This is a genomic window from Microbispora sp. H10670 (genome assembly GCF_014161385.1).
Lineage (GTDB): Bacteria > Actinomycetota > Actinomycetes > Streptosporangiales > Streptosporangiaceae > Microbispora > Microbispora triticiradicis.
Genome location: NZ_JABBWW010000031.1, coordinates 1 through 57,671, shown reverse-complemented (window position 1 = coordinate 57,671; position 57,671 = coordinate 1). Strand labels below are relative to the sequence as shown.

The window sequence follows — 57,671 nt, the reverse complement described above, 5'->3', positions numbered from 1 at the left end:
GAGCATGTTCCGACCGTGCGCCAGGTGCTCGCCGACGGGCTGGAGCAGGGCAGGGAGGGCCTCGGCCGGCTGTTCGGCACGGTGAGCGAGGACACCGACCAGGAGACCGCCCGCGCCGTCGGGTCGTTCTACCAGGCTCTGGTCACCGGGGTCATGGTCCAGTGGCTGATCGACCCCGGCCGGGCGCCGTCCGGGCACGACCTCACCGCGGCGCTGCGTCAGATCGCCGCCGGCCTGATGTGGAACGGCGGCACCCGGGAGCCCGAACCCGAGCACGTCTGAGCGCCCGGGTTCGTTCTCCCGGGCACATTCGACGGCCGGCAACGACAAAGGCCCGGAAGGTAGCGCCTTCCGGGCCTTCGCCGTGCGACGTGGTCAGTCGTCCTCGTCGTCGGTGTTCTCCAGCATCTCCGCCTGCTCCGCGCTGATCACCACGTGGGAGACGTCGACGGTGGCCGGCTGGTGACGCGAGAGCGCGTCCTTGATCGGCACCTCGAGACGCGCGGCCTTGGCCGCGTCGAGCTCCTCGCGGCGCTCGGCGAACTCGGGCATGACCTCCCGGGCGAACAGCTCCAGCGACTCGCAGATGTGCTCGTGCTTGTTGGCGCCGATCTGCACCTGGAAGATGATCTGGTCGACGCCGACCGCCTCGTACGACCGGACCAGCTCGCGCAGCTGGTCGGGCGTGCCGATGGCCTTGCGGAGGTTGTCGATGCGGGCGAGCAGGTCGGGGTCCATCTCGGCCCGGGTCTCCGGGGGCAGGTGCCGGCTGAAGCCGAAGGCGTCCCGGTTCTCCGCGAAGTCCTTGGCGATGTCGGTGGCGCCCGGCCGGTGCGCGCCGTGCATCCAGTAGTGCAGGAACGAGTACGCGAAGAAGTGGGCGCCGTGCACGCCGCGGTCCAGCGCCGTCTCCTCGTCCTCGTGGCACATGAACGGCATGACCAGCGCGAAGTTGGGGTTGACGGCGTAGCCGGCCGGCACGCACTCCTCGGAGGCGATCAGGTCGTAGTAGGTCTCGACGCGCTCCTTCGCCTCCTCGGGGGAGACGAACGCGAACGACAGGGCGCCCATGCCGTTGCGCGCCGCGTACTCCACCGTCTCGGGCGAGCTGCACGCGACCCACAGCGGCGGGTGGGGCTTCTGCTTGGGCTTGGGCACCACGTTGCGCGGCGGGACGTTGATCCACTGGCCCTGGTGGCCGGTGAACGGCACCTCGGTGAGCATGCGGGTGATCACGTCGATCGCCTCCCGCCACTGCTCGCGCTTCTTGTCCCGCTCGACGTCGAAGGCGCCCACCTCGAGCTGGGTGCTGCCCTGGCCGCTGCCGAAGTCGACCCGGCCGCCGGAGATGAGGTCGAGGGTCGCCAGGCGCTCGGCCACGCGTACGGGGTGGTTCACGTTCGGGGGAATCGAGACGATCCCGTGCGCGAGCCGGATGTTCTTCGTCCTGGCCGCGGCGGCGGCCAGGAAGACCTCGGGGGCGGCCGAGTGGGAGTACTCCTCCATGAAGTGGTGCTCGGTCTCCCACACGTAGTCGTAGCCGAGGCGGTCCGCGAGCTCGATCTGCTCAAGGGACTCCTTGAGCACCCGCTCCTCGCTGTCCTCGGTCCACGGCTTCGGCACCTGGTGGTGGTAGAACAACCCAAAGCGCATGACTTACCACACGCCCCTCTTGAGCAGGGCACCGGCGTCGATCTTGAACTGGTTGCCGGTGACGTAGCGGGACTCGTCCGACGCGAGGTAGACGACCGCGTGCGAGACGTCGGACGGGTCCAGGCACGGGATGGGCATGCCGTGGATCATGGCGAAGGAGGCGTTGCCCTCCTCCCGGGTCGGGTGCTCCAGGTCCGGCCGGAACAGCCGCCACACGGACTCGTTCTGGATCATGTCGGTGTCGACGTTGGTCGGGTGGATGGCGTTGACCCGCCGGCCCGAGGGCGCGAGCTGGAGCGCCAGCGTGTTCACGTACTGGATCAGCGTGGACTTGGCCAGGCTGTATCCGAGGCCGCCGGGGCCCATCGGGCCCGGGTCCCCGCGGTCGGGGATCAGGCCCACCATGGAGCCGACCACGATGACCGACGCGGTCTCGCTCAGGTGCGGCAACGTGGCGTGAATCGTGTTGATCACGCCGACCAGGTTGATGTCGACGGTGTCGGTGAACGCGGTCAGCGGCCGGTCCGGCCCGAGGACGCTGATCCCGGCGTTGGGGATCACGACGTCCAGCCTGCCCAGCTCCGCCACACCGTCGTCGATCGCGTTCTGCAGTTCGGCGCGGTCGCGGACGTCCACCTGCCGGCTGAAGATCCGGCGGCCGGTCTGCTCGACCAGGCGGACGGTCTCCTTCAGGTCTTCGACAGTGGCCATCGGATACTGGGCGACCTCAATGTCCGTGCAGGCGTCCAGCGCGATGATGTCGGCGCCTTCCTCCGCCAGCCGGACGGCGTGGCTGCGTCCCTGCCCACGCGCCGCACCGGTGATCGCAACGACCTTGCCTTCCACGCGGCCCATACGGCCCTCCTGTGGTATGTGCGTCAAGGAATCTCCCGAACAGGATGTCGTGCCGGGCATGTCCGTCGCGTCCCGCAAGCACCCCTGTCATCGTCGCCAGGCCTCGCCGCGCGGTAGGGGTGCGCCGGGCGCCGGACCCCTACTACACCCCTGACCTGTGCCTTTTGCCTTCAGATCGTCGTGACGGCGTGGTTGTCTTGCGGTGCGGAACCCGTGTTCACCTCCCTGTCACCCCCCGGGTGACGAGACGGAGCGACGACATGATCGTGATTCCCGCCGTCCTGTCCGAGAGCCCTGGGCGTCCGGTCCACCGGCCGATCGCGGCGCCGGACCCGGTGCTCTCGGCGTCGAGGTCGCCGCCCGCCGGCGGTGCGCCTCACGCGGCTCGCGGTCGTGCCGCCTGCCTGCTCGCTCCTCGGCATCACAGGCGCTCGGGCGCCTCGGCAACTCGGTCTATACAAGGGTCTAATACGGACGTATGATTAAATCATGACTACTAAACAACTCGCCGGACGCAAGGAATGGCTGGCGCTCGTCGCTCTCGCGGTGCCGCCCCTGCTGGTCGCCATCGACATCACGGTGCTCTACTTCGCCGTCCCGTCCATCGCGGCAGACCTCAAGCCCACCAGCACGCAGCAGCTGTGGATCATCGACATCTACGGGTTCGTGCTGGCCGGCATGCTCTTGACCATGGGTAACCTCGGCGACCTGTTCGGCCGCCGGCGCACCCTGATGATCGGTTGCACCATCTTCGGGCTCGCGTCCCTCGGCTCGGCGTTCGCCACGAGCCCCGAGATGCTGATCGTGTGCCGCGCGGTGCAGGGCCTGGGCGGAGCGGCGCTGATGCCGTCCTCGCTCGCGTTGCTGCCGGTCATCTTCACCGACGACAAGCAGCGCCGCACCGCCATCACGGTGTTCTCGCTGGCCATCTCGGCCGGCGCGGGCTTCGGCCCGGTGCTGAGCGGCGTGCTGCTGAACAACTTCTGGTGGGGCTCGATCTTCCTGATCAACGCTCCGATCATCGCGATCCTGCTGATCGCGATGCCGTTCCTCGTCCCCGCCTTCCGGCTGCCGCGCGACCAGGTCGGCCAGTTCGACTGGCTCAGCGCGCTGCTGTCGCTGGTGGCGGTGCTCAGCGTGATCTGGGGTGTCAAGGAGCTCGCGATCAACGGCGTGGAGGCGGTCCCGCTCGGCGCGGTCGTCGGCGGCCTCGTGCTCGCGGTGATCTTCGTGGTGCGGCAGCGTCACCTGACCCACCCCATGATCGACCCGAAGCTGTTCAAGACCCGCGGCTTCCTGCCGGTGCTGACGGTCAGCGCCACCGGGTTCTTCCTGGTCATCGGGTTCTCGGTGTTCACCACGCAGTTCCTGATGGAGGTCATCGGCCTGCGGCCGCTGCCGGCCGCGCTGTGGTCGATGGCGTCCCCGGTGATCTCGGGCAGCCTCGTGCCGGTCGCCATGGGCATGGTCGACAAGGTCAAGCCCGCCTACCTGATGGCGTCCGGGTTCCTGCTCGCCGCGATCGGCTTCGGCATCATGACCCAGGTGACCGCCGACAGCGGCATCTTCCTGGTCGTGAGCGGCATCGTGGGCATCGGCGTCGGCACCGCGCTGCTGTTCGCCCTGCTGACCGACATGGCGGTCGCGATCTCCCCGCCGCGGCAGGTCGGCGCGGTCTCCGCGCTCACCAAGACGCTGCAGGAGTTCGGCGGCGCACTCGGCCTGGCGATCTTCGGCACCATCGGCGCCGCGATCTACCGGAACTACCTGGGCACCCGGATCGACGGCGTGCCGGCCGAGGCCGTGCGCGCCGCCCGGCAGACCATGGGTGGCGCGGTCGCCGTGACCCAGTCGCTGGCGCCCGACGCCGCGCGAGCGCTGCTCGCGGTCGCCCGTGAGGCGTTCGCCAAGGCGACCAGCCTCACCGCGATCCTCGGCATCGTGATCGCGCTCGTGTCGGCCGTGCTGCTGGTCACCCGGCTGAGCCACGTCACGTACACGAAGGAAGGAGAGGAGGTGCTCCCCGGGCCGGTCACTCCCGAGGTCCCCACCACGATTTGACCGGCACGACGCGGCGGCCGGCGAGCCCCACCCGAACCCCACCCTCGCCGTTCGGCCCGCGCACAGGGGTCCGGCTTTCACCGGCACCGCCGGAAAGCCGGACCCCTCTTCCCTCTCGGCGTCTTCGATCCCGGCGTTCCATCTCGGCCCGCGGCGACGTCCAGTGCATCCCCACACGACACACGAGCATGTGAGGAGTTCACATGAGCAGTCGGCAATCCCCGACGCCGCATGCGGTGTCGCTGTCCGGAATTCGCAAGGTCTACGGCACGGGCGACAACAGCGTGGTCGCGCTCGAATCCGTTACGGTGAACTTCGAACGGCGCACGCTCACCGCGGTGATGGGCCCGTCGGGTTCCGGCAAGACGACCCTGCTGCACTGCGCGGCGGGGCTCGACGAGCCCACCGAGGGATCGGTGAAGCTCGACGGCCAGGAGATCACCGGTCTCAGCGAGACCGCCCTGACCCTGCTGCGGCGGGACAAGGTCGGATTCATCTTCCAGGCGTTCAACCTGATGCCCGCGCTGACCGCCGAGCAGAACGTGGTCCTGCCGCTGCGGCTGGCCGGACGCAAGATCGACAAGGCCAAGGCGAGGGACGTCCTGACCCAGGTGGGCCTGGGCGACCGGGCCGGCCACCGGCCGAGCGAGCTGTCCGGCGGACAGCAGCAGCGCGTGGCCATCGCCAGGGCGCTCGTGGCCAGCCCGGCCGTGATCTTCGCCGACGAGCCCACGGGCTCGCTGGATTCCAAGACCGCCCGCGAGATCCTCGAACTGCTGCGTGAGTCGGTGCGCCTCTACGACCAGACCGTGGTGATGGTCACCCACGACCCCGTCGCCGCGTCCTACGCCGACCGCGTGGTGTTCCTCGTCGACGGGTCGGTGGTCACCGAGATGGCCAACCCCACGGCCGAGTCGGTCGCCGAGCAGCTCACCCGGCTGGGCGAGTGGGCGAAGCAGCGGTCGGTCGCGCGCGCGGAGGGCGGTCGCTGATGTTCCAGCTTGCCCGGAGAACCCTCCGCTATCGGTGGGGGGGATATGTCGCGACCTTCATCGGGATGTTCTTCTGCAGCATGATGCTGGTCGCCGCGGGCGGGATGATGGAGACCGGCCTGCGGCAGACCGTCCTGCCCCAGCGCCTCGCGGGGGCGGACGTGGTGGTCGCGGGCGACCCGCGCTACATCCTGGCCGACAACCCGGTCGGCGCGCTCAACGAACGCGTGCAGGTCGACCGCGACCTGGTGACCAAGCTCGCCGCACTCCCCGGCGTGAAAGCGGCCATCCCCGACGTCGCCTTCGACACCTTCGTGCTCCGCGACGGCAGCCCCGTCGACACGGAGGCCCACGGGCGTGACTGGGGATCCGCGGTGCTCAGCCCCTACTCCATCGGCGCGGGCGCCGCTCCGCAGCGTGCGGGGGAGGTCGCGCTCGACACCGACACCGCGCGCCGGATCGGGGTGTCCGCCGGAGACAAGATCAAGATCGGCGCGCACGGCGCCGTCGGCGAGTTCACCGTCACGGGCATCGTCGCCCCGGCGCAGCCGACGACCGAGCGCTCCATCTTCTTCACCGGCCCGGACGTCCAGCGGCTCGCGCGGGATCCCGCCCGGGTCGACACGATCTCCCTCGTCGCCCAGCCCGGCACCGACGCCGCCGCGCTCAGCGCGAAGGCCACGGCGGCCGTGGGCGGCCCCGGCATCGCGGTCCTCACCGGGAACGACCGCGGCAACGCCGAGTTCCCCGCCTCCCTCGAAGTCCACGACCTGATCCTGATCGCCGGCATCTTCGTCGCGCTGTCGCTGGTCGCCGGGCTGCTCGCGGTCGCATCCACGCTCTCGCTGGTCGCCAGCAACCGGGAGCGGGAGATCGCGGTGCTGCGCGCGATCGGCGCCACGCCCTGGCAGACCCGCAGGATGATCCTCGCGGAGGCGCTGGTGGTGTCGCTGCTGGCGACCACGCTCTCCGTCCTGCCGGGATGGTTCGTCGGCGAGTTCCTGTACCGGATGGTGGTCAGGATCGGCGTGGCCCCCGAAGAACTGTCCTACGAGCGCGGATGGGTGCTCCCGGTCATCGCGTACGTGCTGGCCGTGGCGACCTCGCTCGGCGCCGGCCTGATCACCGGGAAGCGGGCCCTGCGCGCCCGGCCCACCGCCGCGATGGCCGGCACCGACACGGCGGTCAAGCGGACCGGCTGGGTCCGGCGGATCATCGGCCTGGTGCTCTTCGCCTACAGCGGCGGGCTGGTCTTCGTCGCGCTGAACCTGGTCACCGGACCCTTCATCGCGGGCCCGGCCAACTGGGCGGCCATCCTGTTCGCACTCGGCGTGATGCTCCTCGGCCGGGACATCACCCGGGTCCTGGTCGCCGTGCTCACCCCGCCGCTGCGGCGGATGTCTTCGGTGTCGGGCTACCTCGCCGCGCTGAACGCCAGGGCGCGGGTGCCGCAACTGGCCGCGGTCATCACCCCGATCATGCTCATGACCTCGGTCGCCACCGCCACCACCTACGTCATCACGACGGAGGCGGCGTCGATCAACATCTACACCGAGAGCCTGGCCGGCAACGTCATCATCAAGGCGCCGCCGGGCGGGTTCGGCCCGGAGGCCCTGCCCAAGATCCGCGAGGTGGCCGGGGTCGCGGCGGCGTCGGAGTTCACCGCGAGCGCCGGGTTCGTCGACGACCCGCCGGACCCGCGGGCCGGCGCGGACCTCGGCGGCTGGCAGTTCAAGGGCTTCACCGCCGACGCCGCCGAGAAGGTGGGCGCGGCCACGATGACCGCGGGCTCGCTCACCGAGCTGAAGGGCGACACCGTCGTCATCAACGACGTCTACTCGAAGGAGCTGAAGAGGGGCGTCGGCGACACGATCACGCTGCGCCTCGGCGACAACTCCAGGGTGAACGTCAAGATCGTGGGGCTGATGTCGGAGAAGGTGAGCTTCGAGTCGATCATTCTGCCGATCGACCTGCTGTCCAAGCACACCACCACCGGCCTGCCGCTGTACATCCTCGCCGCGCCCCAGCCCGGGACGTCGGTCGCGCAGCTGTCGGCCGCGCTGAGCGGCGTCGTCGCCGCCTTCCCCGGGGCGCAGATCGTCGACAGATACACCCTGCGCGGGTCGTTCGAGCACCACCTCGGCGCGGAGGAGCTGGTCAACTACCTCTTCCTCGCGCTGCTGATGGGCTTCATCGCGATCTCCGTGATCAACACGCTGTTCCTGGCGACCGGCCACCGCAGGCGCGAGTTCGGCCTGCAGCGGCTCATCGGCGCCACCCGGAGGCAGGTGCTGCGGATGACGGCGGTGGAGGGCGCCCTGACGGCGCTGATCGGCATCGGCCTCGGCGCCGTCATCGCGCCGCTCGCGTTCGTGACGTTCGCCCTCGGGCGTACGGGCAAGTTCGTGCCGGCGGGGTCGCCGCTGATATTCCTGCTGATCGCAGGGGCGGCGGCGGTCCTGACCCTGGGCGGCACCCTGGTCGCGGTGCTGCGGACCCTGCGGAACCGGCCGCTGGAGGCCGCCCTGCCCACCTGACCGCCGGAGAGGAGTCATTCGCGCATAATCCTGAATTCAGCCAGACCTAATTCAATGGGTACGGCATCGCGGGTGCCCCGCGACGCCGTACCCATGCTGTTTTCCGGATAAGGGGACGCGCGCCGGTGTTTAGGGGCGAATCTCCGGTGGCGCCGCCGCTCCCGCACGGTTTCAATGAATGACGCGGCATACCCTCGGCCCGTCCTCCTGGCGGCGGGGGAGACGCCGCCCGGCGTGCGACGACGAAGGGGAGCTGAGTGAGATGTCAGAACTGAACGGAAGCGACGGCTGGGTCCGGAGGTTCCACCCGGCGCCGCGCGCCGCCGCCCGCCTGATCTGCTTCCCGCACGCGGGCGGGGCCTCGACGTACTTCTTCCCGGTGTCCAGGACGCTCTCGCCGGGCATCGAGGTGCTGGCCATCCAGTATCCCGGCCGGCAGGACCGGCGAACCGAGCCGCTGATCGACGACCTGCACGTGCTGGCCGACGTGCTGGCGCCCGTGGTGAAGCCCTGGTGCGACGGCCCGCCCGTCTACCTGTACGGCCACAGCATGGGCGCGACCCTGGCCTTCGAGGTCGGCGTGCGGCTGACGCAGGAGGGAGCGGCCCCCCGCGCACTGGTGGTGTCGGGGCGCCGGGCGCCTTCGACCTTCCGCGACGAGCGGGTGCACCTGCTGAGCGACGACGACTTCATCCGCGACCTCGACCGGCTTTCGGGCACCGACCCGCGGCTCTTCGAGGACCCGCAGGTGGTGGAGATGATCCTCCCGGCGCTGCGCAACGACTACCGGGCGGCGGAGACCTATCGCTACCGGCCGGGGCCCCGGCTCGACTGCCCGGTGGTGGCGCTGATCGGGGACGAGGACGCCCAGGTCACGGTCGAGGAGGCGCGTGTCTGGAGCGAGCACACCACCGGCCGGTTCGACCTCGGCGTCTACCGGGGCGGGCACTTCTTCATCAACGACCACGCCGCCGACGTCATGCGAGTGATCCGTGAGGTCGCCGCCGGTCGCACGCCGGCGCTGCCCGGCCAGGCCATCGCGCTGCGGGGGTGACCGGGCGCCGTTCACCGCGCCGCACCACACCGCGCCGTACCACACTGTGCCGCCCGGACGGGGCCGGGCGGGCCAGGTGAATGCCCACCTTTACCTGCCGAATTGCGGAAAACGCTAACCGAGGGCCCGCCGGGTGGTTCGGCGGCTTGTACCACTTGACACTTTCCTCCACGCGCGCCTCTTGACTCCACGGGGATTTTCGCAGGCTGTCCTATGGTCAGACGGGGCGACAAGGCGCAAGAATGACCCGGGGTATGCAATGGGGGGAAAGTTGAAATTTCAGATAAGGCGCCTTACCGTCGCCATGTCCGTCGTCATGCTCTCGGTCGCGGCCTGCGTTTCATCTCCCGGCGGCGGCGCGTCCGCTTCCTGTGCCCTGTCCATCGGGTCCCTCTACGAACCGCAGAACCTGGACAACGCCGGCGGCGGGGGACAGGGCGCGGCGGAGGCGCTGGCCGGCAACGTCTACGAGGCGCTTTTCCGCCTCACCGAGGCGGGTGCCGTCGAGAAGTCGCTGGCCTCCGAATACACCGTCAGCCCGGACGGCCTCACCTACACCTTCGCGCTGCGTCAGGGCGTCCGCTTCCACTCCGGAACCCCGATGACCTCCGCCGACGTCCGGCACAGCCTGCGGCGCATCCTCGCCGGGACGTCCACGTCCTCGCGCAAGAACTCCCTCGACATGATCAAGAGCGTCGACGCGCCGGACGACCACACCGTCGTGGTCCGGCTCTCCAGCAGGTCGATCTCGCTCATCTACAACCTCAGCCAGGTGTGGATCGTCAACCACACGCTGGCCGATCCGAAGACCGCGGAGGACGGCACCGGTCCCTACCGCCTCGCGTCCTGGAAGCGCGGCGCCACGCTGACCATGGAGCGATTCGGCGGCTACTGGGGGGCGTCGCCCAAATGCGGGCAGGTGACGTTCCGCTACTACACCGAGGCGGCGGCGCTCAACAACGCGCTGCTGTCCGGCGCGGTCGACGTGGTCACCAGCGTGCAGAGCCCGGACGCGCTGGCGCCGTTCTCCGACACCTCGGCGTTCCGGATCACCGAGGGCACGTCCACCACCAAGCTCCTGCTCGCCTTCAACTGCCGGCGCGCGCCCTTCGACAAGCCGCTGGTCCGCAGGGCCGTCAGCGCAGCGATCGACGACGCGAAACTGCTGCGGTCGATCTGGGGCGACCGCGGCATGGTGATCGGCTCGATGGTGCCGCCCGCCGATCCCTGGTATGAGGACCTGAGCGGGAAGAACGCCTACGACGTGGAGGCGGCGAAGCGGATGCTCGCCGAGGCGGGCTATCCCGGCGGCTTCCCGATGACCCTCGACACCCCGCAGTACGACCCGCACCCGACCATCGCCGAGTTCGTGAAGTCGGAACTGGCCAAGGTCGGCATCACGGTGACGATCAACATCATCAGCGCGGACGAGTGGTACTCCCGCGTCTTCCAGCACCACGACTTCGCCGCGACTCTCCAGGAGCATGTCAACGACCGCGACATCCGCTACTACGGCGACCCCGGCTTCTACTGGGGCTACGACAACCCCGAGGTCTCCGACCTGATCAGGAGGTCGGAGTCCGCGAAGACCACGCGGGAGCAGACCGAACTGCTCCGGCGGGCCAACCACGAGATCGTCGAGGACGCCGCCAGCGACTGGCTCTACCTCAATCCGCAGATCGTCGTCGCGTCCGCCCGCGTGACCGGATACGCCGCCAACGCGGTCCAGGCGCAGTTCCCCGTCTACGGGATCGACAAGCGCTGACCGATGGCCGCCTATCTCGTCCGCAGGGCGATCCTGCTGGCACTGTCGCTGGCCGTCTCCAGCGTGGCGCTGTTCGTGCTGCTCCGGGTGCTTCCCGGCGACCCGGCGAACGCGCTGCTCGACATGGGCGCCACCCCGGCACAGGCCGCCGCCGCCCGGCACGAGCTCGGCACCGACCTGCCGCCGGCCCAGCAGTTCGGGGGGTGGCTCCGGGACCTGGCGCGGCTGGACCTCGGCCGGTCGCTGGTCAGCTCCCTGCCCGTGGCGTCCGAGATAGCCGGGCGGCTGCACGTCACCGTGCCTCTCACAGTGCTGGCCTTCCTGCTGGCCGTGCTGATCGCGGTGCCCACGGGATTCCTCGTCGCGCTGCGCAGGGGCACCTGGTACGGCACACTGCTGGCGGGGGTGAGTCAGCTGGGTCTCGCCGTGCCGGTCTTCTGGGTGGGCATGCTGCTCGTCACCGTGTTCGCGCTGCGGCTGCGGTGGCTGCCGGCCGGCGGCTTCCCGGCCGAGGACTGGGCGGCCCCGGCCGCCGCGCTCACCTCGCTCCTGCTGCCCGTGGCCACCATCGCGCTGGTCATGTCGGCCTCGCTGACCCGCTACGTCCACTCCGCCGCGCTGGACGTGCTCGACAGCGACTACCTACGGACCGCCAGGGCGCTCGGCGCCCCGCTCCGTGCCGCGCTCTGGCGGCACGGGCTGCGCAACGCCGCCGCGCCCGTGGTGCCGATCCTCGCCATCGAACTGGCCAGCACGTTCCTGGGGGCGGTCGTCGTGGAGAACGTCTTCGCGCTGCCGGGACTCGGCAGCATGCTGGTGCGGGCGTTCGCCCAGCACGACTATCCCGTCATCCAGGGTGTCCTGACGCTGAGCACGGCCGCCGTGCTCACGATCGGCTTCGTGGCCGACACGGCCCAGCGCCTCATCGACCCGCGGCTGCGCCGTACCGCGACGGGAACGTCCGCGTGAGGTCGCGGGCGCTGGTCGCGGGCTGCGTCCTGCTGGGCGGGGTGGTCGCGATCGCGATGGTCTCGGCGCTGTGGACGCCGTACGACCCGGCCGACACGTCGGGCGGCAGGCTGGAGCCGCCGGGCCCGGAGCACTGGCTGGGCACCGATCGGCTGGGGCGGGACCTGCTCACCCAGCTCATGATCGGCGCCCGGGTGGCGCTGTCGATCGGGGCCGGGGCGGTGGCCCTCGGCGGGGCGCTCGGCCTGCTGGCCGGGATCGCGGCCGGCTTCGCCGTGCGGTGGCTGGACGACATGATGGCGGTGGTGCTGGACCTCCTGATCGCCTTCCCGACGCTGCTGCTGGCCATGCTGGTGATCGCGGCCAGGCGGGGATCGCTGCTGTCCGCCGTGACCGCCATCGGGCTGGCGATGACCGCCGTGGTGGCCAGGCCGGCCAGGCAGCAGGTGAAGCGGGTGCTGGCGCAGGACTACGTGACGGCGGCCCGCACCTCCGGCACGTCCTGGCCGGGGATCGTCGCCGGGCACGTGCTGCCCAACATCTGGCCCGCGCTCGCCGTGAACCTCGCCCTCCAGCTCGGCCGGGCCGTCCTGGCCGAGGCCGGCCTGTCCTATCTGGGCCTCGGCCCGCCGCCGCCGAACGCCTCCTGGGGACACATGCTGCGAGAGGCCCAGGCCACGGTCCTGGTCGCGCCCGGTGACATCGTCGCCCCGGGACTGCTCCTCGTCCTCCTGGTGATCGGCGTCAACCTGCTGGCCGACGGCGTCCGCGAGGTCGCCGACCCGCTGCTGCGGGGGCGCTGGTGAGCCTGCTCGAAGCCGGGAACCTGACGGTGCGCACGGCGGACGGCCGCGAACTGCTGCGCGACCTGTCCTTCCGCCTGGCCAGGGGGGACCGGCTCGGGCTGATCGGGGAGTCCGGCGCCGGCAAGTCCCTGACCGTGCTCGCGATCGTCGGCCTGTTGCCGGCCGGCATGACCGCCTCGGGCCGGGTCCTCCTGGACGGCGAGCCCATCCTCGGCGCGCCCGAGCGGGTGCTGAACACGGTCAGGGGCCGCCGCGTCGCCGTCGTCTTCCAGGACCCGCTCGCCGCCCTGGACCCCCTGATGCGCGTCGGCGCGCAGGTCGCCGAGCCGCTGCGACGCCACCGGGGTCTGCGCGGGGCCGCCGCGCGGCGCGCGGTCCTGGAGGCGCTGACGGAGGTGCGGCTGAGCGACCCGGACCGCATCGCCCGGTCCTATCCCCACGAGATCTCCGGCGGCCAGCGCCAGCGGGCGGCGATGGCCATGGCGCTGGCCTGCGAACCGTCGTTCCTGATCGCGGACGAGCCCACGGCCGCGCTGGACGGCACGGTCCAGGCGGAGATGCTCGCGCTGCTGGAGCGGCTGGTGGCGGCTCGCGGCATGGGGCTGCTGTTCGTCGGCCACGACCTGGCCGTGGTGGCCCGGGTCAGCCGCCGGATCCTGGTGCTGGAGCGGGGCAGGGCGGTGGAGGAGGGCGAGGTCGGGGACGTGCTGCGGGCGCCGTCGCACCCGCACACCCGGGACCTCGTGTCGGCCGCCCGGCGGCTGCACGGAGCGCTGGAGCGGATGCTGCCGTGACGTCGCCTCCTCCTGTTCTCGGCGTACGCGACCTGGGCTTCGCCTACCGGCGTGGTCCCGCCGTGCTCAGCGACGTCTCCTTCGAGGTCACCGCGGGCCGCGGGCTGGCCCTGGTGGGGGAGTCGGGAGCGGGCAAGACCACGCTGGTCCGCCTCATGCTGGGGCTGATGCGGCCCCGCACCGGGCAGGTGCTCCTCGACGGCCTGCCGTTGCGCGGACGGATGCGGGCGCTCCGGCACGCGGTGCAGCCGGTCTTCCAGGACCCGTACTCCTCGCTGGACCCGCGGCTGCGGGTGGACCGGATCGTCGGAGAGCCTCTGCGTTCGCTCGGCGTCGCCCGCGGCGCGGCGGCGACGGCCATGGTCGAGGAGGCGCTGCGCTCGGTGGGACTGCCCGCGGACGCCGCCCGTCGCTATCCCCACGAGTTCTCCGGCGGGCAGCGGCAGCGGATAGCGATAGCGCGGGCGATAGCGGCCTCCCCCCGGGTGCTGCTGGCCGACGAGCCGGTCAGCGCCCTGGACACCGCCACCCGGGTACGGCTCCTCGATCTGCTCGCCGACCTGCGGGAAAGCAGGCGGCTGACCGTGGTGCTCGTCTCCCACGACCTGGCCGTCGTGGCCGCGTTGTGCGAGGAGACCGTGGTCCTCGACCGGGGCCGGGTGGTCGAGCGCGGGGCCACCGCCGAGGTGCTCGGATCGCCGCGTCATCCCTGCACACGGCGCCTCGTGGCCGCGGCGCCGCGGCTCCCGCGAGCTCTAAACCCGCCCTGACCTCTAAAAAGCCGATTCAATAACGGAAGGATGGCGGCCTTTCCTACCTTTAAGGCGTCGGACAGAGTTCCCAGCCACAAAGTGAGGTAAGAGATGAAGAACCACCTGCTGTCGCGTCTCGGCCGGATCGTCGGTGCCATGGTCGTCACGTTCGCGTTCGTCGCCTTCCCGCTCAGCGGAGGCGCCGCCGCCGGTGCCGTCGTTGACGTCAAGCCGGTCTACGAGGTGCCCGCCACCAAGCTCTGCTGCGGTTTTCCGTGATCGGGGCGCCCCGTTAAGAGTGAGTGAACTCTTGTTGCCGGCTGGAAATCGAATCCTGTGATTCTGACTGTGCCCGGTCGCGCTCACATTGGAGCGGGATCGGTGGGGGTAGGGGGGCTTTCCCGATCTGGGGGAAGTCGAGGCCGACGCGGTGTGCCGCTCTGGACGGATCGTCGGCGAAACGTACGCGCACTCTGAGAAATCAGCCCATGACGGGTGGTGCCCGGTCGAAGCAGCCGAGGGGGGCGGGCTCGCCGGGTGTCACGACGACGGCGCTCGGCGTGTGGCAGGGGGGACACGAACAGCATGGTCTCGTGCCGCACGCCGAGGGCGCGGGAGTCGTCAGCCCGTCATATGTCTTATACGTTTGTATTACTGCTTTCATCCGGAAAGAGACTTTGCGGGACACCTGGCATCACAGTGACTGAAAGTCGTCGAGAACGGCTCAGCTGTCGAGGTTCGGACGTAGCACACACGATTGGGATGGATTAATCTCTCCGTCAGGTCCTTCGGCATGGGGGAGCTACGCCAGCCCAACAGGAGATGTGGGTGGACTTCCGGATCCTGGGCCCACTTGAGGTCGTTCTCACCGACCGAAGGCTGGAGCTCGGGGGAGCCAGACAACAGACCGTCCTCGCCGCGTTGCTCCTGGAGGCGGGCCGGACTGTCACCGTCTCCCGCCTCACGGAGACCATCTACGACGACGCCCCTCCGCCGACCGCCAAAGCCCAGATCCAGATCTGCGTCTCGGCCCTGCGGCGCCTGTTCGGCAACTGCGGCAGGCCCGACATCATCGTGACGCAGTCGAACGGCTATTCGGTGCGCATCACCGACGAGGGGTTCGACCTGGGCCGGTTCGAACACCTCCTGCGCCAGGCCAAGCAGGCCCGGACGGCGAACCGCGCCGAGGAGGCGGTGGCCCGGTACCGCGACGCACTCGCCCTGTGGCGGGGCCCGGCCCTGGAGGGCATCGAGAGCCGGGTGGTCCAGGCGGCCGCGATGCGCCTGGACGAGGACCGGATCGCGGCCAACGAGGACTGCGTCGACCTGGAGTTCGACCTCGGCCGCCACCACGAGCTGGTGGGCGAGCTGACCGCGCTGGTGGCACAGTATCCGCTCCGCGAACGGCTGCGGGGGCAGCTCATGCTGGCCCTCTACCGTTCCGGCCGTCAGGCCGAGGCCCTGCAGGCTTACAACCAGGCGCGACGCGTCATGATCGACGAGTTGGGGATCGAGCCGCACGAGCGGCTCCAGAGGCTCCAGCACGCGATCCTCACCTCGGACCCCGGGCTGAACCTGCCGGCGACCGCCGTGCGGGTGAGCACACCTGCGCCGCCCTCTCCGCCGGTCGCCGTGCCCCGGCTGCTGCCGACCGACATCGCCGACTTCAGCGGCCGGTCCAAGCTCGTGGACGAGATCCTGGAGCGGCTGGTGGGCTCCGGCGGCGGTCCCGGCAGATACGCCGTGCCCATCGTCGCGCTGGCCGGCAAGCCCGGCATCGGCAAGAGCACGATGGCGGTGCACGTGGCGCACCGGGTCGTCGAGCACTATCCGGACGGCCAGCTCTACGCCAAGCTCCACGGCGGCTCCTCCCGGTCGGTCGCCGCCATCAGGGTGCTGGAACGATTCCTGCGGGCGCTCGGCGTGACGGGCTCCGCCGTCCCGGAGGGGCTGGAGGAGCGGGCCGAGCTCTACCGCATGCTGCTCGCCGACAAGAAGGTCCTGATCGTCCTGGACGACGTCGGCACCGAAGGCCAGGTGCTGCCCCTGCTCCCCGGCAGCCCCAACGCGGCGGTCGTCCTCAGCAGCAGGAGCCGCCTGGCCGGGCTGTCGGGCGCCGTGCACGTCGAGGTGGACGTCTTCGACTCGGCGCAGTCGCTGGACCTGCTCTCCCGCATCGCGGGGGCCGAGCGGGTGCAGTCCGAGCCCGACTTCGCGGTGGCCCTGGCCGAGCTCTGCGGCCACCTGCCGCTGGCCCTGCGCATCGCGGGCGCCCGGCTGGCCGCCCGCCCCCACTGGAGCATCGAGCAGCTCGTGGAGCGGCTGGGGGACGAGACCCGGCGGCTGGACGAGCTCAAGCACGGCGAGATGGGGATCAGGGCGAGCATCTCCCTGACGTACGAGAGCGTGAGCGGCGACGCGAGGCGGCTGTTCCGGCGCCTGGCCATCCTGGACTGCGACATCATCACCGCCTGGCTCGGCGCGGCCCTGCTCGACCGGCCCGTCGCCGAGGCGCAGGACCTGCTGGACGACCTCGCCGACGCCCAGTTGCTGGAGACGACCGGCACCGGCCGTGGCATCAACGCCCACTACCGCTTCCACGACCTCATAAGGGTCTTCGCCCGCGAGCGCCTGGCGGCCGAGGAACCCATCGCCGAGCGCAGCGCGGCCCTGGGCCGGATGCTCGGCGGCCTGCTGACCCTGGTCGACGCGGCCAGGCGGAAGGAGCTGGAGGACCGCCTCCTGATCCCGCCCCCGGCGTGGTCGCTGCCCGAGGTCCTGGTCGACCGGCTGGTGGAGCACCCGCTGGCCTGGTTCGAACGAGAACGGTCCATCCTCGTCTCGGGCATCAGGCAGGCGGCGCAGGCCGGTCTGACGGAGGTCTGCTGGGGGCTGGCGCTCGGCGCCGCCACCTTCTTCCTCTCGCGGTTCTACCTCGACGACTGGCGCGAGGCGCAGCAGATCGCGATGGCCGCCGTGCAGCAGGCGGGGGACACGGCCGGGCAGGCCGCCATGCTGTACGTCAACGGCGCGCTGGCCTCCAACGAGCGCAGGTTCGACGACGCGCGCCGTGACTACCTGGCGGCGATCCAGCTGTTCACCGAGCTCGACGACCAGCGCTCCCTCGCCACCGCGCTGGCCAACCTCGGCTATCTCCACCTGGTCACCGGACAGCTGGACGCCGCGGCCGAGCGGTGCCGGCAGGCGCTCGACCTCTCGCGGCGCCACGGCACGCCGAGCAACACGAGCAACGTGCTCTGCCACCTCGCACAGATCCGGCTGTTGTTCTCCGACCCCGAGGGCGCCGAGGCCCTGCTGTCGGACGCGATGGAACTGGCCGGCGGCGTCAGCGGACGTCAGAAGGCCTACATCCAGGTCAGGCTGGGCTACACCTACCTGGAGCTGGGCCGGTCGGCGGAGGCGCTCAGGATCGTGGAGGCGGCGCTCGCCGTCTACCAGAAGATCGGCGACCCCATGGGCGAGTCGTACGCCCTGATCTGCACGGGCCTGGCGAAGCTGCGGCTCGGCGCCAGGGCCGAGGCGAGCGGCACGCTGCGGCACGCCCTGATGCTGGCCACCACCACCGACGACCGGCTCAGCAGGGGCCGGGTGCTGGCGGCGCTGGCCGAACTCGCCCTGGCAGAGGGCGACTCCGCCGGCGCGGTGACCGCCGCCGAGCAGGCACTCGACCTGTTCGCCACGCTGGGTGTGCCGCTGGACGAGGTCAACGTCCTCAAGCTGCTCCGGGACGCGCACCGGGTGCGGGGCGACGACGCGTCGGCCGTGGAGGCCGTCGCGCGCATCCTGACCATCGCGGCGAAGCTGGGTCCGGAGGTGGCCGAGCGGCTGCGGGTCGTGCTGGCGACGCCCACGCATCGGGCCGGCATGTCCTAACCCGGCCGCTGCCGGGACTGCCAACCTGTTGGAATCCCCATCGGTTGGGTCATAGGATCGGTCCGCAACGGTAATCTTTTCGTCCATCCCCATCAACGTGTGAAACCGATCATCCTTGTGGGCCCGGGGGACGGGTCCGATAAGTGCAAGGAGTCACGCGGTGAAGTTTCGCATTCTCGGGCCTCTGGAAGTCGTGGACGGCGCGCATCGCGTGGACCTGGGCAGCACGAGACAGCAGACGGCTCTCGCCGTGCTCCTGCTGGACCACAGCCGGGGCACGTCCATCGGCAGGCTCATCGAGGCGGTCTACGACGACAACCCGCCCACGACCTGCCGCTCACAGGTGCAGATCTGCATCTCGGCCCTGCGCCGGGTCTTCGCCCAGTACGGCCGGCCCAACCTGATCTCCACTCACTCCCAGGGGTACGCGATCGAGGTCGGGGACGACGACGAACTCGACTGCGACCGCTTCCAGAACCTGATCCTGCTGGCCCGGCGGTCCGGCGCGGCCGGCGCGGCCGAGGCCGCCGTCGGGCACTACCGCGAGGCGCTCGCCCTGTGGCGCGGCCACGCGCTGGAGGGGATGGACAGCAGGCTGATCCGGGCGGCCGCCCGCCGCCTCACCGAGGACCGGATCACCGCCCACGAGAAGTGCATCGAGCTGGAGCTCTCCCTGGGGCGGCACCGGGAGGTGATAGCCGAGCTGACGGAACTGGTGGAGCGGTATCCGCTGCGCGAGCAACTGCGCGGCCAGCTGATGACCGCTCTCTACCAGTCGGGACGGGAGGCCGAGGCCCTGCACGTCTACCGCGAGGGCAGGCGGATCCTCGTCGAGGAGCTGGGGATCGAGCCGAACGAGCGGCTGCGCCGGCTCGAACACGCGATCCGGGTCTCCGTCGAGACGGGGCGGCCGGCGCCTGCGCCGGCGGCCGCGGCGGGCGTCGCCGTGACGGCTCCTCGTACCGGCGCCCCGCGGATGCTGCCGGCCGGCATCGCCGACTTCACCGGCCGGGCCCCGGAGGTCGACGCCGTACGCCGCCTCATCACGCCGGCCCCGGGAGAACGGGCGCCGTTCGCCGTGCCGATCGCGGTCATCACCGGCAAGCCGGGCGTCGGCAAGAGCACCCTCGCCGTCCACACCGCCCACACCGTGGCGGAGCGGTTCCCCGACGGGCAGCTGTTCGCCGCCCTCCACGGCGGGACGGCCCGCCCCGTGCATCCGTTCGACGTGCTGGGACGGTTCCTGCGGGCGCTCGGCGTCCCGGGCGGCGCCGTACCGGAGACGCTGGACGAGCGGGCCGAGATGTACCGCGGCCTGCTGGCCGGCCGCACGACGCTGGTGGTGCTCGACGACGCGGCGGGCGAGAGCCAGGTGGTGCCGTTGCTGCCGGGCAGCTCCGACTGCTCGGTCATCGTCACCAGCCGCAGCAGGCTGACCGGCCTGCCCGGCGCGCGTAACGTCGAGGTGGAGACCTTCGACCCGGACCAGTCGATGCGGCTGCTGGCCCACATCGCGGGAGAGGACCGGGTGCGGTCGGAGCCGGCGTCGGCACAGGCCCTCGCCGAGCTCTGCGGCCAGTTGCCGCTCGCGTTGCGCATCGCCGGATCACGTCTTTCCGCCCATCCACACTGGAGCATCGAGCAGCTGGCGGGGCGGCTGCAGGACGAGACCCGTCGGCTGGACGAGCTCAGGCACGGCGGGATGGGCATGAGGGCCAGCATCGCCGTCGCCTACGAGAGCACCGGCGAGGCGGCCCGCAGGCTGTTCCGCCGGCTCGCCATCCTCGACTTCCAGCCGTTCCCCTCGTGGGTCAGCGCCGCGTTGCTGGACCGGCCGCTGCACGAAACCCAGGACCTGATGGACGACCTGGCCGACGCCCAGCTCGTCGAGATCACCGGGACCGGTCGGGGCGCCCACAGCCGGTACCGTTTCCACGACCTCATCCGGGTCTTCGCGAGGGAGCGCCTGGCCGCGGAGGAACCGGCCGCCGAGCGCGGCGCCGCGCTGGCCAGGGTGCTGAGCTGCCTGCTCCACCTCGCCCGGGACGCGCACCGCGAGCAGTACGGCGACGACTACGCGGGCCTCCACAGCGGCGCCGCCCGCTGGCCGCTGCCCGACACGATGGTCCGCCGGCTCGTCCAGCAGCCGCTCCCGTGGTACGAGCGCGAACGGCTGACCCTGGTGTCCGGGATCCGCCAGGCGGCCCAGGCCGGTCTCGCCGAGCTGTCCTGGGACCTGGCCATCTGCGCCGCGCCCTTCTTCGAGTCCAGGGTCTACCTGGACGACTGGCGCAACACGAACAACGTGGCGATGGCGGCCGCCCGCCAGGCCGGAGACCGCAGGGGACAGGCGGCCATGCACTACTCCACGGGCCTGCTGTCGGCCGCGGAGCAGCGCTTCGCCGACGCCCGCGGCAGCCTCGACACGGCGCTGGAGCTGTTCCGGCAGACCGGTGACGACCACGGCGTGGCCCTCACCATCCGCCGTATCGGTCTGCTGGAACGCGAATCGGGCCGCTTCGACGAGGCCGGCGCCCGCCGCGTGGTGGCGAGCCGTCTGGACGAGGAGAAGACGCAGACACCCGGCCGGCGTTCCGCCCGGCCGGCCCGTGGCCGTCCGGCCTCCGGGCCCTCTCCGCGGAACGTGGAAACCCCCGCCCGCAAGTGATCCGGGCAAACGAATGGAGCCGTCGGGTCGATTCCCGACGGCTCCATTTTCGTACGTGCGACTCGTTCGTCTCTCATCGCTGGAATCACGGCTTCTGCCGGTTACCGCGCACTCAGTGGCGTCACCTCGCATGAGGCTCACAAATCGTTCAAAATTGCGCTTTCGCTGATATCACTATAAGAGGATCGGCAGACGCATTCACACCCCTAGGCACCCTTGTCCGGGTGGCCTCGGCCCGGATGTCCGGCGCCCCTTCGCGGCCCCGCGTCCCCGATAGAGCGGCGAAGGTGAACCGATAGCCGGCGCTGCGAGGCTGTGCGGAAGCGACCCGGAACACGTCACTGGAGAATCGAGATCGGTCCCCGGGGGTCCGATAGACAGGTGTGCGGAGAGATGAACATTACGGCGCAGGCGTTGGACAGCGTTTTCGGCCGCGGCGCGGCCGGCGTTCGTTTGCGCCTGGAGCGCGAGGTCGACGGCATCTGGTGGCATGTGACCACCGCCGAGACCGACGGGGCGGGCGTCGTGAAGGGATGGGACACCGCCCAGTTGGAGCGCGGGCTCTACCGCATGATATTCGACAGCGACCACTACTTCGTCAATCTCGGAATGACCGCCGCCTATCCGGAGATCGCCGTGATGTTCCGCATCGTCGGTGACGTGTCCTCTTTCCAGATCCAGGTGACCCTGTCGCCTTATTCTTATTCGACGTATTTCGGTTCGAACGGTTAACCCTGAGCCAGAGAGAAGGGATCTTCCGTTGACGAGGATGACCAAGGCGCTGCGGCGCTACCGCGCACCCGAACCCGTCCGGCTGCCCGGCCGCCGCTGGCCCGACAACGTCATCACGCGGGCGCCTCGCTGGCTTTCCACCGACCTTCGCGACGGCAACCAGTCGCTGGCCAGTCCGATGAGCCCGGCGCGCAAGATGGCCATGTTCGATCTGCTGGTCCGGATGGGCTACAAGGAGATCGAGGTCGGCTTCCCCGTGGCGAGCGAGGACGACCACGCCTTCCTGCGCGAGCTCATCGAGCGCGACCTGATCCCCGACGACGTCCGCGTCTCCGTCCTGGTGCAGGCACGTGACGAGTTGATCCGGCGGACCGTGGAGAGCCTCGAAGGCGCTCCCCGCGCCACCATCCACCTGTACAACGCGACGTCGCCGTTGTTCCGGCGGCTGGTGTTCGGGATGACCAGGGACGAGTGCAAGGACCTGGCCGTCCAGGGCACGCGCCTGATGATGAAGTACGCGGACAAGACGCTGAGCGACTGCGACCTGGGCTTCCAGTACTCTCCCGAGCTGTTCAGCGACACCGAGCTGGACTTCGCCCTCGAGGTCTGCGAGGCGGTCATGGACGTCTGGCAGCCCGGCCCCGGGCGGGACATCATCCTGAACTTCCCGTCGACCGTCGAGCGGAGCACGCCCAACGTCTTCGCCGACCAGATCGAGTGGCTCGACCGCAACCTGTCCCGGCGGGAGCACGTCTGCCTGTCCATCCACCCGCACAACGACCGGGGGACCGGCGTCGCCTCGGCGGAGCTGGCCATGATGGCCGGCGCGCAGCGCATCGAGGGCTGCCTGTTCGGCAACGGCGAGCGCGCGGGCAACGTGGACCTGGTCACGCTCGGCATGAACCTGTTCAGCCACGGCGTCGACCCGGGCATCGACTTCTCCGACCTCAACGCGATCCGCCGCGTCGTGGAGGAGTGCAACGGCATTCCGGTCCACCCGCGCCACCCCTACGGGGGCGACCTCGTCTACACCTCCTTCTCCGGCTCCCACCAGGACGCCATCAAGAAGGGCTTCGACGCGCTGGAGCGGGAGGCCGCCGCGCTCGGCGCCCCGATGGACGAGATGCCCTGGGACATGCCGTACCTGCCCGTCGATCCCGCGGACGTGGGCCGGACCTACGAGGCCGTGGTGCGGATCAACAGCCAGTCCGGCAAGGGCGGCGTCGCCTACATCATGAGCACCTGGTACGGCAGGCACCTGCCGCGCGACCTGCAGATCGACTTCGCCCGGGTGGTGCAGCGGCGGGCCGACAGCGAAGGCATGGAGATCACCCCCAGCGGGGTGCGGGAGCTGTTCGAGAGCGAGTACACGTGCCCGCCCGGGCCGCCCGTCTTCGGGCCGGAGCCGCTCGCCGTCGAACTGCACGTGGACGGCGGCGGGTTCGAGGTCGGCGCGGAGCGCGCCGACGCGCTGCAGGCGCTCCGGGTGAGCCTCGCCGAGTGGGGGATCGAGGTCCGCGCCGTCCACCGGACCGGCGTCGGCCAGGGGGAACAGGACGTCGCGGCGGGGGTCGCGGTCTACGCCGAGTGCCGCCTGGGAAGCCGTACGCACTGGGGCGTGGGGATCGAGCGGGACGCCGAGACCGCCGCGCTCCGCGCGGTGCAGGCCGTCGTCCACCGGGCCGCCCGGCTCGCCGAGCCCTCCGGCAGGAACCACCGCGAACTGGGCGAGGCCCACGGGCGCCCGCGCAGGCGGCGGCTGGCCACCACCGCGTGACCGCGCACGACCGACCTCCGGCCCTCGTCCACGGGCCCCGTACGGAAGGGCACGACGCGATGACGCGAAAGCAGCTGAAGAAGAGCCGGCCCTCGGGGCGCCCCACGGCCAGGGACGAGGCGCCCGACCTGCGTACTCCCTCCGGCCGCCCGCTGAAGTTCTGACGCGCCCGCCGCCTCCGCCCTGTCACGGGCGGGGCGGCGGGTGTCGCGTGTCCCGGTGCGGCCCGTCCCCGGTGCGCGAAATCCCGGTGAACTCCCAGCTCACGAGGTCATGGCGGGGACACGGGAGTGGGGATAAGCGCGCGATAGCGATCCAAAAGTGGCCGGCGAGACCATCGTCTCCAACAAGCAGGCAAGCGTCCATTCGTAAGGACGGAAGCTCAGCTGGAGGGGGCCCGCTTGATGATGAACTTGATTGAGAGAGACGAGGCACTGACCTCGTTACAGGAGATGCTGGCGGCCGCGCTGACGGGCAAGGGCAAGGTCGCGATGCTCAGCGGCACCGTCGCCACCGGGAAGAGCGCACTGCTCGACGCGTTCGCCGAGCAGGCCGTGGAGCTGGGCGCCCTGCCCGTCGCCGCGACCGCGTCCCGCATGGAGCAGGACCTGCCGCTCGGCGTGCTCGGGCAGCTCATCGAAGAGGCGCCGCTGGTGGAGGAGGAGCGCGTGCGCGCGCTCGCGCTGCTTGAGGAGGGCAAGCAGACCGCGATGAGCTCCGGGCTCGCCTCCGAGACCCTGGACCAGGTGGACGCCCAGATCGCGCACGCTCTGTGCACCGTGCTGCTGGAGCTGTCGGAGCGCTATCCCCTGGTGATCGTGGTCGACGACGTGCACTACGCCGACCGTCCGTCGTTGCTGTGCCTGGCGTACCTCGCCCGGCGCGTACGCTTCGCCCGGATCATGGTGATCTTCAGTTACTCCGACTACGTGCGCAGCACCGACGCCTTCTTCTGGACCGACCTGCTGCGCCAGCCGTACTGCGGGGTCGTGCAGCTCAACCCGCTGTCCCGGCAGGGCGTGCACACGCTCGTGCGCGAGCGGGCGGGCGAGGAGGTCGCGGTCCGCTTCGCGGAGGACTGGTACGCGTTCAGCGCCGGCAACCCGCTGCTGGCCGCCGCCCTCATCGAGGACTACCTCGGCGGGCCGGGGGAGAGGGACGGCGAGCCGGTGACGGACGAGCCGGTGGTCGGCGAGCGGTACGGCCAGGCCGTGCTGACCTGCCTGCACCGGGGCGAGCCCGAACTGCTCAGGATCGCCCGGTGCCTGGCGGTGCTCGGCGACACCGACTCGCTCGACCGGCTGCTCGGCCTGGGGCACACCCAGATCAGCAGGGCCATGAACGCCCTGACGGCCGGCGGCGTGCTCAGCGTGGGCCGGTTCCGGCACGAGTCGGCCCGTACGGCCGTGCTGGCCGAGGTGGGCCTCGACGAGCGCCGGGACCTGCACCGCCGCGCGGCCGAACTGGCGCACGCGGACGGCGCGGCCACGTCGGTGATCGCCGATCACCTCGTCCAGGCCGGACCGATCGACGCGCCCTGGGTGGTGCCGGTGCTGGAGGACGCGGCCAGGGACGCGCTGCGCGAGGGCCGCACCGAGCGTGGCGTGGACTACCTGCGCCTCGCGTGGCAGGCGTGCACCGACGAGCGGCGCCGCCTCAAGATCGCCACGATGCTGGTGCGTGCCGAGTGGCGCATCAACCCCGAGGCGCCCGACCGGCACCTGGCCGATCTCACCGAGGCGATGCAGCGCGGTCACCTGCGCGGCAGCGACGGCGTGGTCCTGGCCCGCGCGCTGCTCTGGCACGGCCGGTACGACGACGCGCAGGACGTGATCGAGCATCTGACCACGGCCGGCTACGAGAGCGACCCCGAGACGGTGATGGAGCTCAACATCGCGCGCCCGTGGCTGCGCGCCACCCATCCCGCCTTCGCGTCCAAGCTCGGCGAGCCGCGCGCGGACACCGGAACCGCCCTGGTGTCGGTGGCCGCGGGGCGCCGTCTGGAGACGGCGACCGCGCTCGCGCAGGTGCTCGTCAACGGCCCGCACGAGGGCGCCCTGATCGCCGTCGAGCGCATCCTGCGGCTCGCGCGCCTGGACGAGATGTCGATGGACACCGTGGAGTGCGCGCTGCTCGCGCTCACCTACGGCGGGCAGGCGGAGAAGGCCGCGCCGCTCTGCGACCTGTTCAGCGTCGAGGCGTCCTCCCGGCGCGCCCCGAGCCGCCAGGCCAGGCTCTCGGCCATCCGCGCCGAGATGGCCGTACGGCAGGGCGACATGGTCAGCGCCGAGCAGTACGCGCGGGCGGCGTTGGAGATCATGCCCATCACGAGCTGGGGTGTCACGGTGGGCAGCCCGCTCGGCAGCCTGGTGATCGCGCTGACCGCGATGGGCCGGTTCGACGACGTGCACGACATCCTCGACCGGCCCGTGCTGGACGCCATGTTCGAGAGCCGGTACGGCCTGCACTACCTGTACGCCAGGGGCCGCTACAGCCTGGCGGTCGGGCAGGCAGCGCTGGCCCTGCGGGACTTCCAGCTCTGCGGCGAGCTGACCGGCAGGTGGGGCCTGGACGTGCCGGGCCTGCTGCCGTGGCGGGCCGGCGCCGCCGAGGCCTGCCTGCAGATGGGCCGTTCCGAGCAGGCCTCCCGCCTGATCGAGGACCAGTTGTCCCGCTGCAACTCCCGCACGCCGCGGGAGCTCGGCATGACGATCCGCCTGCTGGCGGCCACCAGCGAGCTGCGGCACCGGCCGATGCTCCTGCGCAAGTCCGCCGACATGCTGCAGAACGGCGGCGACCGCTACGAGCAGGCCCGCTCGCTCTTCGACCTGGCGGAGGCCTACCGCGGCCTGGGCGAGCACCGGAGAGTCGGCATGATCATGATTCGGGCGCGGGCCCTGATGAAGGAGTGCGGCGCCGAGATCGGCGGCGCGCAGGCGGCGGCCGAGACCGGCAAGCAGGCCTCCCCGGCTCTGAGCGGGGGCAGCGCGGCGCTGCTGAGCGAGGCCGAGCGCCGGGTCGCGGTGCTGGCCGCCGCCGGGCACACCAACCGGGAGATCGCCGGTGAGCTCTACCTCACGGTGAGCACGGTGGAGCAGCACCTCACCCGGATCTACCGCAAGCTCGACATCAGCAGCCGGGCCGACCTGCCCGCGGTCCTCGAGTTCGGCGGGGCCGCCGTCGGCTGAGTCGATCGTGGTCCCCCGGTGGCCGGCCCGTAGGGGGCCGGCCACCGCCGGACCGGAACACTGATATCCGGACCGTTTTCCGGTTCTATTCGGGACGCGTTTTATCGGCGCGGTCGCCGTCCTTTTTAGGGGTGTCGTGGCGTTGATCGGCCCCCTTACCCTGAGGGCACCCGGTTGTGCCGTCAGGAGGAATACATATGGGGACCGTGGTGACGCGGGTCAGCGACCTGCCGAAGGAATCGATGCGGGAACGGCTGGCGGATTTGCAGGTGCTCAAGGAGAGCATCCATTCAGGCCCGAGTGAGGAGGCGACCGCGCGCCAGCACGCCAAGGGCAAGCTCACCGTGCGGGAGCGCCTGGACGTGCTCCTCGACAGCGGGTCCTTCGTGGAGGTGGAGGCGTTCCGGCAGCACCGGGCCACCGGTTTCGGGCTGGAGCACCGCAGGCCGTACACCGACGGCGTGGTGGCGGGGTGGGGCAAGGTCTACGGCCGCGAGGTCATGGTCTTCGCCCACGACTTCCGGATGTTCGGCGGCGCGCTCGGTGAGGCGCACGCCGAGAAGATCCACAAGGTGATGGATCTGGCCGAGGCCGCCGGGGTGCCGCTGATCGGTTTGAACGACGGCGCCGGGGCCCGGATCCAGGAAGGTGTGACCGCGCTTGCCGGTTATGGCGGTATTTTCCGGCGCAATGTGCGGATGTCGGGGGTGATTCCGCAGATCAACGTCATGCTCGGCCCGTGCGCGGGGGGAGCGGCGTACTCGCCGGCTCTCTCCGATTTCGTGTTCATGGTGCAGAACACGGCCCAGATGTTCATCACGGGCCCGGACGTCGTGAAGGCGGTGACCGGTGAGGAGATCAGCGCCGACGACCTCGGTGGTGCGCGGGTGCACGGCACACTCTCCGGCGTGGCGGGGTTCGTCTGCCCGGACGAGGTGTCCTGTCTTGAGGAAGTCCGCTATCTGCTGTCCCTGCTGCCCGCCAACAACCAGGAACTGCCGCCGTCCATCACCTGCACCGACCCGGCGAACCGGCGCAACGACGCCCTGCTCGACCTGGTGCCGGCTGATCCGGCGATCTCCTACGACATGTCGGCGGTGATCGAGGAGATCGTCGACGACGGGGAGTTCTTCGAGTTCCACGCGGGCTGGGCGCAGAACCTCATCTGCGGGCTGGCCAGGTTCGACGGCCACGTCACCGGCATCATCGCCAACCAGCCCGCCCACCTGGCCGGGGTGCTGGACATCAAGGCCTCGGAGAAGGGCGCGCGCTTCATCCAGATGTGCGACGCCTTCAACATCCCGCTGGTCAGCCTGGTCGACGTGCCGGGCTTCCTGCCCGGGACCGACCAGGAGCACGGCGGCATCATCAGGCACGGCGCCAAGCTCCTCTACGCGTACTGCGCCGCGACCGTGCCGCGCATCTCGATGGTGCTGCGCAAGGCGTACGGCGGCGCGTACATCGTGATGGACTCCAGGTCGATCGGCGCGGACCTGTCCTTCGCCTGGCCGACCAACGAGATCGCGGTCATGGGCGCGGAGGGCGCGGCCAACGTCATCTTCCGCCGGGAGATCGCCGCCGCGCCGGACCCGGTCGAGGCGCACGCCCAGCGGGTGGAGGAATATCGCAGGCAGCTCATGCACCCCTACTACGCCGCCGAGCGCGGGCTGGTCGACGACGTCATCGACCCGAGCGAGACCAGGGCCACCCTGACCAGGGCGCTCGGCCTGCTGCGGGCCAAGCAGGCGTCGGGGCCGCGGCGCAAGCACGGAAACCCCCCGATGTGATGGGCGCCGAACTGCGGGTGGTCGCGGGAAATCCCACCGAGGAGGAGATCTGCGCGCTGGTGTGCGCCCTGTACGCGGTCGCGGCGGACCGTGCGGACGGCGCAGAACCCGGGCCGGTCGCCGGGCCGAAGAGGCACCGGCCCCGGCTGCGCCTGCCGGACTACGGGTCGCCCCGGTCCTGGGTGGCGTGCCATCGCACCGACGCGCTCACCGGTGTCCGGTGACGCCGCAGCCGCCGCCCCGGGTGCTCCCGGGGCGGCGGCTCACCACGTTCTCCAAGCGAACGTTCTCCCGGCGGCCGGCTTCTAGGCGGACGGCCTCGACGAGCGTGTCTTCCACCGGATGTCGGGCAGCAGGGCGCGCACCGAGCGCCCGCGGATCGCGCCGAGCCACAGGCCGGACCCGTACGCCGCGTCGTCCAGGCGCCGGGCCACGGCGTAGCGGACCGGGTCGAGGTGCGCGCCGGTGCGCCGCAGATCGGTGAGCGCGTCCATCACGGCCACGGCGGCCACGGCCCGGCGGAGCCTCCTGGACAGCAGGCAGCCGACGGCGGCGAGCGGCCACCAGTGGCGGAGCAGCAGCGCCGCCGCCTGCCAGACGGCCGCGACGGCACCGTCGGACGTCAGCGTCAGGGCGAGGCGCACCGGGTGCTGGCTCCGCCTGACCTTGGCCGACATCGTCGCGGCCGTGCCCGCGAAGATCAGCGCCGCGGCCGGCAGCGACCACCGCCGCTGCGCCAGCAGCGCCAGCACGAAGGCCGCGCTCCAGGGCGCCAGCACCGCGGGGGCCACGTCGCGGCCGTGCCGCCGGGCGAGCAGGTCGGCTCCGGTGCCGTAGAAGGCCTTGCGCCGCAGCCAGTCGTGGACCACCGTGCGGTGCTCGTGCCGCACCGTCGCGGCCGGCTCGTAGCGCACCCGCCAGCCCGCCCGCGCCAGCCGCCACACCAGGTCGACGTCCTCGCCGACGCGCATCTCGGCGCTGAAGCCGTGGCCGAGGGCGTCGGCCCGCGCCAGCAGGAACGCGCTCGGGACCCAGGAGACCGGCGCCCTCGGGCGTACGATGCCCGGATCGAGGCCCAGGTCGAGGGAGGACCGCGCGTCCTCGTAGCGGAGGATCCAGCGGGCCCGGCCGGGCAGGCGGAGCCCCAGCACGCGCGGCGCCACCACGGCCACCCGGGGGTCGGCGAAGTGCCGGAGCAGGGTCGGCAGCGTGCCGGGTTCGAGGACCACGTCGGAGTCCGCGAAGGCGACGTAGGGCGTGGTGACCCGGCGCAGGCCCGCGTTGCGGGCGGCGGCGGGGCCGACGTTCTCCGCCAGCGCGACGAGCACCGCGCCGTGCGCCGCCGCGACCTCGGCGACGGCCTCCGGGGCGGCCGACGCGTCGTCCACCACGATCACGCGGTGCCGGTCGCCGATGCCCGACAGCAGCCGGTCGAGCGCGGCGGGCCGGTCGCGCACCGGCACGACCACCGTCACCTGCGAGGGGTCGCGACCGGGCAGGTCCCCGACGACCGGGTCGGCGAGGCCCGCCTCCAGCAGCCGGTCGGCGAGCAGGGCGGAGACGCGGTCGCGGACCCGCAGCCTGCGGCCGTCGAACAGGTCCGCGGCGGCCGGGGTGAGGTACATGACCCGCGTCGGCGCGCCACCCACCAGGGTGCGCCCGCCGTCGCGGACCCGGACACGCCGGTTCAGCCGGACGGTGAAACCGTCCGGAAGCCGGCCCGGCACCCGGGGGTCCGAGTCGCGGGTGATCTGATCGTGGGTCATGGCGTGAAGCCTCCGTCCGCCGATATCACCGATCCGTTGACGACGCCTCCCTCGCGAGAGCAGCAGAACGCGATGGTCTCGGCGATCTCGGCGGGCTCGATCAGGCGGCGCAGCAACTGGGACGAGGCGAAGTCCTCGACGCCGTCCAGGCCGTACACATCGGCGGTGGCGGCGAGCATCGGCGTGCGGGTCGAACCGGGGGAGACGGCCGCCGCGGTCACCCCCGTGCCCACCAGGTCGGCGGCGAGGCCGCGCACCAGCCCGACCACCGCGTGCTTGGCCATCGTGTACGCCGACAGGCGGAACAGCCCGTGCGAACCGGCCGCCGAGGCCACCGCGACGAACCGGCACGCCCCCGGCTCGGGCCCCGCCAGCATGTGCGGGACGCACGCCGCGGCGGTGTTCCACACCCCGAGCACGTCGGTCTCCCACAGGGCGCGGACGTGCGCGTCCGGGGTCTCCCACAGCGGCAGGCCGCCGGCCATGACCGCCGCGGCGGCCACGGCCGCGTCCAGCCGGCCGAAGCGGTCCGCCGCCACGGCGGCGGCGCGGGCGAGCGCGTCGCGGTCGCGCACGTCCGCGATGTACGGCACCACCACGCCGGGGTGGTCGTCGGCCAGCGACTTCAGGTCGGCGTCGGCCGCGAGCGGATAGGTCACCCCGGCGGGCCGGGCCGGGCCGTCCGCCGCGCACGAGTCGACCGCGACCACCCGGTAGCCCCTGGCGCACAGCGCCCGCACGACGGCGGCGCCGATCCCGCGGGCCGCCCCGGTCACCAGGGCGACCCGGAAGCCGCCGGCCTCGCCGCTCACCTGGCTCATGCCGGAGAGGCCGTCGCGGCCGCGGGTCCGGGTGCGGGTGCGGGTGCGGGCAGGAGGCGGCCGGTGTGGTCGGCCCGTCCGTGCCGGACGCGGGCGGCCACGTCGTCGGCCATCCGGTCGAGCAGGCGGCGTCCCTCCCCGGCGGTGGCCGTGGTCGGATCGCCGAGCACGCCGGAGGGTGACACGGCGGCGACGCCCCTGGCCGCGAGCTCGGGCATGATCTCCGCGAGCGGGGCGAGGTTGCCCGGCTCCGCCCGGGCCATGTCCACCAGACGCGGGGCCAGATGCAGCATGAGCGACGTCTCGGCGTGGCCGGCGTGGGCGTCGGCCGGCCCGGCCGCGCAGGGCGCCCAGCACACGTCGTGGCCTTCCTCGCGCAGCAGCGGCGTGGCGGCGGCGAGGGCGTCCAGGTTCCCGCCGTGACCGTTCACGATCACGACGCGCCCGGCCCAGCGGGACAGGGAGCGGACGAGTTCGACGAGCAGGAACCGGAGGGCGGCGGTCCCGATGGACATGGTGCCGGGGAAGTCCTGGTGCTCGCCGCTCGCGCCGTACGCGACGGGCGGCGCCACGAGGACGGGGTCGTCCGGAGCCACCGCCAGAAGGCGGGCGGCGGCGGCCCTCGCCACCGCCGCCGCGACCGCCGTGTCCGTGTGCAGGGGCAGGTGCGGGCCGTGCTGCTCGGTGGAGCCGAGCGGCACCAGCACGGTCGGCGAGGGCGGCAGCGCGGGCCACGACAGGTCCGCCAGGCCGCCTTCGCCTTCGCCCCTCTCACGCATCGCCAGGAGACCCGATCTCCCTGGTGGAGCCGATCTCCCCGGTGAACCCGATCTCCCTGGTGAAGCCGGGCGGGACCAGCACGTCGCCGGGCTCCAGATCGTGGATCGACGCGCGGCCCAGGCCGAGCAGCGCCGAGTCGATGCCGCCGCGCAGGATGTCGAGCACGTTCTCCACGCCCGCCTGGCCGTTCGCCGCCAGGCCCCACAGCGAGGCGCGTCCGATCATCACGGCCCGCGCGCCGAGCGCGAGCGCCTTGACCACGTCGCCCCCGCGCCGCACGCCGCCGTCGAGCAGCACCTCGGCCTGCCCGTCGACCACCCGCGCGATGCCCGGGAGCAGCCGGATCGTCGCGGGCGTGCCGTCCAGGTTGTTGCCGCCGTGGTTCGACACCGAGATCGCGGTGACCCCGGCGTCCACCGCGCGGCGGGCGTCGTCGAGCCGGGAGATGCCCTTGAGCATGAACGGGCCGTCCCACTGCTCGCGCATCCACCGGACGTCATCCCAGCCGGGTGGCGGGGTCCGCATCCACTCGCCGTACGCGCCGAAGAACGTCGGAGCGGGACGGCCGGGCTCCGCCACGTTGGGGACGGTGAGGTCGGGCAGCCGGCCGGTCCTGGCGAAGCCGAGCAGCCACCGCGGCCGGGTCAGGCCCTGCGGCGCGAAGCGGGCGAGCGCCTTCAGGTCCAGGCGTTCGGGGATCCACGGGCTGCCCCAGTCCCTGCCGTGGGAGAACGTCCAGTCCAGGGTCACGATCAGCCCCTTGACCCCGGCGGCGCGGGCCCGCTCCATGTGCGCGGCCATGGACTCGCGGGTGCCCATCCAGTACATCTGGAAGAAGGTCTGCGGGTTGGCGGCCACGACCTCCTCGACGGGCTTGCTCGCGAAGTTGCTCAGCCCCATGATCGTGCCGCGCGCCGCGGCGGCGCGCGCCACCGCCACCTCCCCGTCGGGATGCACGGCCTGCACCCCGGTGGGGGAGATGAGCACCGGCAGGGAGATCTGCTGCCCCATCACGGTGGTGGACAGGTCGCGCTTGGCCGGCAGGTCCGCCACGTGCGGCGCGAAGCCGAGTTCGGCGAACGCCGCCGTGTTGTCGCGGTACGTCCGGCCTCTCTCCGAACCGGCGAGCAGCGCGGAGTACACCGACTTCGGCAGGTGGCGCCGCGCTCTGCGCTGCGCCTCCGCAACCGTCTCGAACCAGGCGTTCGCGGCCACGAGCTATCGTCCTTCTACTACACGTCGGATGAGGGGCTGAACCCGGCGAGCGGGCTCTCCGCGCACGCGTGCACGGGTGGGTGTACGGGTGGGGCGGCGGCGGAGGGACGGCGTCCGATGCGCACCGGAACCGGCCCGGCTCCGGCCCGGCGGGCGCCGGGGCGGCGGGAGTGGTCCTGGCTGGGCCGGGGCACCGTACGGCCCGCAGCGGCGAGCGCGTCGGCGGCGTGCCCCTGCACGCATTCGGGGTCGGGCCCGTCGAGCGGCAGGCCGGTGAAGAACTTGGCGGCCATGCACCCACCCCGGCAGGAGTCGAAGAACCCGCATCCGGTGCACGCGCCCGAGGTCTGCGGCGACCGCAGGTCCCCGAACAGCTCCGACTCCCGCCACACGGCGGCGAACCCGCCGTCGGAGAGCACGTTGCCGGCGCGGAAGCGGTCGTGGATCGCGAACGGGCAGGCGTACACGTCGCCCAGGGGGTCGATCAGGCAGACCACCCGGCCCGCGCCGCACAGGTTCAGCCCCGGCAGCGACTCGCCGTACCCCGCGAGGTGGAAGAACGAGTCGCCGGTGAGCACGTCCTCGCCCGCGCGCAGCAGCCACTCGTACAGCTCACGCTGCTGGGCCGCCGTCGGGTGCAGTTCGTCCCACACGTCGGCGCCCCGTCCGGACGGGCGCAGGCGGGTGAGCCGGAGCGTCGCCCCGCGCTCGTCGGCGATGGCCTTGAACTCGTCGAGCTGGCCCGCGTTCTCCCGGGTCACGACCACCGACAGCTTCGCGTCGGCGAACCCGGCCGCGGCGAGGTTGTCGAGCGCCCGCAGCGCCGTCTCGTACGACCCCGGGCCGCGGACCCGGTCGTTGACCTCGGGGGTGGCACCGTCGAGCGACACCTGCACGTCCACGTAGTCCGTGGCGGCCAGGAACCGCGCCCGCTCGGGGGTGAGTCGCGTCCCGTTCGTGGAGAACTTCACCCCGACCTGGTGGTTCACGGCGTACTGCACCAGATGCCAGAAGTCGGGCCGTACGGTCGGCTCCCCGCCGCCGATGTTGACGTAGAAGACCTGCATGGCCTGCAGCTCGTCGATCACCGCCTCGCACTGGGCGGTGGCGAGCTCACGCGGGTCACGCCGCCCCGACGACGACAGGCAGTGCACGCACGACAGGTTGCAGGCGTAGGTGAGTTCCCAGGTCAGGCAGATGGGGGCGGCCAGGCCGTACTCGAACCGCTTGGCCAGCGACCCGCTCGCCGTCCCGGACCGGGCCGGACCGTCCTGCGCTGCCGAGTTCTGCGCCGTCGAGTTCTGTGCCGTCGAGTTCCGCGCTGCCGCGCTCCGGCTCTCCACCCGCCCGCGCGGCCTGATCATGTCCGCGCCGGCGAGGCCCCGCAGGGCCTCCGCGTACGCGGGCCACCGGCCGGCGGGAACGCCGGCACGGGTCAGCGCGGCACGGGCGTCGGGTTCGCCGGAGAGGTCGCGGAGCACCGAGACGAGCTCGGGGCGCTTGAGGAAGGTCAGCCGCCGGTTGCCGAAGTGGTAGGCCAGGGCCCCGAACGGCTCCGGCCGCAGGGCCACCCGGGGAGACAGCTCCCAGGCCTCGTCCAGGGGATCGTTCATCAGTAGACGCCGCACATGCCGTCGATCGACACCTCTTCGATCAGCGTCTCCGCCGTGAGCTCCTCCGTCGCCTCGGCCGGAACGGTCGTCTCCTCCATGGCTGCTCCTTCCTCGGGGCGCGGAACCTGGTTTCCGGAATAAGCGGATTTTTGGGGATAAGCCGGGTCTTCGGGATATTCGTGCGGCGAGAGCCGGACCGGGGCGTCCTCGCGGAATCGCCGGCGCTCTCGAGATGTGAGGGAAGGGACTACCGCCGCGACGGTCTCGGTTCGAGCGGCCACGATTCGAGCCCGCTCGACCTGAGCGAACTCGAATGAGGCGACTCGCCTTTCTGCTGAAACACCAATCACACTAAAAGGAGTGATAGGCGTGGAAAACCCCTAGACACCCTTGTCCGGGCGGTCCCGGCCCCCGCCCCGTGCCGTCCGGGGTGCGGGGCGGGGGCGCGTGAGCCGCGACGCGGCGCTGTCGAGGAGCATCTCCAGGGCGGCGGGGTAGGCGCTGTCGTTCATGCGGGCGACCAGCAGAGGGGCGACCGCCGCGATGTTGGGGTGGGTGGCCCGGGGCAGCCGGGCGTAGGTCGCCCGCCAGATCTCCTCGTCGGCTTCGCGCGCCTCGGCGGGCAGCGCCAGGGTGGCCGCGTCCAGCGCCGCGAAGGCCAGCGTCATGTCGATGAAGGTGTGGTAGACGCCGACCGCCTCACGGTCGGGGAACCCCGCGCCACGCAGCAGCCCGAGGATCGCCTCGTCGGCCGCGATCTCGTGCGACTTGCCGCTGATGCGGCTGGCGGTCAGCACCGCGGCCTGCGGGTGTTCGAGGTAGGCGGCGTGGATGCGCAGGCCCAGGTCGCGAAGGCCGGCGCGCCAGTCGCCGCCGCCGCTCCAGCCGGCCATCGCCTGCCCGATGAGCATGTCGCCGATGGCCAGGGTCAGGTCGTCCACGCCTCTGAAGTAGCGGTAGAGCGTACTGGGGTCGGCTCCCAGGGCGATGCCGAGCCGCCGTACGGTGAGGCCGGCCGGGCCGTGCTCGCGCAGCATGCGCAGCGCGGTCCGCACGATCAGGCCCTCCGAGAGGACCACCCCGTTCTTCGTCGGGCGGCGCCGCCGGCGCGACGACTCGCCCACCACCGGCTTGGGCACGGCGTCCCCCTCTCCTCCCCGCCCACCTTATGCCAACGCCATTGACGTTCGGGGTTGGGGTGGCGTTGGATCGGCACATCAGGGGCGTTTGTCCAAGAAAGGGATGTTTGTACCATGCGCGTGCTGCTTGTCGGAGCCGGTGGAGTGGGTACGGCGATCACCCGGATCGCGGCCCGCAGATCCTTCCTCGAGCACATGGTCGTCGCCGACTACGACCTGTCTCGTGCCAAGGCTGCCGTCGCCGCTCTCGGGGAGACGGGGGATCGCTTCAGCGCCTGCCGGGCCGACGCGGGTGACGAGGCCGCGGTCGCGGCGCTGCTGGCCGAGCACCGCTGCGACGTCCTCCTCAACGCCACGGACCCGCGGTTCGTCATGCCGTTGTTCCGGGCGGCGCTGGCGGCCGGCGCGCACTATCTGGACATGGCGATGTCGCTGTCGCGGCCCCATCCGGACCGCCCGCACGAGGAGTGCGGGGTCAAGCTGGGCGACGCCCAGTTCGAGACGGCCGCGGAGTGGGAGCGGGCGGGCCGGCTCGCGCTGGTCGGCATGGGCGTGGAGCCGGGGCTGTCGGACGTGTTCGCCCGGTACGCCGCCGACGAGCTCTTCGACCACATCGAGGAGATCGGCGTGCGGGACGGCGCCGACCTCACGGTCGACGGACACGACTTCGCGCCGTCGTTCAGCATCTGGACCACGATCGAGGAGTGCCTGAACCCCCCGGTCGTCTACGAGTCCGGGCGGGGATGGTTCACCACCCCGCCCTTCAGCGAGCCCGAGGTGTTCGACTTCCCCGAGGGCATCGGCCCGGTCGAGTGCGTCAACGTCGAGCACGAGGAGGTCCTGCTCATGCCCCGCTGGGTCGACGCCGGGCGGGTGACCTTCAAGTACGGGCTGGGCGAGGAGTTCATCGGGACGTTGCGGACCCTGCACCTGCTCGGGCTGGACCGCACCGAGCCGGTCCGGGTCGCCGGCGCGGACGGCGTTCCCGTCGAGGTCTCCCCGCGGGACGTGGTCGCGGCGTGCCTGCCCGACCCGGCGACGCTCGGGGAGCGCATGCACGGCAGGACGTGCGCGGGCACCTGGGTCAGGGGCACCAGGAACGGCGGCCCGCGTGAGGTCTACCTCTACCACGTGGTCGACAACCAGTGGTCCATGCGTGAGTACGGCTCCCAGGCGGTGGTGTGGCAGACCGCCGTCAACCCGGTCGTTGCCCTCGAACTGATGGCCTCCGGCGCCTGGTCCGGCGCCGGAGTCCTGGGCCCCGAGGCCTTCCCGCCGCGGCCCTTCCTCGACCTGCTCACCGAGTACGGCACCCCCTGGGGCATGCGCGAGCAGTGACCCCGGCGCGGGCCGTGCCCGCCTCCGTCAGAAGATGCCCGTGACGACGTTCGACCTGGCCTGGATGGCGACGCCGTCGCCGTCGACGAACCTGGCCCGCACGTAGACCTCGTCGGTGACGCCGTCGAGAAGGCCGTCGTCCTCGTTCAGCCAGCTCCCGGGCTCCTCCTGCCACTGCGTCAGCAGGCGGATGCCCTCCTCCGTGGCCGACAGCCCCACCGCCGACCTCGCGTAGGTGATCGGGCCGAGGATGAGGTTGTCGGAGACTGGGTCCTCGCCGTAGAAGCGCAGCTCTATCCGCGCTCCGTTGTTGAGGTACCCGTTGGCGTCGTACAGGTTCATGGGGACCTTGACCAGGACGCGCACGTTCACCAGGCCGGGCCCGGGAGGCGCCGCTCTGGTGATGCTCAGCGACGCCGTGATCGTGGTCGCCGCCTGTGCCGGTGTGCCGGCCGGGCCGAGCACGCCGCCGGCGAACAGCGCGCCGGCGAGCAGCGCGGCGGCGAGCGCCGAGCGGCGAACGCGGTGCGTCTTCGCGGGGGTCTTCACCGGCTTGTTCGAGGGGATGCGCATGGGTCTCCTCCGGATGGCGCCCGCCGGGCGCCCTGCCCGGCGACGCCGCACCACGCTAGGAGGAGGCCCTTCCCGGATCCTTCTCTCCGGTCGGCGACTCCTTCCGCGCCGCCTCCCACGCGGCGCCGCTCCGGCGGCAACGGGCGGCGTCCCGCGGGTGCCCGGCGTCGTCGAAGAGGTCGGCCGCCTGTGCCAGCAGGCGGGCCTCCGCCGGGTGGTCTCCCTCGGCCCGGGCGAGATGGGCCCGGGCCTCAAGGATCGCCGCCTGCCAGGAGGTGCCCTGCCACAGCTCGGCGGAGCGCTCGGCGGTGGCCAGATGGAACCGCGCGTCGCCGAGGTCCCCGGCGTCGGCGCAGGCGATCGCCGACGGCACGGCGAGCATCACATGGCAGAAGAAGCAGACGTCGCCGGCGCCGAGGGTGGCCCAGGCGCGGTCGACGACGGCCCGCGCCTCCCGCGGGCCGTCCGCGGCGACGATCATGGTGCCGAAGATGCGCTGCATGAGGTGCATCGCGAGGTTCGACCAGCGCGCCAGCGGCAGGGCGCGGTTGAGCAGGCGGCCCGCGGCCGCCCTGTCGCCGCGAGCCAGGCACAGTTCGGCCAGGCGTTGCAGTGAGTGCGACTCGCCGGCGAACGCGCCGATCTCCCGATGCAGGTCGACCGACTCGCGCAGTTCCCGCTCGGCCAGGTCGAGGTCGTCGCTCAGCAAAGCGGCCTCCCCGATCAGCGCGGTCGCGAACGCCACGGCCCGCATCGCGCCCGCCCGCGTCGCGGTCTCCCGCAGCGCCGCCGCCAGCTCGATCACCTCCCGGTACGGCGTCGGACCGTAGAGCAGGTACTCCGCCACACAGAGGTGGGAGTCGAAGATCGCGGTGGCCAGGGACGGCTCGTCGCGGGTCCGGCGCAGCTCCACGCGGAGCTGCTGGTACCACTCTCCCCGGTTGTGCGCGACCAGTCCCCGCAGTGTGACCAGGTCGAGGACCTGCCGGTCCATCTCGCCCGCCGTCACGAGGCCGCGCGCCTGCTCCGACACCGTACGCGCCAGCTCCAGGTCGCCCCGGAAGTAGGCGAGCTGACCCCGGGCGAGCAGGATCGTCGGGTCGGGCGGTCCGCCGCCGAGGTCCAGCTCGTCCAGCATCGTCCCGGCCGTCTCCAGATCGCCGGCCAGCACCAGCATCTGGGCCAGCCGGGCCCGGAGCGGCCTGCGCCGGGGCGGCGGGGCGGCCTCGATCGCCTCCCGGTAGGCCGCCGCCGCCGCGGCGTCGCCGACGGCGGCGAGCAGGTCGGCGCGCAGTGCGAGCGCACGCGGGCGGTCGGCCTCGCCGCACACGTGCCGGATCGAGTCGACCAGGGCCAGCGCCTCGCGGAACGCCCCCACCGCCGCCTCGGTCTGCGCGGCCCGGAGCACGTACGGCACGGCCGCCGCGGCGTCCCCCGCGGCGAGCAGGTGGTGACCGACCCGCGCCGGCGAGGCGTTCAGGGCGGCCAGCCGCTCGGCGCAGACCCGGTGCAGCCGGCGCTGCCGGTGGGGCGGGATGCCGGCGAGCAGCGCCTCGCGGATCAGGGGGTGCCGGAACCGGTAGCCGCTCGCGGTGCGCTCGGCGACCAGTGCCGCCAGCGCCGCGTCCAGGCAGTCGAACGCCTCGTCCTCGGTCGCGCCGGACAACGCGATGAACTCGTCGGTGTCGAACGCGGAGCCCGCGATCGCCACCCGTTCGAGCACGGCCCGCGCCCGCGGGTCGAGCAGGCCCAGCACGACCTCACCCGGGACGGCGCCGGGCGCGTCACCCTCGCCGGCCACCCGCGCGGCCTCGACGACGGCGAAGGGCAGCCCCCCGGAGAGGTGCCAGATCCGCTCGCCCGTCTCCGGGCCCAGCCCCGGCCGGGATGCCCGTGCCAGCGCCTCGGTCTCCTCCCGGCCGAGGGGGGTCAGGGGAAGCTCCACCGCCGCGCCCCGCGTCAGCAGGCTCGACCGCACCTGCTCGAACGTGTCCGTGAGCGGCTGCCTGCGGTGGCAGAGCAACAGGAGCACGCGCTCGCTGGCGCAGCTTCGCGCGAGGTAGTGCAGCAGGCGCAGGCCCGCCTCGTCCGCCTCGTGCGCGTCGTCGACGACCAGCAGGGCGCCGCTGCCCGCGGACGCGAGCCGCATCAGCTCCATGACCGCGACGTAGAGACGCTGGCCGCCGTCGCCGCTCCAGTCGAGGTCGCGGCCCGAAAGCGCCAGCTCGATGCTCTCCCGGCAGCGGTCGTCCAGGCCGTCCAGCAGGGTGGGGTGGCGCCGGCAGAGGTCCGCGACCGCTTCGAGCACCGGGGCGTACGGCCAGGCGCCCTCCACCCGCGACGCCGCGCCGGCGCCGGTGCGCCAGCCCATGCCCGCGACCCGGTCGAGCGCCCACCGGGCGAGGAAGGACTTGCCGATGCCCGGCGCGCCGGCCAGGAACACCGTGCGGCCCCGGCCTCGCCCGACCTCGGCGATCGTCTCCTCGAAGCGGCGGGTCTGCGCCTCGCGGCCCACCAGGACGGCGGGAGCGGCTGGCCCCGCCCGCCCGGCGGGATCGGCGGTCAGCGCCTCGCGCAGGGCGACCGCCTCCGCGCCCGGCGCGACGCCGAGCTCCCGGCCGAGGGCCCGGTCGAGCCGCTCGTACTGCCGCAGGGCGGCCCGGCGGTCGCCGCGCTCCGCGTGCCGCCGGATCAGCGCGAGATGCGCCTCCTCGTCGGCCGGGTCGAGCTCGACGAGCTCGTCCCACCGCTCAGCCTGCCGGAGCAGGCGCGCGTACAGCAGGCGCAGCCGGTCGCGGTGGGCCTGCGTCCATCGCTCGTACGGATCGTCGGGCAGCAGGGGACCGGCGTAGGCCTCCAGTGCGCCGGCGGCCGCAGCGGCTCCGCCGTCGGCGAGTGCGGCGGCGGCCAGCTCGGCGAAGCGGACCGCGTCGACGACCACGGGCACGTCGGGAAGCAGCCCGACGTTCGCGCCGCGCAGCACGACACCGCCGGTGGCGCCGAGGGCACGGCGGGCGTAGTGGGCGGCCTTGTGCAGCCGGGGCGCGGCCTGGCCAGGGGAGACTCCCGGCCAGAGCGCGTCGATCACCTCTTCGCGGTGCAGGCGGCGGCGCGGTGCCAGGGCGAGCAGCTTGACCAGATCCGCCGCCTGGCGGCGATGCCACGCCCCGGGCGGGAGCACGCTGCCGTCGACCTGGACGGCGAACCGTCCCAGCATGGTGATGTGCACCTGCATGTCCTGGCACCTCCGGACATGAAGGTACTCGTCAGCCGGCGCCGACGGCACTGATCATCTCCACCTCCGCGCTCATCGCCGAGTTGAGCTCCAGCAGGTGGCGGCGCACCTGGTTGAGGTCCCAGCCGTAGGCCGCGATCCGGTCCACCGCGTCGTACATCGGGCCGATGACGCGGTCCCGGTCGGCGGTGTACGCGCGGGACGGCGAACCCGGTCCGCCCGCCGCGACCTCCCGCGCCAGCCTTTCCGCGTCGCGCAACGCGTCGGTGAGGCCGTGGGAGCTCAGCGGGTCCAGGAAGGAGCCGGCGTCGCCGACCAGCGCCCACCCGGGTCCCTGGGCCTCGCGGACGAAACTCGGCCGCCCCACCCAGGTACGCAACCGGAGGGGTGGCCCGGCGGCGGCCAGCCTGCCGCCGGCGCCGTTCGTGGCGGCGGCGAGCATCCGGTGGTAGCGCCCACGCAACCCGTCACCCGTCCTGACGCCACCCGTTCCGCCGCCGGACGTCCCGGCGTGGCCCTGTTCCCCGGCGGTGGCCCGGAAGAGGGCGGCGGGCATCCCGGCGAAGACGCACACCTGGCCGTCGTTGGTCGGGATCATGCCCGCTGTGTGACCGGGCCGGTAGAACCACTCGTAACCACTCGTCTCCAGGCCGGTCCAGTAGCCGTACACGACGGCCCCGGCCCCGGTGCCCGTACGCAGCGTGCGGGCACCGGCGGCACGGGCGACGGTGGACTGCCGGCCGTCCGCGCCGACCGTGAGCCGGGCCCGGACGGACACGCGGATGCCCCGGCGGTCGTGGCCGGTCACTCCGGCGACCCGCCCCGAGTCCTCCCGGAGCAGGCCGGTGACGGTGACCCCGAACCGCACCTCGGCCCCGGCGGCCGCGGCCGCGTCCACCAGCAGCGCGTCGAGCAGGCTCCGCCGGGGCGCGTAGAGCGCCTCCACCCCCAGGCGGGGTTTGATGCTGACGGTGGCGGTCTCGTCGCCGTAGTGGAAACGGGTCCGCCGCACCGGCGGAGTGCCGGCGGCGACGATCCGGTCGAGCAGCCCCCACCGGGACAGCAGCAGCACGCCACCCCGCATCAGGGCGTGGGTGGACAGCGTGTCCGCGCCGTACCGGTCGCGGTCGGCCAGCAGCACCCGCAGCCCCTGCCGGGCCAGCAGCATCGCGGCCGCGGCCCCGCCCGCGCGGGCGCCGACGACGGCCACGTCGAATTTCTCCACGTCGTCTTCCCTCTCCTCTCACGGGCGCGCGTCGGTGCGTGACCCGGCCGGTCTCACCGCGGACCCGATCTCAGGCCGTGACCACGTCGATGTCCACACGCGTGCCGTTCGTCAGCACGTCGTAGACCGCCGACCGGGCCCGGGACTGCTCGACCAGCCCGCGCAGCACGTCGGCCGGCGCGTCGCCGGAGATCCGGAAGGTGACCCGGATGCCCTGGTAGCCGTTGCGCACCCGCTCCGACAGGCCGAGTACGCCGAGCAGGTCGATGTCGCCCTCGACTGTCGAGCTCACCTCGTGCAGCGTCACGCCGCGGGCGGCGGCGATGTTCGCCACGCCCGCGGTAATGCACGAGGCGATGGCGTGCAGCAGGAACTCCACCGGGGTGGGGGCGTTGCCCCCGCCGACCAGGACCGCCGGGTGGTCGGCGTCGTAGGTGAAGTCGTCGGTCCGGGTGCTGTCCTCCTGGCCGGCGCCGTAGAAGCCGCGGATGGCACTGCGGTTGTGCGTGCCGCTGATCCAGGTGTTGGTGGCCCGGAACCGGAACTTCGCCAGTTCCGGATCGCCCTTCACGGCGTTCAGCGTCGCGAAGAGCGCGGGGGTGTCGACGCCGTTGCGCGGTGCACGGGTCTGTGTGGTGCTCACGGTTCCTCCTCCGCCGCACGGTCCCGGCCGCCCGGCGGGCCGCCGGGCGAGGTCTACCGGTGACCGGCGACGGGAGGACAGTAGGAAGCCCGCCTTCCCGCATCCTTCCGCGAGCGGACCCGGACCTTCCCGGGCTCGATCTCCGGCTCGCGCCCGAGGCCGCCGTCGCCCGCCGAGGCGGCGGGGGAGGGGTGGCGGTTCTCGGCTGTCTTCGGGCGTACCGCCAGGTCAGCGGTGCATGGAGGCCGCCTGGGGTGGCGTAATCCGGCCGTTATCCATATATCCCTACCGGGAAGCTAGGCTTCTCTCCCATGGAGCTGGCGGATGCGAGACGGCGGCGGGCGGACCGGGCCCGCCAGGTGGCCGACCTGCTGCGGTGCGAGATCGTGCGCGGTGGTTTCGACGGCGGCCACCTGCCCCTGGAGGCCGCTCTCGCCCGGGAGTTCGGGGCCTCGCGCAACACCGTCAGGGACGCCCTTGACCTGCTCAGGGACGAGGGCCTCATCGCGCGGTGCCCGGGAGTGGGCACCACGGTCGCGGCGGAGAAGTACCCGCACGGCCTGTACCGGCTGCTCGGCCTGGCCGAGACGCTCCGGGAGCACGGCGAGGTGACGAACGAGGTCCGCGCCATGGGCCTCATCCCGCCTCCCGCCGCGGTCCGGCAACGGCTCGACCTGCCCGAGGGCGAGTCCGTCGTCTACATCGAGCGGCTGCGCAGACTCGACGGGCTGCCGCTCTCGCTCGACCTGACCTATCTCGTACGAGAGCTCGGCGAGCCGCTCTTCGACGCCGACCTCGTGCACAACGACGTGTTCGTGCTCCTGGAGCGGATCGCCGGGCGGCCGCTCGGCGCGGCGGAGCTCACGATCGAGGCCGTCAACGCCGACGCCCACACCGCCGCCGTCCTCGACGCGCCGCGCGGAGCGGCGCTGCTGATGGTCGAGCGCCTCACCCACCTCTCCGACGGCCGCCCCGTGGACCTGGAGTTCGTCCGGTTCCGCGGCGACCGTCTCACCATGCGTGGCCATCTCTGGAGGAACACCGATGACCCTGGTCAATAGCCGCGTCGACGTGCCCGTGACGATCGACGAGTCGCTGTGCATCGAGGGCTGCACGCTGTGCGTGGACGTCTGCCCGCTCGACTCACTCGCCATCCACGAGGTCAGCGGCAAGGCGTACATGCACGTGGACGAGTGCTGGTACTGCGGCCCCTGCGCCGACCGGTGCCCCGCCGACGCCGTCACGGTGAACATCCCCTACCTGCTGCGATAGAAGGACATCCCCCCATGCGCACAATCTTCGCCACCGTGGCGCTGCTGGCCGCGGCCGCCGGCGCCCTCTCCGGATGCTCCGTCTCCGCGGGCGCCGACGACGGCAGGGAGACCGTGGTCGTCGGATATCAGTCGAAGACCATCAACACGGTGACGGCCGGGACGCTGCTGCGCGGCCTCGGCTACTTCGAGAAGCGCCTCGGCGGCAGGTACCGGGTCGAGTGGCAGGACTACGACACCGGCGCCCCGATCACCGCCAAGATGGTGGCCGGGAAGATCGACATCGGGTCGATGGGCGACTACCCGCTCCTCATCAACGCCTCGCGCACCCAGGGCGTGTCCGCCGCCCGGACCCGGCTCGTGTCGGCGACCGGCTACAACCTGCGCGGCGGGCTCAACTCGGTGGTGGTCGCCCCGTCGTCGAAGGCGCGCACGCTGGCCGACCTGAAGGGCGGGAAGGTGTCGGCCAGCTCCGGGTCGGCGGGTCACGGCACGCTCGTCCAGGCGCTGGAGCGGGCCGGGCTCGACCCCGCCACCGACGTGGAGGTCGTGAACCAGCAGCCGCCGGTAGGCGCCTCCGCGCTGCAGTCGGGCAACGTGCAGGGATACGCCCAGTTCGTGGCGTGGCCGGGACTGCTCGTCTTCAAGAACCAGGCCCGGCTCGTGTACGACGGGTCGGCGCTCGACGTGCCGACGTTCCACGGCGTCGTGGTGCGGGAGGCGTACGCGAAGGAGCGGCCCGACGTGCTCCAGGCGTTCCTGCAGGCGCAGATCGACGCCACGAAGTACCTCCACGAGCACCCCGTCGAGGCCGCCGAGGCGGTCGCGAAGGCGACCGGGCTCCCGGCCGAGGTCGTCTACCTCTACAACGGGCGCGACGGCATCGCCACCTTCGACGTCACGCTGAAGTCCCGGCTCCTCGCCGCGCTGGACCACGACCAGAAGTACCTGAAGTCCATCGGCACCGACTTCAAGGGCGTCGACGTGGCGAAATTCGCCGACGACTCCTATGTCAGGAAGGCGTACGGCGCCTCCTACGACGCCGACGCCGCGGGCACCGTCAACGCGGCGCGCATCACCGGGACCGACGCCGCCTGCGGCACCCCGGCCGGTGACCCCGCGAAGGCGGGCGAGCTGTGGCTGACGGGGGAGGACACGCTCCGTCCCGCGGCCACGCCGACCTGCCTGCTGCGGCAGATCGCCGCCGCCACCTCGGGCGGCGGGTCCGTACGGGCGGCGTACGTGCCCGACGCGGCCACGGGCACACACTGGTTCGCGGACCGGTCCGTGTGGGTGCGCGATCCCGCCGCGGACGAGAACGAGAGGTTCAAGCCCTTCACCACCCGCGACGGCGCGGAGGCGTTCGTGAAGGAGCACCCCCGGGCGGCGGTCGTCGGCTACGACGAGGCGCTGAAGGCCGCGGCGGGAGGTGCGTCGCGGTGAGCACCCCGGCGCTGGACACGTCCCCGGCCTCGGAGTCCCCGGTCTCGAAGTCCTCTGGCTCACGGTCCCCTGGCTCGGAGCCCTTAACCTCGGGCTCCCCGGCGTCGGGGTCCCCGGCTTCCGGTGCCGTCCCGGCGGTGCGTCCGGGACGGCGCGTACGCGGCCGGGCGACGGCGGCCGGGCTGCGCAGATGGGCGGTGCGGCTGGGATCCCTGGTGGTCGTCGTCGCGCTGTGGCAGTGGCTGACGACCGCCGACGTCCGCGCCGGGCTGCGGTTCGACCGGCTGCCCTCGCCCGTCGAGGTCGCGACGGAGTTCAGCCGGCAACTCGCCGGTGGGCTCTACTACCTCGACCTGGCCCAGAGCATGATCCGCATCCTCACCGGGTTCGCGCTGGCGTCGGTGGCCGGCATCGCCCTGGGCGTGCTGGTCGCGCGGTCCCGGTGGGCGGCCGACGTGCTGCTGCCGCCCGTCGAGGTCGTCCGGCCGATCCCGGCGATCGCCCTCGTCCCGATCGCGATCCTGGTGTTCCCCACCGACGAGCAGGGCATCGTGTTCATCACGTTCGCCGCGGCGTTCTTCCCGATCATGGTGAGCACCCGGCACGCCGTACGGGCGCTGCCCACGCTGTGGGAGGACGCGGTCCGCACCATGGGCGGCGGACGTGCGCACGTGCTGTGGCACGTCGTGCTCCCCGGCACGCTGCCGGGCGTCTTCGGCGGGCTGTCGGTCGGCATGGGCGTCGCCTGGATCTGCGTGATCTCCGCCGAGATGATCTCCGGCGAGTTCGGCGTCGGCTACCGGACGTGGCACGCGTACACGGTGGTCGACTACCCGGCGGTGCTCGTCGGCATGGCGTCGATCGGGGTGCTCGGGTGGCTCACCTCCGCCTCGATCGAACTGCTCGGCCGGCGCCTCACCCGATGGCTGCCCCGTGCCGAACAGAGGGCCGAACAGAGGGCCGAACAGAGGGCCGAAGAGAAGGCCGCAGAGAAGGCGGAGGAGAGGACCGACGTGCGGGCCGGAGACCGGGAAACCCATGAGCGGGCGACCTTCGAACAGGCGGCCGGCGGGCGGGCGCCCGGTGAGCGGCCGGCCTTCGAGCGGGCCGTCGGCGAGGGGGCCGTCAGCGAGCGAGAGGCCGGAGGGCGGGAAGCCGGCCAGAGTGTCGAGGAGGCCGCCCGATGAGTGCCACGGTCACGCCCGCTCTGGAGACGGGGCTCGCCATCCGGCTGGAGGGCGTGTCCCTCGGCTACGGGCGGCACGCCGTTCTGGAGGATCTCCACCTCGACGTGGCCCCCGGCGAGGTCCTGGTGATCGTCGGGCCGTCCGGTTCGGGCAAGTCCACGATCCTGCGGGCCGTCGCCGGGCTGCTGACCCCGCGCGCCGGCCGGGTCCTGGCCCAGGGCGTCCCGGTCACCGGGCCGTCGCCCGACCGCGCGATGGTCTTCCAGGACGACGCGCTGCTGCCCTGGCGCACGGTCCGGCGCAACGTGGAACTGCCGCTGCGCATCCGCGGCGTGCCGAGGCGGGAGCGCGGACCCGCCGCCGAGAGCTGGATCGCCCGGGTCGGCCTCGCCGGCTGGGAGGACCGGCTGCCCCGGGAGCTGTCCGGCGGCATGCGGCAGCGCGTGCAGCTCGCCAGGTCCCTGGCCGCCGCGCCGCGCGCCGTGCTCATGGACGAGCCCTTCGGCGCGCTGGACGCGCAGACCCGGGGCGAGATGCAGCGCCTGCTGCTGGACGTGCTCCGCGACACGGCCGCCACGGTCGTCTTCGTCACCCACGACGTGGACGAGGCCCTGCTGCTCGCCGACCGGGTCGTCGTGCTCGGGCGCGGCGGCATCGGACGCGTCCTGCCCGTGCCCGGCCCGCGCACCCCTGAGACCGACCGTGCCGGGCTGCGCGCCCGGATCATCGAGGAGCTGTGATGGACATCCCTTCCCCGGCAGACCGCCTGCATCTGGAATGCCAGGTTCTGGTGGTGGGCGGCGGCACCGCGGGGACCATGGCCGCGATCACCGCCGCCGAGCGCGGCGCCGACGTGATCCTGCTGGAAAAGGCGCACGTACGGCACAGCGGCGCGCTGGCGATGGGCATGGACGGCGTGAACAACGCGGTCATCCCCGGCAAGGCCACCCCCGAGGACTACGTCGCAGAGATCACCAGGGCCAACGACGGGGTGGTCAACCAGCGCACCGTCCACCAGACGGCGACGCGCGGCTACGACATGGTGCGGCGGCTGGAGCGCTACGGCGTGAAGTTCGAGAAGAACGAGCACGGCGACTACGCGGTGCGCCGGGTCCACCGGTCGGGCAGCTACGTCCTGCCCATGCCGGAGGGCAAGGACGTCAAGAAGGTCCTCTACCGGGTGCTGCGCCGTCGCGACATCCGCGAGAAGGTACGCATCGAAAACCGGGTGATGCCGGTCCGCGTGCTCACGAGCGAGGGCCGCGCCGTCGGCGTGGCCGGGTTCGACACCCGCTCCGGCCGGTTCGTCACGGTCTCCGCCGGAGCCGTGATCCTCGCGACCGGCGCGTGCGGGCGGCTCGGCCTGCCCGCCAGCGGCTACCTGTACGGCACGTACGAGAACCCGACCAACGCCGGGGACGGGTACGCCATGGCCTACCACGCGGGCGCCGAGCTCAGCGGCATCGAGTGCTTCCAGATCAACCCGCTGATCAAGGACTACAACGGCCCGGCCTGCGCCTACGTGGCCAACCCGTTCGGGGGATACCAGGTCAACGCCGAGGGGGAGCGGTTCGTCGACTGCGACTACTGGTCGGGCCAGATGATGGCCGAGGTGGCCGGGGAGATCGCCTCGGCGCGCGGCCCGATCTACCTCAAGACCACCCACCTGCCGGACGAGACGCTCACCGCGCTGGAGAACATCCTGCACACCACCGAGCGGCCCACCAGGGGCACCTTCCACGCCGGGCGCGGGCACGACTACCGCACCCACGACGTGGAGATGCACATCTCCGAGATCGGCCTCTGCGGCGGGCACTCGGCCTCGGGCGTGTGGGTGGACGAGAACGGCGCGACCACCGTCCCGGGCCTGTACGCCGCGGGCGACCTGGCCTGCGTGCCGCACAACTACATGATCGGCGCGTTCGTCTTCGGGGACCTCGCCGGGGCGCACGCCGCCGAGCACCACCGTACGGCCGGCGGCCTGCCGGAGGACCAGATCACCGCCGCGCACGAACTGATCTACCGCCCGCTGCGCAACCCCGACGGCCCGCCGCAGCCGCAGGTCGAGTACAAACTGCGGAGGTTCGTCAACGACTACGTCGCCCCGCCGAAGACCGGCAGGAAGCTCGGCCTCGCGCTGGAGACGTTCGAGCGGATGCGCGACGAGATCGCGGCCATGGGCGCGCGGACCCCGCACGAGCTGATGCGGTGCGCGGAGGTGACGTTCATCAGGGACTGCGCCGAGATGGCCGCCCGGTCCTCGCTGGTCCGCACCGAGAGCAGGTGGGGTCTCTACCACGACCGCGCCGACCTGCCCGAGCGGAACGACGACGAGTGGCTCTACCACCTCAACCTGCGCAGGAACGCCGCCGGGGCGATGGAGTTCGTCAAGCGCCCGGTCGAGCCGTACCTCGTGCCGGTCGAGGGCTTCACGCCCCGCCCGGCCGAGCCGGTCGTCGTCGGCGCGTACGGCGCGCCCCGTTCGGTGCGGCGCGGCGGGGGCGGACGGCTCGCGGTGGAGGCGATCGGGCGCTCGCCCCGCATCCTCGAACTGCTGCGGCTCGCCGACGGCGAGCCCACGCTCGACCAGATCACCCCCTACCTGGCGGAAGCGGACCCGAAGGTCCGCAGGGCTGCCGTCGCGACGCTGACCGAGACCACGCCCCCAGGCGTGGAGACCGCGCTGGCCCAAGCCCTCGCCGACCAGCACGGCACCGTACGGCGGGCCGCCGCCACCGGCCTGCGGGAACTCGTCGAGGTGCTGCCCGCGACCCCCGCCTTCGGCGCCTCCCTCCGCGCGGTGGCCGGTTACGGGGCGAGTCCCGAGGGAGCGGGCCCTGTGGGAGTGAGTCACAGCGGGGTGGGGGAGACGGCGGGCGGGGCCGGCGCGGCAGCCGGGGACCCGATCGTCCGCGCGGCCGTCCTGGACGTCCTGCGGGCGCTGCGCCTAGGCGACGCCGGCGTGTTCGGGGCGGCGCTCGCCGACCCCGACTCCCGGGTGCGGATCGAGGCGGTCAGGGGCCTGGTCTCGCTCGACGACGCCGGGCGGGTGGCGCTCGCCGCCGGGGACGAGGACCGCGAGGTGCGCGTCTGGGCGGCCAGAGGGCTCGGGACCATCGGCCTGCCCGGCGGCGCCCCGGCCGTCGTACGGCTCGCCGCCGACCCCGATCCGCTCGTGCGGGCGGCCGCGCTGGAGGCGTCCGCCGGGCTCGGCCCGGCTCTCTACCGAGAGCCCGGAGCCGGCTTCGACACCGGCTCCGGCTCTGGCTTCGGCGAGACGGCCGTACGGGCTCTGGCGGATCCGGCCTGGGAGGTGAGAGTTGGCGCGGCCCGCGGGCTGGCGGCCGCCGATCCCGGCATGGCCGCGGGACCGTTGGTGGCGGCGCTCGCCGACCCGCACCTCGACGTGCGCAAGGCCGCGGTCCTCTCGCTGTCCGCCTGGGCGGCGCGGCGGGACGTGGCCGCGGCCCTGCGCGGGGCGCTCGGCGACTCCGACGCCGACGTCCGCGCGTACGCCCGCAGAGCGCTGGAGACCACCGCCCCGGCCGGCGCGGCCGGGGTTCCGGCGGGGGTCTGATCCACCGCCGCCGGGGGGCGAGGCCGGCCCGGCCCGGAGGCGTCGGCTCCCCGGCGGCGGCTCAGGAGCGCGCTTCAGGAGCGCGGTTCGGGAGCGCGGCGTTATCGGGATCGCGGTTCAGGAGCCTGGCGGTTCCGGGAGAGCGGTTCGGGAGCGCGGCGGCTCGCTGTCAGGAGGGCGGGTGCCCTCCGCCGGTGGCGGGCAGTCCCGCCGCCCGCCAGGCCACGAATCCGCCGACGACGTCGGTGGAGCGGGTCAGCCCGAGGTCGTGGAGCGACGCGGCGGCCAGGCTCGACGTGTAGCCCTCGGAACAGATCACGATGACCTCCACGTCGTATCCGGTCGCCTCCGGCAGCCGGGCGTCCTGGGCGGGGTCGAAGCGCCACTCCAGGACGTTGCGTTCGACGATCAGCGCGCCGGGCACCTCGCCCTCCGCCGCGCGCTGGGCCGCGGGGCGGATGTCGACGAGCAGGGCGCCCTCCCGGACCCTGCCGTACGCCTCCTGGGGGGTGAGCCTCCGCAGGCGGCGCCGGCTGTCGGCGAGGATCTCGTCGATGCTCCGGGCGCCCGGAGGGCGGACCGGCGCCGCCGCGCCCGTCACCACTGCTCCGCACCTTCCTCGGCGACCTTGGTCAGCCGGCCGTCGGTGAGGTCGTAGCGGCTCATGGTGGACAGCGGGGGCGAGTAGACGTGCACGCTGACCGCGGGAGCGGTCGAGACGTTGCGCACCTCGTGCACGTAGTCGGGCCCGAACTCGCGCGCGTCACCGGCGTGGAGATCCCGTTCGACGGTCACGTCGTGTTCGCGCAGGCTGCCGAGGGCGACGGCGAAGGCCCCCCGCGAGCCGCCGTGGTCGTGGAACCCGGTCGACTGACCGGGCAGCCAGCTGATCAGCCAGATCTCGTGGTCGTCGTCGCCGTGCAGCCGCTCGTACCAGCGGCCGTCGGTGCTGAGCCGTACGCGCTGGATCCATTCGTCAGGGGAGGTGGCCAGCGCGTGGGCGATGCCGGCCAGCCGGGTGCGGGTGAGGGTGGGTGCGTTCGCGGTCATTCCATGCTCCTGGTCGTGCGGTTCCGATACCTCTGCTCACGCGGGTGCGGACGCCGTACAGAGAGCACTCGCCTGCCTGCGGAGATCTACGGGCAGGTTCGACCAGTGGAGAGGCTCCAGGTGCATGGGCCAAGGATGCGGGAGAAATACCTACTAAGTCAACCTGAAAATTGGGGTATAGGGGTGCGGCGGCTCCCGGCGGGCCGGCAGGCATAGGGGAGCGGGAAAGGGGCAGGTGGGCCCAGGTTGCCGAAGTGAGGCCCCGGAACGAAGCCCCGAAGCGAGTCACAGCTTCCCGAAGCGAAAGGTGACGGCGTTGACCACTACCGAAGACCGCGATGTCATCGACCTGCTGCTGGCGCAGCACGCGCAGATCAAGGGCCTGTTCGCCGGGATCGTCGTGGCGGACGGCGATCGCAAGGGCGACCTGTTCAACGACCTCGTGCGGCTGCTGGCCGTACACGAGAGCGCGGAGGAGCAGGTCGTGCACCCCGCAGCGCGCTCGTCGGCGGGCGACGAGGTCGTCGAGGCCCGTCTGCACGAGGAGAGCGAGGCCAAGCACGCCCTCTCCGACCTGTATGACCTCGGCGTGGAGCATCCCGAGTTCGACGCCAGGCTCGCCATGCTGGAGAAGGCGGTCGTCGAGCACGCCACCCACGAGGAGCAGGAGGAGTTCCCCCGCCTGCGCCAGGAGCTCTCCGCGGAGCGGCTGCGCCGGATGGCCGGCGCCGTACGGGCGGCCGAGGCGATCGCGCCGACCCGCCCGCACCCGGGCGCCGGGGAGTCCGCGACCGTGAACATTCTGGCCGGCCCGCCGGTGGCGGTGTTCGACAAGATCCGCGACGCGGTGCGCGACTGGCGGCAGTCGAACAAGGACTGACCTCTCCGCCGGGGCGGGCCGCCGGCCCCGGCGTCGCCGGCTGCCGGATTCGTCCGTAGTGCTTCGGCCTTCAGGCCGGGGGTGAAGCGGACCCGCCCGTGTAGCGGGGCAAGGAAAGCCGATTCGTCGCCAAGGCGGATCGGCGTCCAAGCAGCGTCACGCCCGGTGGTCACGAAAAACCAAGTGGGCCTGCAGGACGAGAATGCGATTTCCGCCGACTCTGGTGTCTCTCTGTAATCAGTCATGAACCTTCGGTAGCATATTGGTGTGCAGCTCAGGTACAACTTCCGCCTCCACCCAACGCCGGGTCAGCGTGCCGCGCTGGCACGGGCGTTCGGGTGCGCGCGGGTCGTGTTCAACGACGGGCTGCGGGCACGGCAGGACGCCCGGGAGCACGGCTTGCCGTACATCTGCGACGGGGAGTTGTCCACGCGGGTCATCACCGACGCGAAGAAGACCCCCGAGCGTTCCTGGCTGGGCGAGGTGTCCGCCGTGGTGTTACAGCAGGCGCTCGCCGACCTGAACAAGGCGTACCGGAACTTCTTCGACTCGATCACCGGCAAGCGGAAGGGGCCGAAGGTCGCCCCGCCCCGGTTCCGGTCCAAGAGGGACAACCGGCAGGCGATCCGCTTCACCAAGAACGCCCGGTTCTCCATCACCGCGGGCGGGAGGCTTCGCCTGCCGAAGATCGGAGACGTTCGGGTCCGCTGGTCCCGCACCCTGCCCGCCGGACCCTCATCGGTGACGGTGGTCAAGGACGCGGCCGGGCGGTACTTCGCCTCGTTCGTCGTCGACGTCGCCGAACAACCCCTGCCTCCGGTAGGGCCGGAGGCGGGGATCGACCTCGGACTGACCGCCTTCGCGGTTCTTTCTGACGGGCGGAAGATCGACGCCCCGCGTTTCCTGCGCCGGGCCGAGAAGAAACTCACACGCCTCCAGCGGGCGCTGTCCCGCAAGGCGAAGAGGTCGAACAACCGGGCCAAAGCCCGGCAGAAGGTCGCCCGCCGGCACGCGCAGGTCGCCGACGCGCGCCGCGAGTTCCACCACCAGCTCTCCACCCGGATAGTTCGCGACAACCAAGCGATCTACGTGGAAGACCTGGCGGTCAAGGGGCTGGCACGCACGAGGCTGTCCAAGAGCGTGCACGACGCGGGCTGGTCGTCCTTCGTCGGCATGCTGGAGTACAAGGCTGCCTTGTACGGGCGGGCCTTCCATCGAGTCGACCGGTGGTTCCCCTCCTCGAAACGGTGTTCTGCGTGCGGGGTGGTCGCCGGGTCGATGCCGCTGAACGTCCGGTCGTGGCGGTGCCCCTGCGGGGCGGCCCATGACCGGGACGTCAACGCCGCGAAGAACATCCTCACCGCCGGACGGGCGGAGAGGTTAAACGCCTCCCACACGCGTGGGCGGGACGGCACACGCCGTCCCGGTGGAGGGCAGGTAAGACCACCCCACCAGGTGGCACAGCCCGGCGAAGCAGGAAGCCTCAGAGGTGCCGCATAACGCGGCACGGACTGAATCCCCGGCCTTCAGGCCGGGGAGCGCGTCAATTGCCGTGCGGGTCGGACGCGTTGAGCCTCGTCACAACCTGGTCGTAGTCGCCGCGCGCCTCGCCGTAACGCAGGAACTTCACCCGCTCGACCTGGATCTCCTTCGCGTCGGGCTGCGTCTCGAACAGCTCGAGGACCTCCGCCACGAACTCGTCGAGCGGCATCGCCGCCTCGCTGTCCTCCTGGCCCGGCAGCAGCGAGGTGCGGACGGACGGCGGTTCGAGTTCGACGACCTTCACGCTCGTGTCGGCGAGCTGCAGCCGGATCGACTCGCTGAGCATGTGGACGGCGGCCTTCGACGCGTTGTAACTCGGGGTGACCTTGAGCGGCGCGAACGCCAGGCCCGAGGAGACGGTCACGATGGTGGCGTCCGGCTGCGCCCGCAGGTGCTCGACGAACGCGGCGATCAGGCGGATCGTGCCGAGCAGGTTGGTCGTGATGACCGACTCGGCGGAGGCGAGGAACGACTCGGGCCGGTGCCAGTCCTCGACGCGCATGATCCCGGCCATCGTGACGAGCACGTTGAGATCCGGATACCTCGCCAGCACGTCCTTCGCGGCGGCCTCGATGCTCCCGGCGTCGGCGGTGTCGATCTGTACGGTGCCGAGGCCGGGATGCTCGGCGGCGATGCGCTCCAGCAGGTCGGCCCGCCGTCCACCGACGATGACCGTGTTCCCCCTGTCGTGCAGCGCGACGGCGAGTGCGAGTCCGATGCCGCTGGTGGAGCCGGGGATGAATATGGTGTTTCCCGAGATGTTCATGCTCACATTCTCGGCGCCGGGCCGTGGCGGGTGCAGAGAGCGCTTATCGGGGGATCGGCGATCCCTGGCAGGCGGTCACCGGCTCGCGGACGCCGGGCGGATACTGGGCGCATGGACCGCGCCGGACTCGCCGACTTCCTCCGCCGACGCCGTGAGGCCCTGCGTCCGGAGGACGTGGGGCTCGCCGCCGGCGCCCGCCGCCGTACGCCCGGACTGCGGCGTGAGGAGGTCGCGGCGCTCGCCGCGATGTCCAACGACTACTACACACGGCTTGAGCAGCAGCGCGGACCGCAGCCCAGCGAGCAGATGCTCGCCTCGCTCGCCCGGGCGCTGCGGCTGACGGGCGACGAGCGCGACTACCTCTTCCGGATCGCGGGGCACAACGCCCCGGCGAGGGCCTCCGCCGCGACGCACGTCGTCCCCGCGCTGCTGCGGGTGCTCGACCGCCTCAGCGACACCCCGGCGCTCATCCTGTCCAACCTGGGCGAGACGCTGGTGCAGAACCGGATGGCCGACGCGCTGTTCGGCGACAGGTCCGGCTACACGGGCCTCGCCCGCAGTGAGGTCTACCGGTGGTTCACCGATCCGTCGGAGCGGCTGCGCTATCCCGAGGACGACCGCGACCGGCACAGCCGGGCCCAGGTGGCGAACCTGCGTGTCGCGTACGGGTCGATGGGGGAGCAGTCCCGGGCAGGTGAGCTGGTACGGGCCCTGCGCAAGGCGAGCGCCGAGTTCGCGGAGCTGTGGGACCGGCACGAGGTCGCCAAGCGCTTCGAGGACCACAAGACGCTCATCCATCCCGAGCTCGGCCCGATCGAGCTGGACTGCCAGGTGCTGTTCACCGAGGATCAGTCCCAGGCGCTGCTCGTGCTCACCGCCCCTCCGCGTACCGAGGGTTACGAGAAGCTGCGGCTGCTCGCCGTACTGGGACAGGAACGCTTCACCGAGCCGTCGCCATACGAACTGTCTTAAGTCGCCCGCTCCATCGGGCTGGGGCGCCTGATCTTGTCCTGCGCATCCTGCAGAAGGCCGGGTAGTTGGCGGCCTTCGCTTGGTGTGGTTCCTGCTCACCCGGCCACATCGAGCGGGCGAGTCATCGGGGCCGGCTCTTTTTCGTGACGTGCGGTCGCTGCCGGGATCAGTCCCTCGGCCGCTTCGAGCAGCCGCCGTGCGGAGAAGGCTGCGCCCGTCTCGGCATGACCGTCATAGCCAGAGGCCCGTCAGTTCCAGCGCATGCTCGGGCGAGGTGGCATGCCGTACGCCTGGGACGGGATCGCCATGCTGGTCCAGGAGTCGCCACCCTCCGAGCTGGACAACGGGGGCCCGGCCGTGCCGCATGGCGAGGGCTAGCTCTGAGAGGGTGCCCCAGGAACCGCCGATCACGATCACCGCGTCCCCCGAGTTGACGATGATGTTGTTGCGCGCCTCGCCGGCCCCGGTGGGGATCACGATGCTCAGGTCGGGGTTGGCGTGCTCACGGTCCGGACGGGACAGGATGCCGACGACGGTCCCGCCGGCGGAGCGCGCTCCCGCCGCCACCGCGGCCATCACTCCCGTGTAGCCGCCGCAGATCACCACCGCACCGCGCTCGGCCAGAAGCCGGCCGATCTCCTGTGCGTTGCGCTCGTCCTCGGCCGTGCAGTCGCGGGGCCCGCACACCGCTACTTGAATCGCCACTCCGCGAGCATGTCATTCGATCCGAGCCAGTGGCCAGGGATACCGGAGCGATTGCCAGGTGGGCAACGAAGAGCATCGTCTGCCCGCGTAGATCACGGATGATGGGAATTGGCTCGGTGAGCGCCAGTTGCCGGCCGATACGGGCTCTTCGAAATTAAGCGGGGTTGAGGAATCCGCGGCTTCGCCGGGTGGTGGCGCAGCGGGTGCGTAGGCGCTGGTTCTCGGGGTTGCGGAAGCCGTACGCGTCACGGGCGACGGTCTTGATCACGCGGTTGGTGCCCTCAGAGCCCGCGTTGGTGATGCCGGTGCGGATGAACGCGAGGATCTCGGGCCACCAGGTCTCGACCGTGCTCGCCAGGCGTTCGAGTTCGGGTAGGCCGGAGGCGGCGCACCAGGTGTAGAAGCGGAACAGCCGGTCAGCGACGACGGTGCGATCGGGGTGGGTGCGCGCCAAGGCGAGCAGGTCGAGCAGGTCTTCCTTGGCGTTCCACGCGGCCAGGATCGGCACCCCGATCCGCCTCGGCAGCGCCATCAGGTCATCAACCATCGGATCGAGCTGCGAGCCGTGCATCCGGGCGGCCGAGCGGGTCAGCCGGTTACGCAGTTCCCATTCGCGGTTGCCCTTGCGCCCCCGCCGGCCCCGCACCTGAACGGTGACGCGGCGGCGGACCTCGGTGACGGCCGCGTTGGCCAGCTGGACGATGTGGAAGTGGTCGACCACCAGCCTGGCCTGCGGTAACGCCGCCCAGACCGCGGACTTGAAGATGGTGCACATGTCGATCGCGACGAAGGCCACCCCATCACGCCAGGCCTGGCTGCGCCCGCTGAGCCAGCCGGTGACAGCAGTGCTGGTGCGGCCTTCGACCTGGCCGAGCAGCCCTTGGCCGCTGGACAGATCGACGAAGCCGACATGCCATCGGTCCACGACGGTCTGCCAGCTACCGGCGGTCTCATCCCAGGTCCAGCGGGGCCGGCCACGGCGGATCTCATCGATCCCCAGCACCGTGACGGGGGCGGGCTGATCCGGCAGCACCCGGGCGGCGTGTGCGACGAACGCGGCACATACGACCGGCCAGGACACCCCGTGATCGCGCGCGGCCTGAACGATCGTCGCTCCGCCGTCACCGACCGCCGCCCCGGCCGCCTTACGTAACCGCACCGTCAGCCGGGCCCGGGCCGGGACCTGAGCGACATGCTCGGTGAACGTCCCTCGCGGGCAGGCCTGCTCGTCGCAGTACCAGCGGCGTTTACGCCAGCGCAGCTCACAGCGTCGTCCGGCGACCGGCAGGTCACGCGGCCGGGTGGTCACCCACTCCTTGACCCGGGCCGCGAACACCCCACATTCGGGGCAGGCCCGGGCGCCCTCATCGGCGGTGACCAGATGCACGATCGGCCCCTGCCCGCCGTCATCCCCGTCCTGACCTGCTGCGACGACGTCGACGACGGCCAGGCCCTCCAGACCCAGCAGCCGGGTCGTATCGTTGACCATGCTCGCGGCTCTTCTGCTGTGATTTTTTGCCTAGAAGATCACTGAAAATCTTGCGTTCTGGCCTCGCTTGGGACAGCACGGGGCCAGACTTCGTCGGCATGCAGGGTGAGTGGACCGGGGAGCCGGTCGGACCGGATGTGTGGGTGACCTGCCGGGA

At 72.0% G+C, this 57,671-nt stretch carries 46 protein-coding genes (1 of these 46 running past the window's edge); 28 read left to right on the top strand and 18 right to left on the bottom strand.

What is annotated here, in order from left to right; translation table 11 throughout:
- A protein-coding gene (locus HHX33_RS30265) for a TetR/AcrR family transcriptional regulator (protein WP_117409917.1) crosses the window boundary here: on the top strand, positions 1-282 show its 3' portion. 333 nt of this gene lie to the left of the window's left edge; only the last 282 of its 615 coding nucleotides appear in the window; the start codon falls outside the window, past its left edge; it ends in the stop codon at positions 280-282.
- A gap of 93 nt (positions 283-375) precedes the next feature.
- Here HHX33_RS30265 and HHX33_RS30260 read toward each other — a convergent pair whose 3' ends face one another.
- Both HHX33_RS30260 and HHX33_RS30255 read right to left on the bottom strand, forming a co-directional pair.
- Entirely contained in the window at positions 376-1,653 is a 1,278-nt protein-coding gene (locus tag HHX33_RS30260) for an LLM class flavin-dependent oxidoreductase (protein WP_117409918.1), read from the bottom strand.
- A gap of 3 nt (positions 1,654-1,656) precedes the next feature.
- Positions 1,657-2,508, bottom strand: coding sequence for a mycofactocin-coupled SDR family oxidoreductase (locus tag HHX33_RS30255; protein ID WP_117409919.1), 852 nt, complete (start codon positions 2,506-2,508; stop codon positions 1,657-1,659).
- A gap of 489 nt (positions 2,509-2,997) precedes the next feature.
- On the opposite strand from HHX33_RS30255, the gene HHX33_RS30250 reads away from it, so the two are divergent.
- From HHX33_RS30250 to HHX33_RS30170, 17 genes are all read left to right on the top strand, one after another.
- Complete coding sequence (locus HHX33_RS30250; protein WP_182877569.1) at positions 2,998-4,569, top strand: MFS transporter; 1,572 nt, start codon at positions 2,998-3,000, stop codon at positions 4,567-4,569.
- Positions 4,570-4,772: 203 nt separating this feature from the next.
- A complete protein-coding gene (locus HHX33_RS30245; RefSeq protein ID WP_138462961.1) occupies positions 4,773-5,561 on the top strand; it encodes an ABC transporter ATP-binding protein in 789 nt (262 codons plus the stop codon).
- Between the two features lie 65 nt (positions 5,562-5,626).
- Positions 5,627-8,098 carry an FtsX-like permease family protein gene (locus HHX33_RS30240; RefSeq protein WP_182877568.1) on the top strand — a complete coding sequence of 824 codons (2,472 nt, stop codon included), beginning with the start codon at positions 5,627-5,629 and terminating at the stop codon, positions 8,096-8,098.
- Positions 8,099-8,360: 262 nt separating this feature from the next.
- Positions 8,361-9,152, top strand: coding sequence for a thioesterase II family protein (locus HHX33_RS30235; RefSeq protein ID WP_117409923.1), 792 nt, complete (start codon positions 8,361-8,363; stop codon positions 9,150-9,152).
- A gap of 304 nt (positions 9,153-9,456) precedes the next feature.
- Positions 9,457-10,917, top strand: a complete 1,461-nt coding sequence (locus HHX33_RS30230) for an ABC transporter substrate-binding protein (protein WP_220502370.1) — start codon at positions 9,457-9,459, stop codon at positions 10,915-10,917.
- Between the two features lie 3 nt (positions 10,918-10,920).
- The gene (locus HHX33_RS30225; RefSeq protein ID WP_182877566.1) at positions 10,921-11,886 is read left to right on the top strand and encodes an ABC transporter permease; all 966 of its coding nucleotides are present in this window, start codon (positions 10,921-10,923) and stop codon (positions 11,884-11,886) included.
- Positions 11,883-12,692, top strand: a complete 810-nt coding sequence (locus HHX33_RS30220) for an ABC transporter permease (RefSeq protein WP_220502369.1) — start codon at positions 11,883-11,885, stop codon at positions 12,690-12,692. Before HHX33_RS30225 ends, HHX33_RS30220 begins: the two co-directional genes overlap by 4 nt.
- The gene (locus tag HHX33_RS30215) at positions 12,689-13,486 is read left to right on the top strand and encodes an ABC transporter ATP-binding protein (protein ID WP_182877565.1); all 798 of its coding nucleotides are present in this window, start codon (positions 12,689-12,691) and stop codon (positions 13,484-13,486) included. The genes HHX33_RS30220 and HHX33_RS30215 overlap by 4 nt, the downstream gene beginning before the upstream one ends.
- Entirely contained in the window at positions 13,483-14,256 is a 774-nt protein-coding gene (locus tag HHX33_RS30210) for an ABC transporter ATP-binding protein (RefSeq protein WP_182877564.1), read from the top strand. The genes HHX33_RS30215 and HHX33_RS30210 overlap by 4 nt, the downstream gene beginning before the upstream one ends.
- Positions 14,257-14,349: 93 nt before the next feature.
- Complete coding sequence (locus HHX33_RS30205; RefSeq protein ID WP_165900889.1) at positions 14,350-14,517, top strand: hypothetical protein; 168 nt, start codon at positions 14,350-14,352, stop codon at positions 14,515-14,517.
- Positions 14,518-15,066: 549 nt separating this feature from the next.
- Positions 15,067-18,132 carry an AfsR/SARP family transcriptional regulator gene (locus tag HHX33_RS30200; RefSeq protein ID WP_182877563.1) on the top strand — a complete coding sequence of 1,022 codons (3,066 nt, stop codon included), beginning with the start codon at positions 15,067-15,069 and terminating at the stop codon, positions 18,130-18,132.
- 160 nt (positions 18,133-18,292) lie between these two features.
- Positions 18,293-20,800, top strand: a complete 2,508-nt coding sequence (locus HHX33_RS30195; protein WP_182877562.1) for an AfsR/SARP family transcriptional regulator — start codon at positions 18,293-18,295, stop codon at positions 20,798-20,800.
- 393 nt (positions 20,801-21,193) lie between these two features.
- Positions 21,194-21,532, top strand: a complete 339-nt coding sequence (locus HHX33_RS30190) for a hydroxyisourate hydrolase (protein WP_182877561.1) — start codon at positions 21,194-21,196, stop codon at positions 21,530-21,532.
- A gap of 37 nt (positions 21,533-21,569) precedes the next feature.
- The gene (leuA, locus tag HHX33_RS30185; protein WP_182877575.1) at positions 21,570-23,309 is read left to right on the top strand and encodes a 2-isopropylmalate synthase; all 1,740 of its coding nucleotides are present in this window, start codon (positions 21,570-21,572) and stop codon (positions 23,307-23,309) included.
- Between the two features lie 404 nt (positions 23,310-23,713).
- A complete protein-coding gene (locus tag HHX33_RS30180; RefSeq protein ID WP_259403026.1) occupies positions 23,714-26,497 on the top strand; it encodes a helix-turn-helix transcriptional regulator in 2,784 nt (927 codons plus the stop codon).
- A 197-nt stretch (positions 26,498-26,694) separates the two neighbouring features.
- On the top strand, positions 26,695-28,284 hold the full coding sequence (locus tag HHX33_RS30175) for an acyl-CoA carboxylase subunit beta (RefSeq protein WP_220499464.1): 1,590 nt from the start codon (positions 26,695-26,697) through the stop codon (positions 28,282-28,284).
- The gene (locus HHX33_RS30170; RefSeq protein WP_117409931.1) at positions 28,284-28,508 is read left to right on the top strand and encodes an acyl-CoA carboxylase subunit epsilon; all 225 of its coding nucleotides are present in this window, start codon (positions 28,284-28,286) and stop codon (positions 28,506-28,508) included. The genes HHX33_RS30175 and HHX33_RS30170 overlap by 1 nt, the downstream gene beginning before the upstream one ends.
- An 81-nt stretch (positions 28,509-28,589) precedes the next feature.
- On the opposite strand, the gene mftF is transcribed toward HHX33_RS30170, so the two are convergent.
- The 7 genes from mftF to HHX33_RS30135 all read right to left on the bottom strand — a co-directional run bounded on the left by mftF (position 28,590) and on the right by HHX33_RS30135 (position 35,618).
- Positions 28,590-30,050 carry a mycofactocin biosynthesis glycosyltransferase MftF gene (mftF, locus tag HHX33_RS30165; RefSeq protein WP_182877560.1) on the bottom strand — a complete coding sequence of 487 codons (1,461 nt, stop codon included), beginning with the start codon at positions 30,048-30,050 and terminating at the stop codon, positions 28,590-28,592.
- Positions 30,047-30,871 carry a mycofactocin-coupled SDR family oxidoreductase gene (locus HHX33_RS30160; RefSeq protein WP_117409933.1) on the bottom strand — a complete coding sequence of 275 codons (825 nt, stop codon included), beginning with the start codon at positions 30,869-30,871 and terminating at the stop codon, positions 30,047-30,049. The genes mftF and HHX33_RS30160 overlap by 4 nt, the downstream gene beginning before the upstream one ends.
- Positions 30,868-31,650, bottom strand: a complete 783-nt coding sequence (mftE, locus tag HHX33_RS30155) for a mycofactocin biosynthesis peptidyl-dipeptidase MftE (protein WP_182877559.1) — start codon at positions 31,648-31,650, stop codon at positions 30,868-30,870. The genes HHX33_RS30160 and mftE overlap by 4 nt, the downstream gene beginning before the upstream one ends.
- A complete protein-coding gene (gene mftD, locus HHX33_RS30150; RefSeq protein ID WP_117409935.1) occupies positions 31,643-32,866 on the bottom strand; it encodes a pre-mycofactocin synthase MftD in 1,224 nt (407 codons plus the stop codon). The genes mftE and mftD overlap by 8 nt, the downstream gene beginning before the upstream one ends.
- A 17-nt stretch (positions 32,867-32,883) precedes the next feature.
- Positions 32,884-34,479 carry a mycofactocin radical SAM maturase gene (gene mftC, locus HHX33_RS30145; RefSeq protein ID WP_182877558.1) on the bottom strand — a complete coding sequence of 532 codons (1,596 nt, stop codon included), beginning with the start codon at positions 34,477-34,479 and terminating at the stop codon, positions 32,884-32,886.
- Positions 34,479-34,577 (bottom strand): mycofactocin precursor MftA, encoded by a 99-nt coding sequence (gene mftA, locus HHX33_RS30140; RefSeq protein WP_117409937.1) that lies wholly within the window; start codon positions 34,575-34,577, stop codon positions 34,479-34,481. Before mftA ends, mftC begins: the two co-directional genes overlap by 1 nt.
- Before the next feature lie 282 nt (positions 34,578-34,859).
- Complete coding sequence (locus HHX33_RS30135) at positions 34,860-35,618, bottom strand: TetR/AcrR family transcriptional regulator (protein WP_182877557.1); 759 nt, start codon at positions 35,616-35,618, stop codon at positions 34,860-34,862.
- A gap of 114 nt (positions 35,619-35,732) precedes the next feature.
- Here HHX33_RS30135 and HHX33_RS30130 point away from each other — a divergent pair, with 114 nt between their 5' ends.
- Positions 35,733-36,956, top strand: a complete 1,224-nt coding sequence (locus HHX33_RS30130) for a saccharopine dehydrogenase family protein (RefSeq protein WP_182877556.1) — start codon at positions 35,733-35,735, stop codon at positions 36,954-36,956.
- A gap of 27 nt (positions 36,957-36,983) precedes the next feature.
- Here the strand turns inward: HHX33_RS30130 and HHX33_RS30125 are convergent, their stop codons facing one another.
- The 4 genes from HHX33_RS30125 to HHX33_RS37520 all read right to left on the bottom strand — a co-directional run bounded on the left by HHX33_RS30125 (position 36,984) and on the right by HHX33_RS37520 (position 42,632).
- A complete protein-coding gene (locus tag HHX33_RS30125) occupies positions 36,984-37,529 on the bottom strand; it encodes a hypothetical protein (RefSeq protein WP_182877555.1) in 546 nt (181 codons plus the stop codon).
- A 55-nt stretch (positions 37,530-37,584) separates the two neighbouring features.
- Entirely contained in the window at positions 37,585-40,764 is a 3,180-nt protein-coding gene (locus HHX33_RS30120) for an ATP-binding protein (RefSeq protein ID WP_182877554.1), read from the bottom strand.
- A 31-nt stretch (positions 40,765-40,795) separates the two neighbouring features.
- Complete coding sequence (locus HHX33_RS30115) at positions 40,796-41,989, bottom strand: NAD(P)/FAD-dependent oxidoreductase (RefSeq protein WP_182877553.1); 1,194 nt, start codon at positions 41,987-41,989, stop codon at positions 40,796-40,798.
- Between the two features lie 70 nt (positions 41,990-42,059).
- A complete protein-coding gene (locus tag HHX33_RS37520) occupies positions 42,060-42,632 on the bottom strand; it encodes an OsmC family protein (protein ID WP_182877552.1) in 573 nt (190 codons plus the stop codon).
- A 311-nt stretch (positions 42,633-42,943) separates the two neighbouring features.
- On the opposite strand from HHX33_RS37520, the gene HHX33_RS30105 reads away from it, so the two are divergent.
- The 6 genes from HHX33_RS30105 to HHX33_RS30080 all read left to right on the top strand — a co-directional run bounded on the left by HHX33_RS30105 (position 42,944) and on the right by HHX33_RS30080 (position 50,110).
- A complete protein-coding gene (locus tag HHX33_RS30105) occupies positions 42,944-43,693 on the top strand; it encodes a GntR family transcriptional regulator (protein ID WP_182877551.1) in 750 nt (249 codons plus the stop codon).
- Positions 43,677-43,904, top strand: coding sequence for an indolepyruvate ferredoxin oxidoreductase subunit alpha (locus HHX33_RS30100; RefSeq protein ID WP_079312946.1), 228 nt, complete (start codon positions 43,677-43,679; stop codon positions 43,902-43,904). The genes HHX33_RS30105 and HHX33_RS30100 overlap by 17 nt, the downstream gene beginning before the upstream one ends.
- A 14-nt stretch (positions 43,905-43,918) precedes the next feature.
- The gene (locus HHX33_RS30095; RefSeq protein WP_182877550.1) at positions 43,919-45,346 is read left to right on the top strand and encodes an ABC transporter substrate-binding protein; all 1,428 of its coding nucleotides are present in this window, start codon (positions 43,919-43,921) and stop codon (positions 45,344-45,346) included.
- 137 nt (positions 45,347-45,483) lie between these two features.
- Positions 45,484-46,533, top strand: coding sequence for an ABC transporter permease (locus HHX33_RS30090; protein WP_310741588.1), 1,050 nt, complete (start codon positions 45,484-45,486; stop codon positions 46,531-46,533).
- Complete coding sequence (locus HHX33_RS30085; RefSeq protein WP_182877549.1) at positions 46,530-47,273, top strand: ABC transporter ATP-binding protein; 744 nt, start codon at positions 46,530-46,532, stop codon at positions 47,271-47,273. The genes HHX33_RS30090 and HHX33_RS30085 overlap by 4 nt, the downstream gene beginning before the upstream one ends.
- Positions 47,273-50,110: a fumarate reductase/succinate dehydrogenase flavoprotein subunit gene (locus HHX33_RS30080; protein WP_182877548.1), complete on the top strand. Its 2,838-nt coding sequence runs from the start codon at positions 47,273-47,275 to the stop codon at positions 50,108-50,110. Before HHX33_RS30085 ends, HHX33_RS30080 begins: the two co-directional genes overlap by 1 nt.
- Before the next feature lie 169 nt (positions 50,111-50,279).
- On the opposite strand, the gene HHX33_RS30075 is transcribed toward HHX33_RS30080, so the two are convergent.
- Both HHX33_RS30075 and HHX33_RS30070 read right to left on the bottom strand, forming a co-directional pair.
- The gene (locus HHX33_RS30075; RefSeq protein ID WP_396786016.1) at positions 50,280-50,714 is read right to left on the bottom strand and encodes a rhodanese-like domain-containing protein; all 435 of its coding nucleotides are present in this window, start codon (positions 50,712-50,714) and stop codon (positions 50,280-50,282) included.
- On the bottom strand, positions 50,708-51,160 hold the full coding sequence (locus tag HHX33_RS30070) for a cysteine dioxygenase (protein WP_182877547.1): 453 nt from the start codon (positions 51,158-51,160) through the stop codon (positions 50,708-50,710). Before HHX33_RS30070 ends, HHX33_RS30075 begins: the two co-directional genes overlap by 7 nt.
- A gap of 316 nt (positions 51,161-51,476) precedes the next feature.
- Between HHX33_RS30070 and HHX33_RS30065 the strand changes: the two genes are divergently transcribed.
- Together HHX33_RS30065 and HHX33_RS30060 are read left to right on the top strand one after the other, a co-directional pair.
- Entirely contained in the window at positions 51,477-52,040 is a 564-nt protein-coding gene (locus HHX33_RS30065) for a hemerythrin domain-containing protein (protein ID WP_182877546.1), read from the top strand.
- Positions 52,041-52,307: 267 nt separating this feature from the next.
- Positions 52,308-53,540, top strand: coding sequence for an RNA-guided endonuclease InsQ/TnpB family protein (locus HHX33_RS30060; protein ID WP_182877545.1), 1,233 nt, complete (start codon positions 52,308-52,310; stop codon positions 53,538-53,540).
- Between the two features lie 43 nt (positions 53,541-53,583).
- Here the strand turns inward: HHX33_RS30060 and HHX33_RS30055 are convergent, their stop codons facing one another.
- On the bottom strand, positions 53,584-54,348 hold the full coding sequence (locus HHX33_RS30055; protein ID WP_182877544.1) for an SDR family oxidoreductase: 765 nt from the start codon (positions 54,346-54,348) through the stop codon (positions 53,584-53,586).
- Positions 54,349-54,459: 111 nt separating this feature from the next.
- On the opposite strand from HHX33_RS30055, the gene HHX33_RS30050 reads away from it, so the two are divergent.
- Complete coding sequence (locus tag HHX33_RS30050; protein ID WP_182877543.1) at positions 54,460-55,320, top strand: helix-turn-helix transcriptional regulator; 861 nt, start codon at positions 54,460-54,462, stop codon at positions 55,318-55,320.
- Between the two features lie 231 nt (positions 55,321-55,551).
- Here the strand turns inward: HHX33_RS30050 and HHX33_RS30045 are convergent, their stop codons facing one another.
- A complete protein-coding gene (locus HHX33_RS30045; RefSeq protein WP_182877542.1) occupies positions 55,552-56,025 on the bottom strand; it encodes a TIGR00725 family protein in 474 nt (157 codons plus the stop codon).
- 154 nt (positions 56,026-56,179) lie between these two features.
- Entirely contained in the window at positions 56,180-57,514 is a 1,335-nt protein-coding gene (locus HHX33_RS30040) for an ISL3 family transposase (RefSeq protein WP_182877541.1), read from the bottom strand.
- Between the last annotated feature and the right edge of the window lie 157 nt (positions 57,515-57,671).

What these genes read in the sequence shown, in the direction of transcription:
- HHX33_RS30190 (WP_182877561.1), top strand. Translation starts at nt 21,194, where the DNA reads ATGAACATTACGGCGCAGGCGTTGGACAGCGTTTTCGGCCGCGGCGCG.
- HHX33_RS30070 (WP_182877547.1), bottom strand. Translation starts at nt 51,160, where the DNA reads ATGACCGCGAACGCACCCACCCTCACCCGCACCCGGCTGGCCGGCATC.
- HHX33_RS30160 (WP_117409933.1), bottom strand. Translation starts at nt 30,871, where the DNA reads ATGAGCCAGGTGAGCGGCGAGGCCGGCGGCTTCCGGGTCGCCCTGGTG.
- HHX33_RS30250 (WP_182877569.1), top strand. Translation starts at nt 2,998, where the DNA reads ATGACTACTAAACAACTCGCCGGACGCAAGGAATGGCTGGCGCTCGTC.
- HHX33_RS30175 (WP_220499464.1), top strand. Translation starts at nt 26,695, where the DNA reads ATGGGGACCGTGGTGACGCGGGTCAGCGACCTGCCGAAGGAATCGATG.
- HHX33_RS30085 (WP_182877549.1), top strand. Translation starts at nt 46,530, where the DNA reads ATGAGTGCCACGGTCACGCCCGCTCTGGAGACGGGGCTCGCCATCCGG.
- mftC (WP_182877558.1), bottom strand. Translation starts at nt 34,479, where the DNA reads ATGAACGATCCCCTGGACGAGGCCTGGGAGCTGTCTCCCCGGGTGGCC.
- mftA (WP_117409937.1), bottom strand. Translation starts at nt 34,577, where the DNA reads ATGGAGGAGACGACCGTTCCGGCCGAGGCGACGGAGGAGCTCACGGCG.
- HHX33_RS30230 (WP_220502370.1), top strand. Translation starts at nt 9,457, where the DNA reads ATGTCCGTCGTCATGCTCTCGGTCGCGGCCTGCGTTTCATCTCCCGGC.
- HHX33_RS30255 (WP_117409919.1), bottom strand. Translation starts at nt 2,508, where the DNA reads ATGGGCCGCGTGGAAGGCAAGGTCGTTGCGATCACCGGTGCGGCGCGT.
- HHX33_RS30095 (WP_182877550.1), top strand. Translation starts at nt 43,919, where the DNA reads ATGCGCACAATCTTCGCCACCGTGGCGCTGCTGGCCGCGGCCGCCGGC.
- HHX33_RS30040 (WP_182877541.1), bottom strand. Translation starts at nt 57,514, where the DNA reads ATGGTCAACGATACGACCCGGCTGCTGGGTCTGGAGGGCCTGGCCGTC.
- mftE (WP_182877559.1), bottom strand. Translation starts at nt 31,650, where the DNA reads ATGCGTGAGAGGGGCGAAGGCGAAGGCGGCCTGGCGGACCTGTCGTGG.
- HHX33_RS30170 (WP_117409931.1), top strand. Translation starts at nt 28,284, where the DNA reads ATGGGCGCCGAACTGCGGGTGGTCGCGGGAAATCCCACCGAGGAGGAG.
- leuA (WP_182877575.1), top strand. Translation starts at nt 21,570, where the DNA reads ATGACCAAGGCGCTGCGGCGCTACCGCGCACCCGAACCCGTCCGGCTG.
- HHX33_RS30235 (WP_117409923.1), top strand. Translation starts at nt 8,361, where the DNA reads ATGTCAGAACTGAACGGAAGCGACGGCTGGGTCCGGAGGTTCCACCCG.
- HHX33_RS30245 (WP_138462961.1), top strand. Translation starts at nt 4,773, where the DNA reads ATGAGCAGTCGGCAATCCCCGACGCCGCATGCGGTGTCGCTGTCCGGA.
- HHX33_RS30260 (WP_117409918.1), bottom strand. Translation starts at nt 1,653, where the DNA reads ATGCGCTTTGGGTTGTTCTACCACCACCAGGTGCCGAAGCCGTGGACC.
- HHX33_RS30125 (WP_182877555.1), bottom strand. Translation starts at nt 37,529, where the DNA reads ATGCGCATCCCCTCGAACAAGCCGGTGAAGACCCCCGCGAAGACGCAC.
- HHX33_RS30050 (WP_182877543.1), top strand. Translation starts at nt 54,460, where the DNA reads ATGGACCGCGCCGGACTCGCCGACTTCCTCCGCCGACGCCGTGAGGCC.
- HHX33_RS30100 (WP_079312946.1), top strand. Translation starts at nt 43,677, where the DNA reads ATGACCCTGGTCAATAGCCGCGTCGACGTGCCCGTGACGATCGACGAG.
- HHX33_RS30180 (WP_259403026.1), top strand. Translation starts at nt 23,714, where the DNA reads ATGATGAACTTGATTGAGAGAGACGAGGCACTGACCTCGTTACAGGAG.
- HHX33_RS30055 (WP_182877544.1), bottom strand. Translation starts at nt 54,348, where the DNA reads ATGAACATCTCGGGAAACACCATATTCATCCCCGGCTCCACCAGCGGC.
- HHX33_RS30225 (WP_182877566.1), top strand. Translation starts at nt 10,921, where the DNA reads ATGGCCGCCTATCTCGTCCGCAGGGCGATCCTGCTGGCACTGTCGCTG.
- HHX33_RS30205 (WP_165900889.1), top strand. Translation starts at nt 14,350, where the DNA reads ATGAAGAACCACCTGCTGTCGCGTCTCGGCCGGATCGTCGGTGCCATG.
- HHX33_RS30130 (WP_182877556.1), top strand. Translation starts at nt 35,733, where the DNA reads ATGCGCGTGCTGCTTGTCGGAGCCGGTGGAGTGGGTACGGCGATCACC.
- HHX33_RS30105 (WP_182877551.1), top strand. Translation starts at nt 42,944, where the DNA reads ATGGAGCTGGCGGATGCGAGACGGCGGCGGGCGGACCGGGCCCGCCAG.
- HHX33_RS30080 (WP_182877548.1), top strand. Translation starts at nt 47,273, where the DNA reads ATGGACATCCCTTCCCCGGCAGACCGCCTGCATCTGGAATGCCAGGTT.
- mftF (WP_182877560.1), bottom strand. Translation starts at nt 30,050, where the DNA reads ATGACCCACGATCAGATCACCCGCGACTCGGACCCCCGGGTGCCGGGC.
- HHX33_RS30120 (WP_182877554.1), bottom strand. Translation starts at nt 40,764, where the DNA reads ATGCAGGTGCACATCACCATGCTGGGACGGTTCGCCGTCCAGGTCGAC.
- HHX33_RS30240 (WP_182877568.1), top strand. Translation starts at nt 5,627, where the DNA reads ATGTTCTTCTGCAGCATGATGCTGGTCGCCGCGGGCGGGATGATGGAG.